This window comes from Bradyrhizobium sp. 76 (assembly GCF_023073025.1).
Classification (GTDB): Bacteria; Pseudomonadota; Alphaproteobacteria; order Rhizobiales; family Xanthobacteraceae; genus Bradyrhizobium.
The window spans coordinates 1-57,671 of the sequence record NZ_JADPIS010000039.1; the positions used below are offsets into that span (position 1 = coordinate 1).

Annotated in this window: 34 protein-coding genes and 10 pseudogenes; 26 read left to right on the top strand and 18 right to left on the bottom strand. The window is 59.6% G+C overall.

All coding sequences use genetic code 11. From position 1 onward, the window contains the following. The 3 genes and pseudogenes from istB to IVB48_RS11430 form a co-directional block, all read left to right on the top strand. A partial coding sequence (istB, locus tag IVB48_RS11420) for an IS21-like element helper ATPase IstB (RefSeq protein ID WP_247400014.1) occupies positions 1-563 on the top strand: 563 nt, incomplete at its 5' end. A 129-nt stretch (positions 564-692) separates the two neighbouring features. Further along, positions 693-923 (top strand): annotated as a pseudogene (locus tag IVB48_RS11425) (adenosylmethionine--8-amino-7-oxononanoate aminotransferase BioA); the annotation flags it as partial. Positions 924-1,411: 488 nt separating this feature from the next. Next, positions 1,412-2,018, top strand: a pseudogene (locus tag IVB48_RS11430) (3-methyl-2-oxobutanoate hydroxymethyltransferase); the annotation flags it as partial. Positions 2,019-2,466: 448 nt separating this feature from the next. On the opposite strand, the gene nolL reads toward IVB48_RS11430, so the two are convergent. From nolL to IVB48_RS11450, 4 genes are all read right to left on the bottom strand, one after another. After that, positions 2,467-3,588 carry a nodulation factor fucose acetyltransferase NolL gene (gene nolL, locus IVB48_RS11435; protein WP_247342295.1) on the bottom strand — a complete coding sequence of 374 codons (1,122 nt, stop codon included), beginning with the start codon at positions 3,586-3,588 and terminating at the stop codon, positions 2,467-2,469. Between the two features lie 1,074 nt (positions 3,589-4,662). Beyond that, positions 4,663-5,925, bottom strand: coding sequence for a diaminobutyrate--2-oxoglutarate transaminase (gene ectB / locus IVB48_RS11440; RefSeq protein WP_247342293.1), 1,263 nt, complete (start codon positions 5,923-5,925; stop codon positions 4,663-4,665). Positions 5,926-7,128: 1,203 nt separating this feature from the next. Continuing rightward, positions 7,129-7,515: a response regulator gene (locus tag IVB48_RS11445; protein ID WP_026232963.1), complete on the bottom strand. Its 387-nt coding sequence runs from the start codon at positions 7,513-7,515 to the stop codon at positions 7,129-7,131. A gap of 90 nt (positions 7,516-7,605) precedes the next feature. Beyond that, positions 7,606-8,235, bottom strand: coding sequence for a response regulator transcription factor (locus IVB48_RS11450; protein ID WP_051112989.1), 630 nt, complete (start codon positions 8,233-8,235; stop codon positions 7,606-7,608). Positions 8,236-10,395: 2,160 nt separating this feature from the next. Here IVB48_RS11450 and IVB48_RS11455 point away from each other — a divergent pair. Continuing rightward, a complete protein-coding gene (locus IVB48_RS11455; RefSeq protein ID WP_247400015.1) occupies positions 10,396-15,963 on the top strand; it encodes a trifunctional serine/threonine-protein kinase/ATP-binding protein/sensor histidine kinase in 5,568 nt (1,855 codons plus the stop codon). Between the two features lie 742 nt (positions 15,964-16,705). On the opposite strand, the gene IVB48_RS11460 is transcribed toward IVB48_RS11455, so the two are convergent. Beyond that, entirely contained in the window at positions 16,706-17,350 is a 645-nt protein-coding gene (locus tag IVB48_RS11460; RefSeq protein ID WP_247342287.1) for an FMN-binding negative transcriptional regulator, read from the bottom strand. Between the two features lie 753 nt (positions 17,351-18,103). On the opposite strand from IVB48_RS11460, the pseudogene IVB48_RS11465 reads away from it, so the two are divergent. The 3 genes and pseudogenes from IVB48_RS11465 to IVB48_RS11475 form a co-directional block, all read left to right on the top strand. After that, positions 18,104-18,522, top strand: a pseudogene (locus IVB48_RS11465) (IS5 family transposase); the annotation flags it as partial. A 90-nt stretch (positions 18,523-18,612) separates the two neighbouring features. Beyond that, a complete protein-coding gene (locus IVB48_RS11470) occupies positions 18,613-18,981 on the top strand; it encodes a hypothetical protein (RefSeq protein ID WP_026233973.1) in 369 nt (122 codons plus the stop codon). 1,156 nt (positions 18,982-20,137) lie between these two features. Further along, a complete protein-coding gene (locus IVB48_RS11475; RefSeq protein WP_247282781.1) occupies positions 20,138-22,765 on the top strand; it encodes a Ulp1 family isopeptidase in 2,628 nt (875 codons plus the stop codon). Positions 22,766-23,043: 278 nt separating this feature from the next. Here IVB48_RS11475 and IVB48_RS11480 read toward each other — a convergent pair. The 3 pseudogenes from IVB48_RS11480 to IVB48_RS11490 all read right to left on the bottom strand — a co-directional run. Further along, a pseudogene (locus IVB48_RS11480) lies at positions 23,044-23,229 on the bottom strand (transposase); the annotation flags it as partial. Positions 23,230-23,400: 171 nt separating this feature from the next. Beyond that, positions 23,401-24,531: pseudogene (locus IVB48_RS11485) on the bottom strand (IS3 family transposase). 123 nt (positions 24,532-24,654) lie between these two features. Next, positions 24,655-25,260, bottom strand: a pseudogene (locus tag IVB48_RS11490) (DDE-type integrase/transposase/recombinase); the annotation flags it as partial. Positions 25,261-25,620: 360 nt separating this feature from the next. Here IVB48_RS11490 and IVB48_RS11495 point away from each other — a divergent pair. Together IVB48_RS11495 and IVB48_RS11500 are read left to right on the top strand one after the other, a co-directional pair. Beyond that, positions 25,621-26,868 carry a right-handed parallel beta-helix repeat-containing protein gene (locus IVB48_RS11495; protein WP_247400016.1) on the top strand — a complete coding sequence of 416 codons (1,248 nt, stop codon included), beginning with the start codon at positions 25,621-25,623 and terminating at the stop codon, positions 26,866-26,868. A gap of 406 nt (positions 26,869-27,274) precedes the next feature. Beyond that, positions 27,275-28,204, top strand: a complete 930-nt coding sequence (locus tag IVB48_RS11500) for a TauD/TfdA family dioxygenase (RefSeq protein WP_247342271.1) — start codon at positions 27,275-27,277, stop codon at positions 28,202-28,204. A 782-nt stretch (positions 28,205-28,986) separates the two neighbouring features. Here the strand turns inward: IVB48_RS11500 and IVB48_RS11505 are convergent. From IVB48_RS11505 to hemN, 4 genes are all read right to left on the bottom strand, one after another. After that, positions 28,987-30,246, bottom strand: a complete 1,260-nt coding sequence (locus IVB48_RS11505; protein ID WP_247342268.1) for a carbohydrate porin — start codon at positions 30,244-30,246, stop codon at positions 28,987-28,989. A gap of 1,224 nt (positions 30,247-31,470) precedes the next feature. Beyond that, on the bottom strand, positions 31,471-31,683 hold the full coding sequence (locus IVB48_RS11510) for a hypothetical protein (protein WP_247363275.1): 213 nt from the start codon (positions 31,681-31,683) through the stop codon (positions 31,471-31,473). Positions 31,684-31,728: 45 nt separating this feature from the next. Next, positions 31,729-31,917, bottom strand: a complete 189-nt coding sequence (locus IVB48_RS11515) for a hypothetical protein (RefSeq protein WP_247342263.1) — start codon at positions 31,915-31,917, stop codon at positions 31,729-31,731. A 195-nt stretch (positions 31,918-32,112) separates the two neighbouring features. After that, entirely contained in the window at positions 32,113-33,444 is a 1,332-nt protein-coding gene (hemN, locus tag IVB48_RS11520; protein ID WP_247342258.1) for an oxygen-independent coproporphyrinogen III oxidase, read from the bottom strand. 2,010 nt (positions 33,445-35,454) lie between these two features. On the opposite strand from hemN, the pseudogene IVB48_RS11525 reads away from it, so the two are divergent. Together IVB48_RS11525 and IVB48_RS11530 are read left to right on the top strand one after the other, a co-directional pair. After that, positions 35,455-36,696 (top strand): annotated as a pseudogene (locus tag IVB48_RS11525) (cytochrome P450). Positions 36,697-36,976: 280 nt separating this feature from the next. Next, positions 36,977-37,573: an EAL domain-containing protein gene (locus IVB48_RS11530; protein WP_247342251.1), complete on the top strand. Its 597-nt coding sequence runs from the start codon at positions 36,977-36,979 to the stop codon at positions 37,571-37,573. A 330-nt stretch (positions 37,574-37,903) separates the two neighbouring features. Here IVB48_RS11530 and IVB48_RS11535 read toward each other — a convergent pair whose 3' ends face one another. From IVB48_RS11535 to fixL, 4 genes are all read right to left on the bottom strand, one after another. Beyond that, positions 37,904-38,602 (bottom strand): helix-turn-helix domain-containing protein, encoded by a 699-nt coding sequence (locus tag IVB48_RS11535; protein WP_247342248.1) that lies wholly within the window; start codon positions 38,600-38,602, stop codon positions 37,904-37,906. A gap of 103 nt (positions 38,603-38,705) precedes the next feature. Beyond that, positions 38,706-39,125, bottom strand: a complete 420-nt coding sequence (locus IVB48_RS11540) for a response regulator (RefSeq protein WP_247342246.1) — start codon at positions 39,123-39,125, stop codon at positions 38,706-38,708. A 44-nt stretch (positions 39,126-39,169) separates the two neighbouring features. After that, positions 39,170-39,787, bottom strand: a complete 618-nt coding sequence (gene fixJ / locus IVB48_RS11545; RefSeq protein ID WP_247400017.1) for a response regulator FixJ — start codon at positions 39,785-39,787, stop codon at positions 39,170-39,172. 3 nt (positions 39,788-39,790) lie between these two features. Then, the gene (fixL, locus tag IVB48_RS11550) at positions 39,791-41,308 is read right to left on the bottom strand and encodes a sensor protein FixL (protein WP_247342240.1); all 1,518 of its coding nucleotides are present in this window, start codon (positions 41,306-41,308) and stop codon (positions 39,791-39,793) included. A gap of 188 nt (positions 41,309-41,496) precedes the next feature. On the opposite strand from fixL, the pseudogene IVB48_RS11555 reads away from it, so the two are divergent. The 10 genes and pseudogenes from IVB48_RS11555 to ccoS all read left to right on the top strand — a co-directional run bounded on the left by IVB48_RS11555 (position 41,497) and on the right by ccoS (position 50,880). After that, positions 41,497-42,323 (top strand): annotated as a pseudogene (locus IVB48_RS11555) (universal stress protein). A gap of 36 nt (positions 42,324-42,359) precedes the next feature. Next, on the top strand, positions 42,360-42,785 hold the full coding sequence (locus tag IVB48_RS11560) for a CBS domain-containing protein (RefSeq protein WP_247342236.1): 426 nt from the start codon (positions 42,360-42,362) through the stop codon (positions 42,783-42,785). 196 nt (positions 42,786-42,981) lie between these two features. Beyond that, positions 42,982-44,631: a cytochrome-c oxidase, cbb3-type subunit I gene (gene ccoN, locus IVB48_RS11565; protein WP_247342233.1), complete on the top strand. Its 1,650-nt coding sequence runs from the start codon at positions 42,982-42,984 to the stop codon at positions 44,629-44,631. Positions 44,632-44,641: 10 nt separating this feature from the next. Further along, entirely contained in the window at positions 44,642-45,376 is a 735-nt protein-coding gene (gene ccoO, locus IVB48_RS11570) for a cytochrome-c oxidase, cbb3-type subunit II (RefSeq protein WP_247363280.1), read from the top strand. Positions 45,377-45,389: 13 nt separating this feature from the next. Next, positions 45,390-45,554: a cbb3-type cytochrome c oxidase subunit 3 gene (locus IVB48_RS11575; protein ID WP_247363281.1), complete on the top strand. Its 165-nt coding sequence runs from the start codon at positions 45,390-45,392 to the stop codon at positions 45,552-45,554. Positions 45,555-45,560: 6 nt separating this feature from the next. Then, on the top strand, positions 45,561-46,436 hold the full coding sequence (ccoP, locus tag IVB48_RS11580) for a cytochrome-c oxidase, cbb3-type subunit III (protein ID WP_247363282.1): 876 nt from the start codon (positions 45,561-45,563) through the stop codon (positions 46,434-46,436). A gap of 108 nt (positions 46,437-46,544) precedes the next feature. Next, positions 46,545-48,011 (top strand): cytochrome c oxidase accessory protein CcoG, encoded by a 1,467-nt coding sequence (gene ccoG, locus IVB48_RS11585; protein ID WP_247363283.1) that lies wholly within the window; start codon positions 46,545-46,547, stop codon positions 48,009-48,011. Positions 48,012-48,026: 15 nt separating this feature from the next. Then, positions 48,027-48,512, top strand: a complete 486-nt coding sequence (locus IVB48_RS11590) for a FixH family protein (protein ID WP_247363284.1) — start codon at positions 48,027-48,029, stop codon at positions 48,510-48,512. A gap of 11 nt (positions 48,513-48,523) precedes the next feature. Further along, positions 48,524-50,713 carry a cation-translocating P-type ATPase gene (locus tag IVB48_RS11595; RefSeq protein ID WP_247363285.1) on the top strand — a complete coding sequence of 730 codons (2,190 nt, stop codon included), beginning with the start codon at positions 48,524-48,526 and terminating at the stop codon, positions 50,711-50,713. Next, positions 50,713-50,880 (top strand): cbb3-type cytochrome oxidase assembly protein CcoS, encoded by a 168-nt coding sequence (gene ccoS / locus IVB48_RS11600; protein ID WP_247342297.1) that lies wholly within the window; start codon positions 50,713-50,715, stop codon positions 50,878-50,880. The genes IVB48_RS11595 and ccoS overlap by 1 nt, the downstream gene beginning before the upstream one ends. 180 nt (positions 50,881-51,060) lie before the next feature. On the opposite strand, the pseudogene IVB48_RS11605 reads toward ccoS, so the two are convergent. After that, positions 51,061-51,453: pseudogene (locus IVB48_RS11605) on the bottom strand (helix-turn-helix domain-containing protein); the annotation flags it as partial. A 2,056-nt stretch (positions 51,454-53,509) separates the two neighbouring features. Here IVB48_RS11605 and IVB48_RS11615 point away from each other — a divergent pair. Beyond that, positions 53,510-53,704 (top strand): annotated as a pseudogene (locus tag IVB48_RS11615) (hypothetical protein). Between the two features lie 31 nt (positions 53,705-53,735). Beyond that, positions 53,736-53,930: a hypothetical protein gene (locus IVB48_RS11620; protein ID WP_345946931.1), complete on the top strand. Its 195-nt coding sequence runs from the start codon at positions 53,736-53,738 to the stop codon at positions 53,928-53,930. A gap of 272 nt (positions 53,931-54,202) precedes the next feature. Here the strand turns inward: IVB48_RS11620 and IVB48_RS11625 are convergent, their stop codons facing one another. Then, entirely contained in the window at positions 54,203-55,783 is a 1,581-nt protein-coding gene (locus IVB48_RS11625) for a Fic family protein (RefSeq protein WP_247400018.1), read from the bottom strand. Positions 55,784-56,149: 366 nt separating this feature from the next. On the opposite strand from IVB48_RS11625, the gene IVB48_RS11630 reads away from it, so the two are divergent. The 3 genes from IVB48_RS11630 to IVB48_RS11640 all read left to right on the top strand — a co-directional run bounded on the left by IVB48_RS11630 (position 56,150) and on the right by IVB48_RS11640 (position 57,361). Continuing rightward, entirely contained in the window at positions 56,150-56,611 is a 462-nt protein-coding gene (locus tag IVB48_RS11630) for a Fic family protein (protein ID WP_247400019.1), read from the top strand. Between the two features lie 48 nt (positions 56,612-56,659). Continuing rightward, on the top strand, positions 56,660-57,043 hold the full coding sequence (locus IVB48_RS11635) for a hypothetical protein (RefSeq protein WP_247363290.1): 384 nt from the start codon (positions 56,660-56,662) through the stop codon (positions 57,041-57,043). Positions 57,044-57,169: 126 nt separating this feature from the next. Further along, positions 57,170-57,361 carry a hypothetical protein gene (locus tag IVB48_RS11640; protein WP_247342204.1) on the top strand — a complete coding sequence of 64 codons (192 nt, stop codon included), beginning with the start codon at positions 57,170-57,172 and terminating at the stop codon, positions 57,359-57,361. Positions 57,362-57,671: the final 310 nt, after the last annotated feature.

Here is a 57,671-nt window from a genome sequence, read left to right on the forward strand (position 1 = left end):
CTGTGCCGATGATCTCCAAGGCGCAGGTGACCGCGCTCGCCGCCGGCGATGGTTGGCTCGGCAAGGGCGCCAATCTGCTGCTGTTCGGCCCGCCCGGCGGCGGCAAGAGTCACTTGGCGGCAGCCATCGGCCTGGCCCTTATCGAGAACGGATGGCGCGTCCTCTTCACCCGCACCACCGATCTCGTCCAGAAGCTCCAGGTGGCGCGGCGCGAGCTCAATCTCGAGGCCGCCATTAACCGCCTCGATCGCTTCGACCTCCTGATCTGCGATGATCTTGCCTACGTCACCAAGGACCAGGCCGAGACCAGCGTGCTGTTCGAGCTCATCAGCGCTCGCTACGAGCGGCGTTCCATGCTGATCACCGCCAATCAGCCCTTTGGAGAGTGGAACAGGGTCTTCCCGGATCCTGCTATGACGCTCGCCGCCATCGATCGCCTCGTTCACCACGCCACCATCGTCGAGATGAACGTCGAAAGCTATCGCAGGCGCACCGCGCTCGAGCGGAAGCGTGGTCCAGGGCGACCATCCTCGCACGCGACACCAAAAACACTCGCTGATTGACGCTCCGCGACAATCAGAGCGAACAAAACTCTTGCGCGCGACAATCATCGCGGCAATCATCACCTCGCCGCGACACCGACTCGCCATCCTGATTGTCGCGCGCTTCCCATCCAGATTGTCGCGCTATACTTTGAAAACGTTCGCCATAACGGCACCATTACAGCACTGGATCTGAAGACGAGAGATACCGGCTATCTCGCAGGCGTCGGCCCGAGGCTTCACGCCTTCTTTAAAGACCGTAATCTCTTGCTGCGCCCACGCGGTAATACGATTTATGTGATGCCGCCATATTGTGTAACAGCAGGTGACCTGGACGAAATATATGCAGGGATCTGTGACGCTGCCGATGCGCTTGCCTGAAGATGCGCGCGGCAGCGCAAGATCAAGGATCCTGAGCTGAGCTTCCCGAACGACTTGAGAGAGCCTTGCCATAGACCTACGAAATGGACGATTGTGACCTCGCATCTGCAATGTGGGTGCTGCCGGCCGGGCGAGATCGCGGGCGTCGCCGGGCCGGTCCACAGTGTCATCGCGCGTTCGGCTTCAGTCCGATGGCGTCGTTGTGATTGGTTGCGTGTTCATCTGTGTGGAAGTTCCGCCGTTATTTCGATTACAAGAGATTGCCTGGACGGCAGGTCTTATCAAGCGTCTACGGACGCGAAGATGCTGGACACGTCATCCGCATTCCGGAGTTTGCGGCAGCCGTGCGAGCGCTGGTGCCCAATCATTGGAAACTTTGTGCTTCCGACTTCAGTGACGCTCCTTTTCGGCCTCCCTATTGACAGATACCTTCGCTCTTCCAAGGGGAAGGCCATTTCCAGAGACAGGCGAGGTCGGATCAGATCGACATGAGCCACATTTCGCAGCTGTCGGTTGAACGCGTCACGATTCCAGTTCTGCAACGATGCAAGTAGGAAAGGCGCGCCATCGTCATGACCACGGCTTATGATGCGGTAACGACTCGTATCGCCGATCCTGTCGTCGACGTCATTCTTGTCGGCCATAGCGTCGGCAACGTATGCCTTGGGTTTGATGACCACTTTACCGGTCAGCATGGCGATGTAAATCACCACCTGGACGTGGTCGCGCGAAAAGGCCCGGCGCCCAGCCTGTAGCTGACATGCCGTTTCTCAGCTTTCATCTCAGTCCCGACGACGCAATACGCAACTCTGGAGGCGTCCTGCAGCGTGGCGCAGACACCGTCAAGGTTGAGGGAGGGGGTAAGCGTGTCGAGATGCGAGCCTTGGGGAATTGCGAAATTCCCGTGATGGGTCGTCTTGGTCTCGCGCCACAAAGCGTCAAGGCGATGGGCGGCTTCAAGGTACAAGGTCGGAACGCGGACGATGCCCTACGTCTGCTCACGATGCGCACCAGCTACAGCAGCCCGGATGCTTTGCTCTTGTCCTCGAAGGCATCCTGGCCGCGCTCGCCGCGCGAGCGACCGAATCTCTGAGCACAACAGGCTCGCGGTGAGCAAGCGCATCGCCACCTCATCGAACAAGAACGGCTTGTGCGTTGCCGAGGGCCTTTTACTTCGGGCAGCTGTGGGACGAGACGGAGAGTCGAACGACTGGGACGTCTCGGGTTCAGTACGGCACTCGAAGAAACATCTGGCCGAGTGTGATTGGATTAGGTTCGATCGCCAGATCTGGGTCGAAACCCGGCGGCTAGACGACTAGGGCAGCGAAGCTAAGTCTCACGACAGTCGATCTTATTTGAAGGGACGCAATGGGCTGAGTTCCCCGGTGCCATGCAAACCCGAGCAATACACGCTCCGATGGGTTGCTATGCTCGACCGGCGGCACGCCGTCGCCGCCGGACCTGGGTCGAACGCTATTCCCGCGGCGTCACAAGTCGATGCTATCGCAATGCCCTGCCGTACTCAAATATCAAATGCATACAGCTAGTTCATTGCAGGTTTGGCTTGCGGAAGACCTGAGCGTGGCGGCATTCCAAGGACGAGCTGTGACAGATATGGAACGCCGCGAACAATCGAGCGCACCGTTAGCGCGATCACAATAATCGCGGCCCCGAGCATACCCGCGATGATCAACCGGGTCGTGAGATTCCAAAGTTCTCCGAACTGTACGAAATCCATGAGACGGAACACGGTACCCTGGACCAGATAGAGCAGCAGCGTGGTCTGGCCCAACTCCACCGCGATAAAGCGGGCCATTCGATTTGAACGGCGAACGCTCCAGCATTGCAGCAGGAGTTCGATAGCGATTGCTGAGGCGGCTGCAGAGCCAACAAACATCAGAAGCACGTTTTTAGCCGACCGAAAATCGTGAATTACCCCAAGATTATTGTAGACATAGGTGTCCTTGCCCCAAGCTAGAAAGCATACGCAAGTCACTATCGAGAGAAATAAAATCAGGAGCGGCTTGTGATGTCGCGATGTACTCGTCCATCGTTTTCTCGATTGAGCAAGCAAGAAGCCGAAGCAGAAGAACGGGTAAGTGAATCTGATCAGGGGTGATATGGACAATGTCAGAGGCGCGAGTGCGACCAGTATGGCTAAACCAGATATGACCCACGATTGGTGGCTGAGCTTGATAGAAATTTTGAGGAGAAGATAGGAAACAAACGTCGCCCAGATGAACCAGTATGTGCCAGCGAAATCGTCTACAAATGCCAAAAGTCCGCTCGTTAGGCTGGTCGCGTGCCACAATGCCGCCAGCTTAGCTGTCTCCATGAACGTCCACCAAAACAGCATCGGCAGCAAGAGCTGCTTCGCACGGTCGCTGGCGGCTCGAGTGAACGACTTTTGCAGCAGCGATCGAGAAGAAAGATATCCGCTTATCGCCATAAAGAGTGGCATGTGAAACATATAGATCGACTTGTAGTACGGCGAATACCAAAACCCGTCGTCTTGGTAGATGACATACTGAATCAGGTGCCCAACGATCACCAGAACAATGAGCGCACCCTTCGCAAAATCTAAGCTTAGATCTCGATCGTGTGCCTCTGCCGTGCGCGAGCTCGGGGCGATCGTTCCAGTCACGCGTAGCAATGTTTCAAACATCTAGATATCTGTTGTTGATGAGCCGGCGGCCCGTTGTCCGCTTCTTCTGCCTCATTTGCGATCCAAACGAAAGGTCATGGCGGGAGTTTTTGGAACGGGAATAAGCTCAGCTGTTAGGCCTTGAAGATGGAGCTGGCCGTCGCTGAATGCCTCGCGGAACTTTGTGGCAGAGCAGATATCTAATTTGAACTGTTGGTGTAGGACTACGGGCACGGCATACTACTTGCAGGCGCGGTTCTGGGGGGAGACTGTCGCGCTCAGTCTCCCACTCAGCCCGACGCATCTCAGACCCGGCAGGTGCGTCGGGCTTCTTCGGTTGGCCCAGCATAGTTCACCTTTGGTCCGTCACCTTCGCTTACCGCCGAGGCGCTCACGCCAAATAGGGGCTTCTGATAGCTGAACTCGGCACTCGCACTTCCGCAAATGGTTCGTCCAAAGGCCCGGTCGCCAGCCAATCAGCCGGTGTGATATCTCTCGTCATCGCGTTGCTGTCCTTTGCGGAATCAGCACCCCGAGCCTACCGGCTCAAGGTGGACAACGCCGACCTCTTCAGAAATTCAACAGAACCCGGGACATCGCCACCGCGCGTTCGTTGACGGATTTCGTCGCAAAGCCGGCGGCCCGAGTGATTGCTGCTGCACCTACGCTGTAAACGGCTCAGCCTGGATCGCTGCTGCACAATACACGGTCCTAACAAAGTACTCGTGCGGCTGGGCAGTGGCCACCAAGAAGCCACACTACACCATTGGACTCCATTCCGCACCACGAGCTCACCTTCGGCAAACCTCAGATTGGAAACTTAGATAAGGCAGCTCGACCAGAGTCGCTCGCGACTGCGAGGCTCTATGGTCAAAGGTGCTGCTCGCACTCACGTGTTGTGGACCGAGGAGAGCAGCAGGCGTTCTCCGCGCAACAGCCGACTTGGCGGATTACAGATAGCGTTGGCCTTCAGACTTTACGTTCATGATCATGGCCTCAAAACTCCTGAACCATTTCGGCGGCAAGCAAGGACTCACGCCAGTGACTTGCGGCGATGCGGTCGCTAGCAACAGTTTCTCTCGTGTGCCTACAAGTTTAGCTTGCTCGGGCTGAATTCAACGTTTCGGTCAATGACTCCTCGAATATGTCTAGGCCTTGTCCCAACGTTTCTTGCTCGATCGTAAGTGCAGGCAAGAACTTTAGAACCTGATCGGTCGGTCCGCATCGCTCGACAATCAATCCCTTCTCAAACGCTCTATGTGACGTCGCCTCTGCGATTTCGGTCGTTTTGCAATCGAATCCGCATACCATGCCCCGTCCACGAACAGCAAACCCGTTTCCGTGCTGGTGCGCGATAGCATCGAGTCGACGCCGCATAAATGCGCCCAAGCGTCGAACCTGTTGCGAGAACGTCTGGTTGCGCCAATACAGATTCAAAGCCGCTTTGCCAGAAACGAGTGCAAGGTTGTTTCCTCGAAACGTCCCCGTGTGCTCACCTGGTTCCCATGCGTCAATCGCTTCTTTGATCAGGAGCATCGATAGTGGCAAACCGTACCCACTCAGCGATTTCGACATTACAACAATATCTGGCGACAACGCGGCGAACTCGAAACTGAAGAACTCGCCTGTACGGCCACAGCCCATTTGGATATCGTCAACTATGAAAATAGCTCCGACCTCTTTTGCCAAAGCCTCAATTGACTGCAACCATTCCTTACCGGCGACGTTAATGCCTCCCTCACCTTGCACGGTTTCGACGAGAATGGCGGCTGGAAGATCAGTGCCACTGCTCTCGTCCATTAATACCTTTCGCACGTAATCCGCCGCACTGTGAGCGGAGCCAAGATACCCATCATAGGGCATGAACGTTGTGCCGGATAAGGGAATGCTGCTGCCTTTGCGGTAAAAGCGGTTACCGCTCGCGGCTATGGCTCCCAAGCTTTGACCGTGATATCCATTCGTGAAAGAAATGACGTTGTGTCGTCTTGTGATCTTACGCGAGAGCTTTAGAGCTGCTTCAACAGCGTTAGCTCCCGTAGGCCCTGTAAATTGAAAGCGGTAGGAAAGATTCCGTTCACGAAGGATGACAGAGCTAAAGGCCTCCATAAATTCGACCTTAGCTGGGGTGGCCATGTCCAAGCCGTGGACGACGCCGTCCGAGTCCAGATACTCGCTGATTGCCGCTTTGATCTCCTGATTGTTGTGGCCATAATTTAGCGCTCCAGCGCCGGACAGAAAGTCAATGACCTTTCGGCCATCCTCTGCGAACATAATCGAGCCGCGCGCCCTGCTGAACACAGCAGGAAAGGAACGTGAGTACGAGCGCACGTTAGACTCTAGCATTTCGACTGTCTTCATTCTGTGCGGCTCGTGTCCTCCAACCATGTCGTCGTCTCCTCGACAAGAAAATCTGCCCGACGAACAAGCGCGCGGCCAACATTGTACAGGATTGGCGGATCATGAGCGCACGGTTCCGGCGCCTCTCGGCGTCCTTTGGGCTCTGCGTAGGGCGTCTGAAAATCAGCTCCAACGGCTTACCCGAGGAACCAGGCGGAACAAAGCTACTATGTCTAGCAGTTTCGTCCCATCCAGCGAGGGCCCAGGCTAAGTCGTCTTTCGCGGGCAGGTTTGCTTAGTCGCGCGCGATCGAAGAATTTGCGCATACAGCGCGGTTAGCTTGGAAGCGGGGAAGTATGTGGGCCGAGAAAGTTCATCGCGACCAGAGGGCCGATGCGCTCCCGGCGACCGCGGAGCCCGCCAGCCGGAGGCGTGTGTTGGATGCTCACGCTCAGGGTCCCGGCGAGTAGAAGGGACAGGGCCGCCGCGGATCTGGCCCGGTGCGCGGGCTTATCGCTCGTCCAGAGCCGCCGCTTTGGGCCTTGCGTTTGGCCGGGATCGGCCCGGAGGGTGGTGGCGTGGATGCGTTCGGCAGCAAAGGCGTGGCTTGAAATTGCTTCGACCAGTGGCATTTGTGTTGCCCTGCAACCCGATTGCGTAGGTTCGGGTGCTTCGGCCCGCCAAAGGGTTGCTGGGAGCGAACGCAAATTGGCGAGTTTGGCGTACACCGCTCGATCCTTCGAAAGCTCAACATCGAAAATGCGGCCTTTGGGTTTCCTGTGAATTCCGAAGCGATCGCCTCGACAGACTGCGGGATTTTGGACGCGATCGTCCCGTCCTGCTCCCGCAAACTCGGTGCCAGATTTGTCTGGAGCGGTGGCACAAGTTTCAGGTGAATTCTTTGTTCTAACGACGTCCTGCCGGCAAGCCGCTGCCGTGGCACTTCGCGCTAAGCTCAGCAAGGATCTTAGGAGTGAAGGTAGGGCGCTCGTTAAACCGATGAGGCCCTCGCCTCCTCTGATTGCGCGATCATACCAAAGGCGCCTTGTCAGGAGCCCGACGTTGCAAGTGCTTCAACCAGATGCCGAATGTGCAACAACAATGACAGGAATGCGGCAAGAAAGGCGATGGTCCACTGGCACGCGGTAAGCACGGGCAGTCGCGCATTGATCGACATCGTAAGCGCCGCGCGAGTGCGCTTGGTCCAGACTGCTTCCCCATCTTTCACGCGTTCGTTCCACCCTGCTCGCGAAGCGCTGCATCGAGGCAGGCGCTCAACTCCAGGTCAGCAAACGGCTTGGCAAAAAAACCGGCTACGCCCGCGCTCAACGCGCGAGCTCGCGTGCGATCATCTGCGAAGGCAGTCATCAAGATGAACGGTGCAGCGTGGCCCTGGGCTCGCATCTTTTCCAAAAGTTCAAAGCCGCTCATCATGGGCATCTGCACGTCTGCAATGACACAGGACGTGTGGTTCAATTGAGACGACCGCAAGAATTCTTCAGCCGATGCAAACGTATGAACGATGTGGCCCTGCGATTTCAAAAGATTGTTCAGTGCGGCACGAATCGCAGGATCGTCGTCAATAACGGAAACAGTTGAATACCTAGACAAGACGACCTGTTCTTGGTTGGGCGAAGGCGCTGGCGACGCATGACGGCCAGCAGAAGGGTGCGCGTGTACGACGAAATTGTAAAATCATACTTAGGTTTGTACCGTGAAACGCTCAGTCCCAATTCCCAGCCTCTCAGCCATCCTGATCAAATCGGCTAGCGATCGAGCTCCCATCTTCTTCATCACGTGGCCGCGATAGATTTTGACTGTAATCTCGGCGAGCCCGAGTTCCGCGGCTACCTGTTTGTTCAATAGCCCGGCGGCGACCAGTTTCAACACATCCTGCTCTCGTGGACTTAGGGCCTCAAACAAGGACTGGAGCCTGCTGACCACCTTGTCTACACCTCGTCTCTTCCGATCCTGTTCGATAGCTGCGACTACGCCATCGAGTAGTTCCTGATCGCGAAACGGCTTGCTGAGAAAATCGATTGCTCCACTCTTCATGGCTTTGACGGTCATCGGAATATCGCCATGAGCGGTGATGAAAATGATGGGAATGTGAATCTTCTGTTTGGCTAACTCATTCTGGAGCTCAAGGCCGCTCAATCCAGGCAGCCTGATGTCAAGCACAAGGCAGCTAGGAACATCAGGGAGCTCGCTCTGGAGCATTTCCCGGGCGGATCCGTAAGCAACGACATCTAGACCGATCGAACGAAATAGGTTGACCAGCGATTCGCGCATTGAGAGGTCATCGTCGACGACGAAGACGCTCGGCCTCACCTCAGGCCCGACGACATTTGGGGCTTCCTTCCGGGGTTCAGAGCGCTTGGTCACGATAAGAGCCTCACTTGTACGATTTACAGTAGACTTATTGCCTCACTACGACCTTCGATCGAGCGGATAGGGCTTTTGAGGACTTCCGCGCAGTGCAAATCTTTGAAATTTTCAAGGTATGTGACCGGCCAGCCATTCGCGCCAGCGTGACGCAGGCAGGAAAGTGTAGCAAAAACCGCTCGACTGGTCGAGAACTGCCTTTGGAGTCTGTCCGCCGTCGCGTTGGATTGGCTCCCAAGCGGCCGTCAAACGATCAGCAGCCGATCGAGCAGCACCGAATCCAGAACTTGAGGCGCTCGCTTTAGCGGCGGCGCGTGTCGCCTGGCCTTCGCGAGTGAGACTGCAGCGGACGGCTCATTATGCGGCTGAAGGATCAGAATGCCCGTCGCCTTGGTAGTTGCACGCGGGGGCGCGAGCTGAGCGAATCGGCCCGATTGTGCCTGTGCATGCGCCGATCCCGCCGGCGTTGAGATCGGCAAGCGGAGTAGACTATCGCACCCATGCTAAGGAAAATAGACATCAGAGCGAGTAGCAGCGGCATCAGCAACATGAACTCTTCTTTTCCGTCGTCGGAGCGCCTGTGAGTTGCTCTGTGTGAGGAAAGCACCTTGCACCGATTTCGTACAACCTGACGCAAGGTGCGATTCAAGTCCTTTCCGTCATGTTTGTAGGAAAGATGCTCGAATTCGAGCTGCTGCAGGGGCGCTCACGTGCGTTCGTGGCGTTGCTTCCTTCACGAGCCTCGCACCCCAACATGAGGCGGCGTAATCTGAAGGAGAGGCGGGACACACTCCATTCGGTGTCCAGCTGCGGACCGGTTCGCCAAAAGGCAGTTGCATTTGCTCTCCTGCACCAGCCAAACAACCGCTGCTCCAGCGAAAGAATCATTCTTCCACCAGAATTTGCGGGCATCAGAGGTCCGTGCCCGGCACCTTGAAGGTTCGCTCTTGACCTACATAGGAAGGACAAAACGCGCCCCGAGCGGTCAACCTGAAGGTGTTGTTAGACCTGCCAGTAGCTCATCGATCCGCTAAGGGCCCAGGGCCAGGCAGAAGCATTAAAGGGGAGCCGACGCACTCCGTCGACAAGAAAGTGCGTCGGGTTCGCCCCACATCGCCAGTACATCCGTGGTGATGCTGCCTCCAATGAAGCAACCAGCGTGGCAAAGCTGAGGCTCGCTCAGCAAGGCAGAGTAGGTCGTGACTCCCCGCTACTTCGTGCCGGCCAGGAAGGGGGGCTTGGTCATTCGTAGCGTCAGGTTGTACGCTGCCGGCGCAGATCTATCGAATCGGCAAAGAAGGCGTTCCGCTGTACTTTATTCTAATTGCAATTCTCTTCACCGGTTTTGGGGTAGCCTACGCCTTGCTTGAACAGCGGTTCAAGCAGCGAGAACTCTCTCGGTCATCGGCTTCGCACGGCCGGCAATTGCCCTGCGGCGAACGGCAGCGAGCGGCATTCCGATCAGCGAGGGCCTATACGGGCGCTCGGTGAGCATCAGGGGTGCCTTTGTCGCGGGTCAGTTGCTCCATCATTGGAGGAATGAAGAGAATAGTTATGGGCGCGGTTTCGCTCACACTTGGCTTTCAGATCTGCCCTTCATGCTGTGGTTCAGAGTCGATGACTGCATTGCGCATTCCAACAATGGAGCCAGGAGTGAACGTCGATTTCGAAAACAGCACCGCTCGTGTCGCCGGGATTTCTAGCCTGAGCGCCCTTGCGGCGTTTATGTTCAGCGACTCGAGCGAGCATCTTGCTTCTCCTCGGGTCTTAGAACGGAAGCAGCGATCCGGGCCCTGCTGCACGTCGGGCAGTGCGCCATGGTCGGGTAACGGGCCACGAGCCCACTCCATCGAATACAATCCTTCGCCGACACACTGCGCTAGCGAGAGCGCCGCCGCCGATTCTGTGCAGGCTCAGCCGGCGCGCAGGATTGGGCTTGATCGACACGCTTGGGCCACGTATTCGGTGTGTAAGTCGCATCTCGGCGTGCCGCCGTCCACTCTTTGGCGGCCTTAATCGGTAATCCGGCCCCTTTGCGAAGTCTCTTCACAAGCTCGCCCGATATGTGTCAGCTTCCTGCTCAGTCCTTATTGATCGGGCGGGCAAATGCCGCGGGACCTCAGCCGAACTCTGTTCGGCTCAAGCATCGACAGTGACATCCAGCTCCTGTGGGAGGACGGTGATCGCGCGTTCTGCCGTGGGTGGCACCGGCAAATCCACGGCAGCAGGGCTGTCGTGCTTGTCGTGCGGCCCATCGCGGAACACCCAGCGACGCTCGACCGCCTCGCCCATGAGTACGAGCTGAGGGAGGAGCTAGACGAGGGATGGGCGGTGCGGCCGTTGGAACTCATCCGGGAAGCCGGTCGGACTATGCTGGTCCTGGAGGATCCATGCGGCGAGCCACTGCTAAATTTACTCGGGATCCGTATGGAGCCGAAGCGCTTCCTGCGCCTCGCTGTTGGTATCGCGAGGGCCGTGGGCAGGCTTCACCGGCACGGCTTGGTCCACAAGGAGCTGAAACCCGCTCACATTCTGGTCAATTGTCCTGACGAACAGGTGCGACTCACTGGGTTTGGTCTGGCTTCCCGTCTTTCCCGCGAGCGCGTGCCGCCTGAGCCTGCCGAGTTCATCGCCGGCTCGCTGCCCTACATGGCGCCCGAACAGACCGGACGAATGAATCGCTCGGTCGATTGTCGCAGTGATCTCTATTCACTTGGCGTGACATTCTACCAGCTGCTGACCGGCGCGCTGCCGTTCACGGGCTCAGATCCCTCGGAGTGGATCCATTGTCATATTGCAAGAAAAGCAACACCGCCCGTCGAGAAGTCGCAAAACCTCCCGGAGCCGATATCTCAGATTGTGATGAAACTCCTCGCGAAAACCGCCGAGGAACGCTACCAGACTGCCGCTGGCCTTGAGCACGATCTGCAACACTGTCTCGCAGCATGGGCCAACCACGGTCGCATCGACCCGTTTGAGCTCGGCACAGACGACACACCTGATCGGCTGCTCATCCCCGAGAAGCTCTATGGCAGAGCCCTTCAGATCGAGGTTTTGCTTGCCTCTTTCGATCGCGCGGTGAAGAGCGGCGCGCCGAAGTTGGTGCTCGTCGCCGGTTATTCCGGTGTCGGTAAGTCTTCGCTCGTCCAGGAGCTACACAAAGCACTGGTGCCCTCGCGCGGGCAGTTGGTATCAGGCAAATTCGACCAACTGAAGCGCGACGTTCCTTATGTGACGCTAGTGCAGACGTTTCAGAGTCTTGTCCGTCCTCTTCTCAGCAAAAGTGAGGGCGAACTCGCCACCTGGCGGCAAGCGCTCCTGGAGGCGCTCGGCACGAATGGACGACTGATGGTCGAATTGATCCCCGATCTGAGCCTGATCATTGGCGAGCAGCCCGCAGTTGCTGAGCTTCCAGCCCGGCAAGCGCAAATGCGTTTCCAGCTGGTGCTTCGCCGCTTCATTGGCGTGTTCGCGCGGCGAACCCATCCTTTGGTGCTCTTCCTCGACGATTTGCAGTGGCATGATGCCGCAACGCTCGACTTGATCGAGGATCTCCTGACGCAGTCGGATCTGCACCTGCTGCTGATTGGAGCTTACCGCAGCAACGAACTTGATGCAGGCCATCCACTCAAACGCAAGCTCGACTCCTTCAGGAGAGCCGACGTAAATTTCGAGGAGATCACGCTCTCGCCGCTCGCTGCAGACGATGTCGCGCGGTTAGTCGCGGATACCCTTCGCTGCGGACTAAAACGCGCTGCCCCGCTTGCAAAGTTGGTGCATCAGAAGACGATGGGTAATCCGTTCTTCGCCATTCAATTCCTTTCTGAACTGGCCGAAGAGCAGCTATTGACGTTCGATCACGAGTCGGCGCGCTGGCGGTGGGATCTCGAGCGTATTCACGCAAAAGCGTACACCAAGAATGTCGTGGATCTGATGCTCGGCAAGCTCATCCGCCTGCCTGAGGCAACGCAGGACGCGCTGCAACAGCTGGCCTGTTTCGGCAACATCGCCGGGACGGCGGAGCTTGCGATCGTGCTCGAAATTTCGCAGGAGAAGGTGCATGCGACCCTGTGGCCGGCGATCCGGCAGGAACTCATCGCGCGCCACGGAACAGCCTACCGCTTCCTCCATGATCGCGTTCAAGAGGCGGCCTACTTCCTGGTGCCGGAATCCTCGCGCGCTCCTGCCCATCTGCGGATCGGTCGGTTGCTGGCGGCACACGTTCCTGCGCACAAACGCGAAGAGGCTATCTTCGACATCGTCAGCCAACTCAATCGAGGCGTCGCGCTAATTGCCTCCGGTCATGAGCGTGAGCAGCTCGCAGAGCTGAATTTCGTCGCAGGGCAGCGTGCCAGGGCGTCGGCTGCCTACGCCTCGGCACTCACATATTTCACCGTCGGTGCTGCGCTGCTCGCGGAGCACTCTTGGGGAAGGCGCCACGAACTCGCGTTTGCACTGGAGACAAGCCGGGCTGAATGCGAATTCTTGGTAGGCCAGCTGGACATTGCAGAGAGCCTCCTGTCGGTACTGTCGAAGCGCGCCTTGAACGCGCCCCAGCGAGCAACGGTCGCATGCTTGCGGGTCGATCTTTACTTGGCGCTCGGCCAGCACGGGCGGGCAGTGCTCACAGGGCTCGAATATCTTCACGACGTCGGGATCGAGTGGTCGCAGCATCCGACGGACCAGGAAACATTAACTGAATATCAGCGGATGTGGTCACAGCTGCCCGAGGCAATCGAGGATCTTTCTAGGTTGCCTGCAATGACAGATCAGACCATGCTTGCCACGCTTGCCGTCTTGACGCGCATTCTTCCGCCCGCAGGTTTCACGGACGCCAATTTATCCGCTCTGGTCATCTGCAGAGCTGTCACCATCAGCCTCGGATACGGCAACACTGATGCTTCTTGCGCCCATTACGCATGGCTGGGCCGAATCTTGGCCGGGCGCTTCGGCGACTACCAAGCAGCTGACAAATTTGGTCGTCTTGCTTGCGACCTGGTTGATCGCGGTGAGTTCTCCCGCTTTCGGGCTCCCGTCTATTTGGCCTTCGGGTGCAACGTGATCCCGTGGACGAAGCCCCTAAGAGGTGGCCGAGTTTTGATTCGGCGAGCGCTCGCAGCTGCGGTCAGCAGCGGCGATGTCATCTATGAGGCGTACAGCTTGCTTCATCTAACCTCAAATATGATGATGGCCGGAGATCCCCTGAAAGAGGTGCAGAACGAGATAGAGAAAAGCTTTGCTACGATACGGGATAGAAAGGTTCAGTTTGCTGCTGATACCGTAGCCGCTCAGCTCGCAATCATTAGAAGCATGCGCGGCCTCACGCGCTCATTCGGTTGCTTGGATGACCAACAGTTTGACGAGCTAGAGGTCGAGCGATCGTTGGCTCGGAGTCTGGAGCTGTCACCTAGTGAAACCGTCTACTGGATCCGCAAACTTCAGGCGCGATTTCTAGCCGGCGATTATGCTGCGGCTGTTGATGCTCGCTCCAAGGCGGAGCCCAAATTATGGACTCTGCCGACAGAGCCCTTGATCGCGGAGTTTCACTTCTTTGGTGCGCTGTCTCACTCATGTTACTGCGACAAGCTAGGCGAAAGCGAACAACAGCAACATTGGCTTATCATTGATGCCCATTACAGACAGCTGCAGATATGGGCGACGAATTGCCCCGAAAATTTTGAGAATCGGGCTACCTTGGTCGGCGCTGAAATTGCAAGGCTCGAATACCGGGATGCACACGCAATGCGACTGTATGAACACGCAATCCAGACCGCAGCACGTAACGGTTTCGCCCACCACGAGGCAATCGCTTGCGAGCTTGCAGCGCGCTTTTATGCTGCGCGTGGTTTTGACAGAATATCCCGGGTTTACCTGCAGGACGCCCGGCGCGGCTACCTTCGTTGGGGGGCGGATGGCAAAGTGCGTCAGCTCGACGAGCTGAATCCCCATCTCAGCCATGAGGAGACCGCTCCTGCCGTGAATGGCCTGCGGATCGGAGCTCCGGTTGAGCATCTTGACCTCGCGACGGTGACAAAAGTGTCGCAGGCGATTTCCGGCGAGATTGTTCTTCAAAAGCTAATCGACACGCTTATGCAGACTGCCATTGAGCAGGCCGGCGCCGAACGAGGTTTGTTGATTCTGCTACATGGAGGCGAGCCACGGATCGAGGCGGAAGCCACAACGGTAGCGGATGCGCTGCTTGTAAAGGTGAATGAACAGCCCGTAACGCCGATGGCCCTTCCCGAGTCCGTGCTGCATTTCGTCCTGCGTGTCCGCGAAAACGTCATTCTCGAAGATGCTGTCGCCGAGCCTTCATTTGCGGAAGATCCGTATATCCGCGAGCGCAAAGCGCGTTCTATTCTTTGCCTGCCACTGATCACGCAGGGCAAGCTGATCGGCGTACTTTATCTGGAGAATAATCTCGCCGCGCGCATATTCTCGGCTGCCCGCAACTCGGTACTTAAAATGCTTGCCTCCCAAGCTGCAACAGCGCTGGAAAACAGCCGGTTGTACAGCGAAGTTCAGCAACGGGAGTCGAAAATCCGGCGCTTACTTGACGCTAACATCATTGGAATATTTATCATTCGCGAAGGAGGCGAGATCATCGAAGCAAATCAAAGCTTTCTCACGATGGTTGGATACGACCGAGAGGATCTCGTCGCGGGGCGAGTGAACGGTCTCGACCTGACACCGCCAGAATGGCACGAGCGTACACTGAATGCGGGAACAGAAGCAAAAAGGACCGGAGCGGTTCAGCAGTTCGAGAAAGAGTATGTCCGCAAGGATGGCAGCCGCGTGCCGGTGCTAGTTGGCCTCGCCGTATTCGATGCGCGAGACGACCAAGGTGTTGGCTTCGTCCTCGACCTGACAGAGCGAAAGAGAGCGGAAGCGGAAGCCCGTGAAAGCGAACGACGGTATCGCGAGACTCTGATGGGGCTGGCACACGCCAATCGGATCACGACAATGGGACAGCTGGCCGCCTCAATCGCCCATGAAGTCAACCAGCCGATTGCCGCGATCAGGAGTAATGCGGGGGCGGGGCTAAATTGGCTCGGTGCTCAACCGCCAAATCTGGAAGAAGTTCGGCAGACCTTCGGGTTGATTGTCCGTGACAGTATGCGAGCGGGGAACGTGATCCGCCGGATCCGCGCTCTTATGAATAAGGCTCCTATGCAAACGGAGCTTCTCGCAATTGACGAATTGATTTTAGAGGTGCTGGGCCTAGTTCGCGCGGAACTTGCGAAAAATGATGTATGGGTGCAAACGCGACGGACTGAGGCGTTGCCGCTCGTCCGGGCAGATCGCGTCCAGGTGCGGCAGGTGATTCTCAATTTGATCACGAACGCCATCGAGGCCATGAGCGAGATCAACGAAAGTGATCGCGAGTTACTGATCAGTGCGCGGACAGATGACTCGAATAACGTAGTGGTCACTTTTCGGGATACGGGTCCAGGACTCGATCCGAACTGCGCTGACCGCGTGTTCGATGCGTTTTACACCACCAAGTCCGAAGGCATGGGCATGGGGCTGGCCATTTGCCATTCTATTATTGAGGCGCACGGAGGCCGGATGTGGGCGGGCGCCAATGATCCTCGCGGGGCCGTCTTTCAGTTCAGCATGCCGGTTGCGCCGGAGGGCGTGGATCGGTCGGAACAGGTCTCTTCAACGTCTTAGGCTCGAATTCGACATCGAGCAGGGCGCTCCGGGAGCCCCGATCATCGTGACAGAAGCAACGGCGAGACCTCGAGGATTTGAGACATTCGCGTTTCTTACTGCCCATCGGGGAGTGTTGGAGCGTGCGCAGATTGTCGCGAATTGTCAGAAGATCTGCAATCTGACCCTAACGTCGGATTCAAGACGCTTTGAGGGCTTCCTGCAAGTCTCAGAGGCTTGCAGGGCGTCAAGCGGAATAAGACGAAAGCTGCACACGCAGTGTTCGAGAGAATGACGGCAATCGCCCTCCAAAGCATCTTTTGTTTGAGTCGGGAGGGCGACATGATTTAACTTAATGCATGCAACCGTCGCCTGTGGCAGTGCAGATCTTCAGTGTGGGTGATCAGTTCGGCCCATGGCAACATTCCGTACTAAACTGGTTTCGAAACCGCTTGCTTTGAGAACCGTGGAGCCGGGGCAGCCCACTTGAATCCGATCTCAATGCAGAGCATTCTGTCATGCGCCCCGAAGCGCACCTCGGATTGCAACCGAGGTACCGCTCTTCTTCTCCGGAGTTGGCCTCGGGGCCGCGCGCCGCTGTTGGCGGTTGCAATAGCTGACGCGCAAGCGATGGCGTCCTGTATGGTTTTCTCTGCTCTGTGAAAAGCACCTGCCGCGAGCAGGAACCGTCCGCTGCCGGCGCATCGCTGTGCAGAAGGAGAGCAGTCGAGGATATGGAGAAATGCAGGTGGTACCGCGTCGTTCACAATACGTCGTTCGGGTTCGTCATCGCAATGAGGTGAGCCACACGACGGTCTTCGTCACGGTCGCTCTTTGATAACCCCTCGATGACGCCGGCGCGATCCGCCGCGTTGCGGTTCTGGCTCATCTTCCGCGTCCCATCCAACCGTGTAATTTGCAATCGCAGGCCGACAATCCCCTTCAGCTCCGTTTTGATGAAATCGGCAGGGGCGTCAGACACCGCCCAGCGGTCTTTGCCCGAGCGCTCATGCACATCGGTCAGCCGCGTGACCACCTTTCGCAGCCGATCGGCATCATCGAAGAATTCGATCGGCCCGTAGGCATGCACAGCGACATAGTTCCACGTCGGTACGGCCTCGCCTCTCTCGTGCTTGGTCACGTACCAGGAGGGGCTGACATAGGCCTCCGGCCCAGCGAAAATGGCCATCGCCTCGCCAGCCGGTGTCAGCTTCCACTGCGGATTCGCACGCGCCACGTGGGCGTAAATCGTGCCCATGGAGCCTTCGCGCTCGTCGAGTACTACGGGCAGCATCGTTCCAACAAGCCCTTCGTGAGTAGCGGTGATCAGTGTCGCCGTGCGTGCCTCGCGCATCGTCCGATGAACGTCGGTGATATCGACAACTTGGAAGGAGCGCGGCGTGTACATCGACGAAGCTCCCCGGCAGCCCGACGGAAAGCCGGGCGACTCATGATTCGGACTAGGGTACGCCTCGTGTCGGATCACAGAAACGATCAGTTTTGGTGGGTATTTTCATTCCTCCGCGCTCTAGGCCCCTGGGCCAGTAAGCCTATGATGAGTCAAAGGTGCAGGTGCAGATCGGAGGGTGCGTTTGCACGCTGGCCAGCCGTTGCCTTCCACGGACCGCCTGCAGACGAATTCGGCTCTTCGTGCCGATGACTGCAGCACATGAGCAGCTTCACCTTAGAGCTATGAGTGGGACGCCAGAGTTGCGGCTGAGCCCTTGCCGCATCAGCTCGCCGCGCCGCGAGTCGCAGGTTGGCGGTGACTGGTTGTGCTAGATCCGCGCCGGCACTGGACGGACATATCAAAAGCAAGGAAATCTTGGCCATTCCGGCGGCGTGATGATCGCCGGTCAAGAAGTCGATAAGAGGCGTCCGTCTGTGAGATGTGTCTGGCACGCGACATACAGGCCCAATCTGGCCCACCTATATCGCAGACAGGGGCCTAACATCCGACGTGCAATCCAGGATGACGAGGATCCCAGCCGCGCCGCCTATCTGTTTCCCGCGGGATGCGAATGCACCACGCGTTCTGGTGCTGGTCGAAAATGGCGAAGAGCTCAAGCGCCTCCCGCCGGTCCAGCACGTCAAGAGCGACGGCCCATCCTCCTAGCCTAGGGTCTGTACCTAATTTGCGCCACGTGATTCTCTTCCGCATATTTTGATTCGGGGACGAGCGATGCGTGGCGGCCTGTTTTGGTTGAATGATAAGCAGTGGGCGCGGATAGAACCTCACCTGCCGACGGGACTGACCGGACCGGATCGGGACGACGATCGGCGCATTATCAGCGGCTTCATTCAGATGCTGCAATCGGGTGCGCGGTGGCGCGATTGTCCCCCTGAATACGGGCCTTACACGACGATCTACAATCGCTTCAATCGTTGGGCAAAGCGCGGACGATGGTGCGCGATCTTTGAAGCGCTGGCCAAGCCCGGCAAAGATGCCGTCGCGCTTTCGCTCGACTCGACCTCGATTAAAGCTCACCGGTGTGCCTCCGGCGGAAAAGGGGGGAGCACAATCAAGCAATCGGCCGCTCGCGAGGCGGCCGCACGACAAAACTCCATGCGCTGAGCGATGCCAGGCGGAACGACGATTACCCGCCCAAGGCGAAAGCGGTCGTCCCTGAGCGTCGACGGGCTGAGGCGGGATCGGGGCAGCAGCACGCCATGGATCGCGACGGCGGCGCCGATCTCGATGTGTGCACCCGGGGCCGCACCGACAGTCTTGATGAGCGGCGCGGCGCCGCCGGCGCACGATCCCTTCCGAAAGGGTCCGCGCTCGAGGCCGAAGATGGAAACCGGCCCAGGCGGCGGGCAGACGAACACGAGATCGCCGACGACGACTTGCCGACCGATTGGCACGCCTACCCGGTCTATTTGACGAACGAGAAGAAGCTGGCGCCACGCTCGGTGCAAGTGACCGTCGCGGCGCTTCGATTTCTCTACCGCGCCACGCTCGGCCTCGATTGGGATTTCGACCAGATCATTCAGTGCGCCAAAGGCGCCAAAGACACTGGCCTTCATTCTCAGCCCTGAGGAGGTGCTGCATCGCCAAGCCGACCGACCGTCAGCCCAAAACCGCCGCCGCATGACCGGCCCGTCCGTCACCAAAATTTGGCGATAGCTCATTTCCGGAGCCGGCTCTGCGATCGGGGTTGAAGTCTACGTAGCGTCAGGTTGTACAGTCCGAATCATACATGCGGTGAAGCTTCATGATCGGAAGGAGAGGCTTCAATGTCCTAAGAGCGCAGGTGCGTTTGAGTATTGATTGTGCAGGCACGGCCGGCTGGTTGTAGCTAATGTGAGGACATTGAACTGAAGAGAGTTTGCAAGGGAACTTCTCAAACCCCGGACGCCTTCCAACAGCAATGGGGCGGCCCAGTTTCGATCGCGGTGTGGCCGCATGCCCTTCTTGCCTGGAAGGGGGGAGGCGGCACCATGGCTTTTTGGACCGTGCGAGTATTTGGTTTCGTTGGTTTAAGGTTTGGCGATAGCTCAGCTGTTGCCCAGGAATCCGGGGCGCTCTTCTGCGGCAATGCACGAGCTCGGAGCGCGCGCGATAACGGTCCCTTGTTGTTCAATTGGCGATCTTGACGTCTAGCTTTTCGCGCCGGTGTCGCTGCCAGGCGGCTTGAAGAGTCGTCTCATCTAGTAGGAGAGTGGTGTGGAACCGATCTATAACGATCCGGACTATTGGATGCGCTGGCACGCCGAGCTGCAGGAGCTGCAGAGTGCGCGGCAAGAGGCGGATCAAGCTGGCTTCGAGCAGCAATTGGGCGAGCTGCAACTCCGCTCTCCTGAGGAGAGTTCGGGGGGTAGTTCCCCCGACACTCCAGCCGCACGGTCGCATGAAAACATCCAGCGTACGGACGTTGGTGGTTCGATGCGAATGCCGCCAAGGTCCAATCTGCGGAGCAATGCGTTCAGCAGCGCGCGTCACAGCGTCGATGTTCCGCACGCTCATCTTGGTTCGGCTGCAAATAATTACCGGTCTGACTTGCGGGAGGGGCCATTCAGCAGCATGCGCTACGCAGCGCCCTCGGAGGAACAACCTACGGCGCGGACGAAGGACAACAAGCCCCGTGGACTGTTCTCTCGGGTCAAATCAGGACTAAGCAAAGTCTTTGGAGGAAGCCACCGTGAGAAGTGGTCCGGCGGCCCAGCGTTTGATGTCGTCTCCTCGGAGCTTCGCATGGACTTTGCAAAGCGCAGTCGTCCGTCCGAGGCAGACCTGGAGCTGATTGAAGAGTTCAAGACGGCATTGGGCAGCGCGAACCGTACCGCGAAGACGATCGATAATTATGTGATGGCTCTTCGAAAGTTCAGCGAATTCCTCCAACCCAAAGGCGTCACTCTGAACGACCTGCTTGGCAATGCTGAGCTGCTGACAGCCTATAAAGATGAATTTAATAAGGTGGCGAGCGCCAATAGCAGGCACCATGTGGGGCCAGCCTTGAATGCACTCCAGAATTTCCAGGCTGGAAATCCCATATCCGCCCCAGCCTGGGTGGGTACGCGAGCGCAACCGATGCACCCCGAGGACGAGCGGATGATCGGCCAGTTCGTGGAAAACGTCAAAAGCTACAGAGTTGCTCCCGATGGCACCAGAGGCCGCGGGACTGGAACGGTTCCCCCTGATACGATCAGGAACAATATGATAGCGCTCAACGGGTTTGCTCGTTGGCTCCGAGCGCAGAACAAGGATCCCCTGGCTCCTCGGGCGTTCAACGAGCCAAGGTCGCTCGCCGTCGACATCGACGAGTACGTCGAAGCTGGCGGCGATCATGATGATCGCCTCAGCGTGGCATTGTCTCATCTTCGCAGGATCGGGGCTGACGGGCTCCAAGCTGTCGGCGCCGGGCCCCGCCTGATGGGGCGCCAAACATTGGCGGCTCATCCGGAGGACGTCTCCATTATCGATGACTTTTTGACGGACGCTCTATCCAAGCTTGGATCCGACGCGACTCGCAAGGAGAAACACGACGCTTCGACGAAGGCGTCCAGCCTACGCTCTTTTAGTGATTGGCTTCGAAGAGAGGGCAGGCCGAGCATCATGGACCGCATCGAGGGCAATGCTGAGCAGCAGCGGTCATTGAGCGCAGATCATTCGGCGTACCAGAAAGCCACAAAGCCGGGCGCCCCACTCAATCTCTTTCGACAATACCTGGGTCTCGAGACCAGGCGACACAGACAACGACCTCGTGCTTATGACGACGACGCCAGCCTGATCGCGAGCCTGGCTAACGAAGAGCTGAGAAACCTCGACCCAGCTTCCGAACAGAGAAGAAAAATAATTCAACAGACTGCTTCGATCCGACGCAAGTTCAGTGATTGGCTCCGCACAGAGGGTAGGGAGAGCATCGCGAGTCGAATCAACGGCAATAGTGAGCAGCAGCGCTCGCTGGGCGCAGACCTCCGGGCTTTCAGGGAAGCCACAGGGAGAGTTGATAGCGTGGGTCTCAAGAAGCTCAAGCAGTATCTGCTACTCGTTGAGGCAAACAGAGCGCTGGGTGTGAGCTTCCCTGAGCAGAGGGCTGGGTCGAACTCAACCTCAACCTGGGCGCGAGATTTGCCGACTCCGCCGTCCGAAAGTGAGTGGCCGCCGCTGCTAGGTCCGTTTGGGCAGGCCGGCTTGCAGGAACCGGCTAGGTCGAGCTCGACCTGGTCCCCGCGCGTGCCGTCCGACTTCGATCCAAGTGAGTGGCCGGCGCCGCAAGGCCCGGTTGGACCGACCGGTTGGCAGGACCCGGCCGGCTCGAGCTTCACCTGGTCTCCACGAGTGCCGTCCGGCTTCGAGTGGCCAACTCCGGAGGGCGCGCCAGCTCGGTCCTCAGACATCTACCGCGATTTGACTTCTTTCGCTGATCTGCCGTCCACACCGCAGGAAATGCGTGACGACGCCCAGTCAAGGCCGGTGCTCAGCCCGACCGGCAGACCGCCGTTCTTCATCGGTCCATCAGGCAAGCCGCAAGAGCTCGAGGAGATCGGATATCTCGTCGGCGAGGATTGGCAGCATGGCTCACAGGCGGTGCCGGACTTCCTGCTCGATGTACTGGACAATAGAATGCTGTTGCCGAGTTCGCGAATGGCTCCCCAGCCGGTCTCTATCAACGGTGAGACCTACTCCATCGCATTGGGGCCGCGAGGACGCCGCGACGCCCAACTGATCCATCACCCTGGCCCATCCTCGGTTCCTGATGCCCGGATCGGCGCTTCGACGGCGAGTGCCTCTGCCGGCGACCGCAGCGGACGGGTGCTCGGAGCCAGGGAATGGCTGGGTGACGCGCATATCCAGCGGGACTACGAGCTCCTGTCGCAGGAGTTGCGGCAAAGCAATCCAAACCTCGCCGCCCGGACCCGGTTCGTCGATCCTCTCATCGCCTTTCAGGTGGGCCATGGTACGGAGGGCGACGCCCTGAACGCATTCCATCGCATTGTCAACGATCTGAATGGCAACGATACGGCCGACTTCCTGTTCTTGCCGGTGAGTGATGCGAGCGCTACGGACCTCCTTGACCGCGGCTCCCATTGGTCGTTTCTGCTGGTAGATCGCCGCGATCGCGACAGGCCGGTTGCCTATCACTACGACTCCTTAGAGCCATACAATGCCGGACCTGCAGAAACGCTCGCAGCGCGGGTGGGAGCCGATTTGCGAGATGCCCTCATACGCGAGCAGAGGAACGGCTATGATTGCGGTGTCTTTGTGGTCGATGGTACCCGGGAGCTGGTCAGACGGCTCGCGGGAAGACGGCAGGCAGATCTGAACCTCCTCAACCTCGTCGTCGACCGGCAGGCATTGCAAAACCGACTAAGGGGCTGATGTCGGCTTCAACTGAATAGCGCGCGCAGCTGGTTGAAGGGGTTGAAGTGCAACTTCGCCCCGATTGAAGGTCTGCAATCGGCCCGTTCGCAGAGCATGATGGTGTCTCACAACGAGAGCGGAGCCGGAGCTAGCCCGTCTTATTCGCCGGCGTGCTGAGAGGTTGGCGAGCGTGGCGTAAAGCGCTGATGCGGCGTAGGATGTCGTCCGTGAAGTTTCCCGCAACGCGCTGGTTCAAGCGTAGTGCGGCTGGCGGATGATGCACCGGAGCCTCTGCATCAGGGCCGCAAAAGCCGTTCGAACCAGCGCAGCAAAAGGTGGAAGTTGAAGCCGGCGGCGGCAAGGACGGGGTTGATTCGGTCGCGGGCGCGGCCCTTGAGGTGGTTGCGGCTCATGCGGTGTTCGGCCTTGAGGTGACCGATCACCGGCTCGACCGCGGCGCGGCGCTTCATCTCGCGGCGGATGGATGGTCTTGGTGACGCGGCGGACAGAGCTGACCCCGGTTGTTTGGACAGCGCCCCGCGGGATTTAAGTGGATTCCTGCCGGGTTATGCTGAACGCGGGGCCTTACGATTTTGTCGTTGCGTCGGGAGGGCGTAGCCCGACCAGAGCGACGACAAAATCGTCGGCGACGGTCATGCGACCATCACCATAGCTTGCGTGCCGAAGTAAGCCTCGTCGGGCGTGCGCCCGTCAAGGCTCGAGTGAGGGCCTCCCTGATTGTAGAAGGCCAGATACTTGGCAATTGACGCTCGCGCCTCGGACACGCTGTCGTAGGCGCGGAGATAAACTTCTTCGTATTTGACCGTGCGCCAGAGCCGCTCGACAAACACGTTGTCGCGCCAGGCGCCCTTGCCGTCCATGCTGATGGCGATCTTCGCGTCCAGCAGCACATCGGTGAACTCGAGGCGGGTGAACCTGGCTGCCCTGGTCCGTGTTGAAAATCTCGGGCCTGCCGTGCTTCGCCAACGCCTCCTGGACCGCTTCGACGCAGAAGGCCGCCTCCATTGTGATCGAGGCGCGATGGGCCAGGACCCGTCGGCTGAACACATCGACGACCGCCGCGAGATAGACGAAGCCACGCCGCATCGGAATGTAGGTGATGTCCATTGCCCACGCCTGGTCGGGCCCCTCGATCTTCAATCCGCGCAACAGGTACGGGTAGATCTTGTGACCCGGTGCCGGCTTGCTCGTGTTCGGGCGACGATAGACCGCCTCGATCCCCATGCGCTTCATCAGCGTCGCGATGTGGCGGCGACCGGCGTATACGCCCTCCCGCCGCAGCAACGATCGCAGCATACGCGCTCCCGCGAAGGGATAATCGAGATGCAGCTCATCGAGCCGACGCATCAAGGCAAGGTCCTCGGCCGAAACTGGCCGAGGTTCATAGTAGACCGTGCTGCGAGCCAGCTTCAGGACCTTCGCCTGGCGCACGATAGAAAGATCATGACCGCGGTCGATCATCGCTTTGCGCTCAGCAGGCCCGCCTTGGTGAGCGCGCCGGACAAAAAATCGTTTTCCAACGCCAGCTCGCTGATCTTGGCATGTAACGCCTTCAAATCGACCGGCGTCTCGGCCGATGCCTTGTCATGCCCAAACACGCCGGCGGCGCCTTCCAGGAGCTGGTTTTTCCAGATCGTGATCTGGTTCGGATGAACATCAACCAGTTGCGCCAGCTCCGCCAGCGTCTTGTCGCCTTTGACCGCAGCCAAAGCAACCTTCGCCTTGAATGCCGGAGAATGCGTCCGGCGGCTCTTCTTCGTCATCTTCGCTCCTGATTCGCGGCAAGAATCCTCGCCGCTGTCAGGCAGAAAATCCACTCAAGCTACTGTCCGAATTTGCGGAGCCAGCTCTCTTGCCGTGGGGCCGTCCGCGTAGCGCGGGGGGAAAGTGAACTGGATCCCATTGTCGGTGAGAACCGTGTGGATCTTGTAGGGGACAGCCGCGATCAGAGCTTCGAGGAAGGTCGAGGCCGAGGTCCTTCCCGTCTTCCTGACCAGTTGCACGAAGGCGACTTTGCTGGTGCGATCGATAGCGACATAGAGGTAGAGCTTGCCTTCAGCGGTCTGGAGCTCAGCAATGTCGATGTGGAAATAGCCGATCGGATAAGCCTCTAATTTTTTCTTCGGAGGCTTGCTGCCTCCGACCTCCGGCAATCGGCTGATCCCGTGGCGCTGGAGACAGCGATGCAGGGATGATCGCGTCAGATGCGGGATGGTCGGCTGGAGCGCATAGAGGCAATCGTCGAGCGGCAATAGCGTATGCCGCCGGAAAGCGACGATGATCGCCTCCTCCTCGATGGAAAGCACGGTCGATTTGGCTTCTTTGGGGCCTGTCGGGAGATCGGCGACGGTCTCGCGCTCCCTCCACTTCGCGACAGTCTTCTGGTTGATCCCATAGCGCTTGGCGAGCACTCTCAGGCTCTCTTGACTATTTTGTATTGCTCGACGGACCGCCTCCGTCGTCGTGGCGCAGCCGTGTAAAACTTGTCCCATAGCGCATCCTTCGAATCGTGCGATAAGAATGCACCATCAAAACTTGGGACTAAACTCCTAGGCCAGACGTGTTGCACCCCACAGTATTCCTCTGACGGGGCTCTCGAAGGTCGACCGCTGCTCTCATCGGCCGTGATTGGCTCAATGGCTACCCAGATCCATCACAGCTGGTGCGGAGCGTGCGGCTGCACCTGTTGCGTAGCATGGTTCCGATATTCCGATCCTGCCTTATTGAGGACGATCTGATGGCGTTAACGCCGGATGCTGATGGCCTATTCCAGTTCAGCATTTGAGTTCGAGAGTTCAAGTCCTCGTGCGGGTTTTCCGGGTAAAAGAGAGCACATGCCTATGAGGGACACGATGAAGCACATCAAACGGTCGTTGCGCGTGCTCGGTGGACTTGCTGTCGTCGTCGGCGTCTCTTCCGTGCTCGGATCGAACTATGTGCGATCGGAAGCCCTCAATGGCTTTGGCTCTGCAGCGACGGGCGGCCTTGGAGGCGAGGTAGTTCAGGTCAGATCAACCAAAGCTCTGAAGTATGAGTTGTGTCGTTCGTACAGCCTCGGGCGCTGCAATGACAATAGTCCGCGCGAGATTCAGGTAGCCGGAACCATAGACTTTACCGGTACGGAAGGGCAAGGCGAGGGGCAGGGTTGCCAATACGGCCGTGCTTGTTCGGCACCGTATAAAAGTGAGTCCCTTCTCCTTATAGATGGCAACGATGCGCATTGCGACGGCAAGGAGAAGACATTGGTCGGCTTCGACAGGGCCGGCAAGCACCCGCTGGAGATTGGCTCAAACAAGACGGTGATCGGCGTTGGCCCGAGCGCGACAATCAAAGGGAAGGGGCTGCGCCTAAATGGGGTCAGCAACGTCGTTATTCGCAACCTGACCATCAGTGATATCAATCAAGGCATGATATTTGCCGGCGATGCTATTGCAATTGCACGAGCCGACCTGGTTTGGATCGATCACAACCGGTTTCATAATATCGGGCGGCAGATGATTGCCGGCGGCCTTGGCCCTACGACGAATATTACGATTTCCTGGAACGACTTCGATGGCAGCGATACCTATTCCTCCTATTGTAACGGGGAGCACTATTGGAATCTCCTTTTTCTTGGTGTCCCGCAGACGATCACCATCGCAAATAACTATTTCCATGAGATCTCAGGGCGGGCGCCGCACATTGACGGTGCCCAGGCTATTATTCATCTCCTCAACAATTACTTCCACAACACGAATGCGCAACAGAGCGGCGGATTCTTCCATGCAGTGGATGCTGGACCATCTGTGCAAGTGCTGATCGAGGGCAACTACTTTGACAACATTGAAACACCTGTAAAGACTGGTAGTGGACATATCTTTGGCTTGTTGGGCAAATCCAGCCGGACCGTGCAGAACATCTGCCTTACCGTGCTCGGACGTCGGTGCATCGAGAACATCGCGAGCCCAGTGCCGCGGATCAATGGCTTTCGCCTGGATGAAGCCGTAGTTCAATCGTTTGGAGCTCTTCCAGGGTCATCTATTCCTCTTCCATTTCCAGCCGATGCTGTTTCGGCAGTGATCACGGCCAAGGCAGGTCCCGGACACCTTGAGAGCCGGTGATGGTCCGTTCGCAGAGGCGGCTCGAGACTGGCCGATTGCCGCAAACTGTTAAGCGGAGTGCGCATACTGGACGAGAACAGCGCGCAAGGCTGGCTGCCCGACGTTGCACGAGGACCGTATGGCCTTTCTCTTCGAGTGCCGAGCGGTACATTTTCTATCGACTATGCGCCCTATACCTTTCGCGGCCGGCCCGGGTGGGTTGGAAAGAGGGTGGGGGGTGGCATCGAGTTCCTGGCAAACTGTTCGACTCAAACCCGGTCCCGTACCTGAGGGACGTTCACAGCTCCGTTTTCCAACTGGCATGGTGCTTGCTCGAGAGTACCCGTAGCGCGAGGCTCGCCTACGAAACCTAGTCACACGCGCCCTAGTCCGCTTGAAGAATCCGCAAAGCTTGGAAATATTCGCAATGAAACAAACGGCTTCGACCGAGAGGGTCATTCCACTGACCGACGTCGTCAAGCGCGCAGCGCGCATCGGTGTTGAAATCGGAAATATTAAGCTCTCGGGTGATTTACCGAGCCAAACCATCGCTGAGATCACCAGCTTGCTGCTCGAACACAAGGTGATCTTCTTCCGCGATCAGGGGCATCTTGATGACGCGGAGCAGGAGCGATTTGCTGCTTGTTTGGGAAGGCTGGTGCCGCATCCGACACTCGGTACGGTCAATGGAACGGCCTCGATCATCGAGCTTGATTCCGCGCGCGGAGGTAGCCGGGCCGATGTATGGCACGCCGATGGAACCTTTCTCGCGGCGTATCCTAGACTTGCGGTGCTGCGAGCCATTGTGGTCCCATCGTCCGGTGGCGATACGATTTGGTCGAACGCTGTGGCCGCCTATCTGGATCTGCCGCGGCCGCTCCAACGGCTTGCCGACGAACTCTGGACCGTTCACAGCAACGCCTTCGACTACGCTGGGACCTGCCGTGTTCGCGAAATCGACCAGAAGCATTTTGATGAGGTCTTTACCAAAACGATCTATGAGACGGAGCACCCGGTGGTCCGTGTACATCCCGAGACCAGCGAGCGCGCCCTGGTGCTCGGCGATCTGGTGCAAAGGTTTATTGGTATCCCAAAACGCGACGGTCAGAAGCTGTTTGATCTATTCCAGTCTCATATCACGGCACCCGAAAACACCGTACGTTGGAGCTGGAAAGAAGGCGATGTCGCGATCTGGGATAACCGCGCAACGCAGCATTATGCGGTCAACGATTACGGTGACCAGCATCGCGTCGTTCATCGTGCCACAATCGATGGTGACGCGCCCGTCAGCGTCGACGGTCGAAGCAGTGTAACGCGCCTCAAGACGACGAAGCACCCGTCCACGAAGGTTGCCTAGCAAGGCTCGGCAAAATTCACCGATCATGCACTGCTCTTATCGCATGTTCGCGCGAATAGATGTTTGAGAAGAGAAGTGAACCCAGCAGAACGCCACGCACAATTGGATGGGAGGGCTAACGCGCCGCAGACTCGGGAGGCGACCTCCTTGCTGGAGTAAGATGCTAAAGCTCGTCTCGACCGACGAAAATGAGTCAGCATTCGAGTGGCGCAAGTCATCCGGCCGCGTCCGGTCGATTTGCCGCCGAAGGGGGGCACGTGTCCGCCGAGCTCGCGCATTGCCTTTCGGCCAGCGCCACGACCGTCGGACAGATATAGCGATTGCCGTAGTTGGGTAGCTTTGGCATCTGTGTCGCGGTTCCGCTTACCACACCTCTTCGGCGTGAACTAAGCTCCGAGGGCACGATTTCGGCCTGTCATGGCAGAGTACGAGCTCGGGCGCGATTCTGACGAGCTGCACCAGCAATCATCCGAAAGCAATGTCGCTGCCGCAAGCTCTGCACTCGATTGAACAAATGAGCATGGGAGATCATTCCGCGGCCGGAGGGTATAGCTCTTGCGCAAGTACGACGTCGGCCTATCGCTCGTAGACCGAAGCAGCAAAGGCTCTAACCTACCATTCCCAACAGCATGCTACGTTGGATATCAAGGCTCAATTTACGCGGTACCCGGCTTCGCGTCAGGAGCAAAGCGGATACCAAAATCGCCGTGATGGGTGGCCCATACCGTTGAAAAGGGCGAGTGGGACATCGACTACATGCCGCTCCGCGCAGTCCTCAGAGCCTAGAAGAATACCGACGTAGATACCAAGATATTCAGGGCGTGTCCTGTTTGCGGCGTGTAGGTAATGCTTGTCGGGTGATTGATGTACGTCAGTCCTACGGTTGTATATATCCCGGGCGCCAGATGCGCCGTATACAGTCCCGAAATTGCTGTGCTGTCCCGGTGCGCCAGCTGCTCTTTCGCCAATGCAGCGTCCACCGCGAAATGGCTCCAGATGGTGTTGTTGACAACAAGACTCATCTGATCAGTGGGCCGGCTGTCAAACAGGCCCTTCGCATACAGGCGAAGCTCGTAGTACTGACTAGCCCTATTTAGGTCAGGCGGAGCGTACATCACAGAGAACCCGCCATAGATTCCGCGAGATGCCGAGCCATGGACGGCAGACTGCCAGAATTGCCTATCCGCAGCTACATAGTAGACGCTGTTCGCCTTGGCCGTCGGTTGCGTCGGATGCTGTAGGTCCGTGTAGCTGCTGTTGTTAAAGCCCACGCCAGCCCGCAGCCAAGTCTCGGGTACGCCGGGAGTAGGCTTGTTCTTATAGCAAACTTCATCAAGCAAAAGAATGCCCGCGTCGCGCGTGCTCCAGTTCAAGCCAGTGGGATTTTCGCTTACATGCGTATATTGACCGGCTGGACTAAGCGAGCGCTGGATTGAGAGCTTGTTATATAAGCGATCGTCAAAATTGTACTTCAGATTAAGAGCCGGCGTTGGCGCCCAATTGTTGCTCATGCCTGCTTGGAACAGCATCTTCGACGACGGTCCAAAAACTTTTTCTCCGGCACCCGCAAACTCATGTTGGTTCCTGAGGTAACCCACTTTGAGTTCGATCTTCCTTTCGAACAACGTTTGATAGTAGGAAACTGCACTGATTCCCAGTCGGTCTGGCCCGGCGCTCTTCCATGTCCAATATTGATGCTCGGATCCCACGACGATCTGACCGTCTGGAATTCCAAACCGAGCGAGGTCATAGGTCACGATCATAGAGTTGACCGTACTAAATGTCGGATTCTGGCCGACATATTGTTGATTGGCGATGGTGCTTCTGGTGGCATTACCGACTTGATTGTTGACAAACGTGTTTAGGGTCCAGCCAGCGAATCCAATCCCGAAATCCGAAAGCTCGGATCTGACAGAAGCTGTATCCTGACCTATCGTGTCCGCAGGACCAGGCCCAGTGAACGCCGCACCTTTTTCGCGGAGCTTCTCGAATTTTGCGAATCGGTCAATCTGCTTTTGACTTCTGCTCTTGGCGGTGTCCACCTCACTGTCGGGCGTTGTACTAGACATAGCTGCTTTTGGCAGCGAGTTCCCAGAAAGGCGCGCCGCTGCTTTGGGCCGGGCGCTTCGGAAGGTTACAGCCGGATTCGCGATTGTTTGGCTTCTTGCCTCAGCGAGCTCATCGGGGCTGTGACTTCTAGGGCCAGAGTTATCACCACCTTCTGCCGCCGCCGAACTGCCGGCAAGACTAGCTATCAGGGAAAGGAGAATACGCCCTCTTGGCTTCGCACTTGGTCGAGAGATGAAAGCAACTACGCCAGCCGAGTATGCCCGCATGGATACTGGCGCTATACCGCAACGATGCATAGTGATTTCCACGTCCGTCGATTTGAATAAAGTGCACTTCCACCTGACGGCCTAGAGCGGTTCGCGATCCTTGTGCTCGGCGGTCTAGGTGACGCTTGAGGCCAGGCGGCATCTCTATGCCAACGAGACCCGCTCAGCCTTCCGCGCTATCACCCTGCTGGCGCAGCTTGACCAACGTGGTGGTACCCAGCGCGACACAACCCAGCCGCTCGATCGCTAATCGAATGCAAGCATCTGCTGCACCATGTCGACACGGAGAGTGGCCTGCTCGATGTGAGCGTTCGCTAGGATTGGCGGCCGGCGCACGGAGCCGAGGGATTCTCACGACAAATCCGCTGCCACGACGAAAAGCAATGTTCTTCAACAGAGAGCCGCCCAGTAGTTGAGCTCGCATAACAACACGCCGGACCCGAGAAACGCCGCCCGCAGCTCGGTCCATGGGATGAAGCACAGGCGAGCAGAAGGGGCTAACATCTTTTGACGCCCGTAAGCTCGCTGAGGCCGGCACAAGGCCTTGATTGGCTCTCATGGGAAGATGGAGAGCGCGATTGGAGGCGTTTTGATAGCTGCGGGACCAGACAGAACATCCATCAGCTCCATTGGATTTGCCGGAACTATATCGCATCGCGACTTCTTCCTTGATGTGGCCCGAGCGAGTTTCACCGGCACTGACTGGCATGTGTCCGTCATCTCCATCAATTGCTAGGTCTGGTAGTTGACCGGGCGCGGGACGTCGGCCGTCGCTGTGCGAATCGTAGGTATCGTGCCGCTCGGCGCGGACCGTCCCGGCGTCAGGGACGAACTCCGGTATGGCAGCATCGAGGGGGCAAGTCGGGAAGGTCGCTTCGATCCCGGTTGCGCGCGTGTCGCGCCGGCGCTGGTCCTTTTGTGCTCTTTGGTCTAGCTCATCGCGTCGACCAGTTGCTGCTCTGGATTGCACGCGGCGGTCCGTAGCGATCCCGGTCGAGCGGCGAGCATGCACATCAATACGATCCGTCGTGCATCCACGAAGCGCTCCTCTTTGCTGGGAGTTCGTATCCAGCGTAGACCGCAGGCTGATTGCGGTATCCCGGGCTGCCAGCGCTTGAGCCAGGTCGAGATATCTTCGTACATCCGGACGAACTCGATCAGGTTTTCGATACCGAAGTCGCTGAACGCCTAGATCTCATCTTCTCCGACGCGGTAGACCCAGATGAAGCCGTCCTCGATCGCCATTTTGTTGGCGACGTCCCGCAGCCAGTCGTCGTCCCGGTCGAGGTCCGCGGCCACACGGGCAATGGTGGTGATGTGATGAACTTTGTCGGTCGCGCCGTTTGAGCGGACAGCGTTGCAGTCGGGAACGTCCAATTCCCGGCAGCCAACTCGCCTAGCTGCTCTTCGCGGCTAGGGCCGGGTCGGCTCTCGTCGCGCAGCTGCACACGGAGTCCTTTATGAATTTGGCGCTGTACGTGAGTGCACCAGGTGAGCGAAATTCGTTACCCGGGCTTCTGGGCGCGTGACGGAACGTAATGCGTTCATACGATTAGCGCTCGTTGGCTGGTCTTAACAGAGCGGCGCGCCAAGATAAGCATCGAATGCGGCCGCCACAGCGCGAGCTAGAAAACGATGCTCCTGCCTCACGCGGATGAATCCCTTTTCCACCTCCACGATCCCATCCTCGACGAGCATTGCCAAGCGGGGTGAACCGAGGAACGGGACCGGGTCAAATCCATGAGTAATGCAAATTGCCGGCACGTCGACCTCGAAATCGCACATCAGCCGCTCGATGATTGCGGCCCGGACGTGGTCTTCGAGGCTGAGAGAGTAACCCTTTGCCGTCGCCAGACGGCCGGCTTTGATTTGGCCGCTGTAAGAACCCGCTGCAACTTCGTTCTGGACGTAACCGTCGCCAAGGCGGCCGATCGCCGACGGGCCGAAGCCGATGACTTTATGGCAGGTGTCGGCCGAGTAACCCAGTGAGTTCCGCCGCAGGCGACCGGCTTTCTGAGTCAGCGCGAGCTCATCGTCCGGCAAGGCGAAATGGTCGAGTCCGATTTGGCGGTAGCCCGCAGCAAGCAGTGTATTGGCCATCGCCGCGGCCTGTTCTGCACGGGCAGGGCTGTCTGGCAGCGTTGCCTCGTCGATCAGGCGCTGATTCTTCTTAAAGGAAGGAACGTGCGCGTAGCCGAATACCGCAAGCCGGTCTGGTCGCATGGCCACCGCCGTAGTCGCGGTCTGAACGCAGGACTGCACCGTCTGATTTGGCAGACCGTAGATGAGGTCGAAGTTGATGCGGATTACTCCATGCTGCCGCAGCATTTCGACAGCGCGCTCCGTTTGTGCCTCACTCTGAACGCGGTTAATGGCCTTTTGAACAATTGGATCGAAGCTCTGGACGCCCAGGCTCGCGCGGTTCACGCCGGCAGCCGCTAACGCTTCGGATGTGGCGAGCGTGAACGTGCGCGGGTCGATCTCAACAGCGATGGCGGCCGTTTTCGAAACCGCAAAGCGGCGGCGCAGAAGTTCCATCAGTACCCCGAACTGCGCGGGCTCGATGAGGGTCGGCGTTCCACCGCCGAAGTGCACGTCGCTCACAGGCAGCCGTTGCGGCACCTGCGCCGCGACCAACTCGATCTCCTTACGAAGAACCGCCAAATATTCTAGGATGGGTGAATCCCGGCGAGTGATGCTTCGAGCGAAGCCGCAATACCAGCAAATCGATCGACAGAACGGAACGTGGAAATAGAGCGACACGGACTCATTAACCGGCAGGCGCTGCAGCCATTTCTCAGAGGCTTCGGCGCCGACCACCGTGGAGAACTGGGCTACAGTTGGATAGATGGTGTACCAAGGAAGGCGAGCATCGCAATACTTTTCCAGGACCGAGGTCTGCAACGATTGTTATCCTATGTTTACGAAGTTTGTGGTCGCAAGCGAAGTCTTTTGCATTCCGTTTTGCCGATAGTAATCCGGAATGTCGCTAGACAATTGGAAGCTTGCGTGACGGCCGATCTGCTGACGAAACGCGGTGTGGGATAGCAAGCCGTTCCTCTCGAAGACAGAGAACAACTGCTGCAGGCGAGATACTCGAATCAACACGGCCACGGCGGAGCCCCAGATTCAACTCCGCTTCGCTAATCTCCGACGTTCGCCAACGAGACATCCACCGGGGCCGTTGACGCTGCTAGAGCTCGAACTGCTCCACGACCTGACTCTTGCGAGGTTCATCGAACAAAATTGATACATCGCCTCGCAATCTTCATCAACTGACCAGGTTTGGTAGTTGACTTCTGCCTGGCGTATTCCCCATCCACCCAGGGATCCTGCGCCGGCTCGGGGACATCCCGGTACGTAGTCGAACTTCACCAATGCGCGGATCGTCGGTGTCGCGCGGCGCCACGGCTGTTGGCGTGAGTGTGTTCTCGAGTTGGTATGGAAAAAGTAATGACCGGGTAGGCGAGCGAGACGTGATCGATGCAATTGAACAGCCGTTTCAGACTTGCCACCGGTTTTGCACAGATCGTCAAGGCATCTATGGTGGGTGGTGGTCGCCTTCGTGTGTCTGGGCACTGCAGGGGTTTATTTTTTTTGACCGACGTCAGACAATATATCGAGAGCTCGGCGGTCCGTGAAGTTGCTCCAAGGCTGAGCTTGTCACCGACGCCGGGGCGGTACCTGTCGGAGGTTCCATCCGGACAGGCTCACGGTCAAGCGGCTTCACCCGAGCTCGTGTACATCGTCGGGCACGGCGTGTGCAGAAACTTCCAAACACCGGCGCAAACCAGGACGTCGGCGCTTCCCCGAAGACGCATAGCCGAAACTGAGGCTCAAGAACCAGAACGCATTCTTCAAATTCAGTGCATCCAGCCTCTTGAGATTGGATGAATCGACCTACGATCGAGCCTCCGCCGCGAACATTCTACTCGACGCCACTGTTCGTCCCATAGCCACAAAGCGCGTAAACCAACAAGCAAATCGTCCGAATGGACCAAGTACGGCGCATAGCCCGGGAGATCGCGGTGCGCCTGATAGTTCTACGCGGGATTCCTGACTGCCTCAGCTAGCATCGCGTAAAGCTGCCGCTTGCTCATTTCCTGAGGCTGGCTATCTAGCGCCTTTTGCGACAGCTTCTTTCCGACGCAATCGCGACCAGCCGCCATCGCCGTCGGCCCTCGCTTCGGGGCGGGTCTAATCTTGGGTTTTGCTGTTGGTGGCTTGTGACCTCGAGTGAGGCCAACCGAGCTAGCCTGCCGCAAACTGCGTTGCGACTGCACTCGAGATGACGCGCGATCTGCGCGGCACTCTGTCCCGCGGCCCAGAGCTTTTCCAGCTGTGCCAATTCTCTTCTATTCCAGCGCATGGACGATACTTTAGTGCCAGTTGTGACGTCAGGTTAGTTTACTCTTCGTCCGGCTCGCGCACGATCGCCGGTTTGGTCTCCTGTTCATTCATTCTACGAAAGCCCGCATCGCGAGTAAGGAAAAACGAGTGTCCTTGGCACACCGCGCTCTCTTGTTAGTCCCTACCGTGATTAGGGTCCCACCTGCTCGCGCAATATAAGTAGTCGAGTGGCAACCGGGCGTGCCGCTGGGTGCCATCGCGGCGAGTGCTTGCGTCCTGATGTTGACTACCACAAAAGCGAGTTCGCGCGCCTCCCCAATCTTGATAGGGGAGCTTCGCTCGCCTTTCCACTATTCTTTATCGACGGGGGCCGAACCAAGTTCCCAAGTAACTTCGGCCGTAAGATAATTTCAGAGAGCTCTCGCGAAGCCGAGCCATGGACATGCGTCACACATTGTTACTGTACGGCCCAGCTCGTTGTGTTTCGACCGAGCTTCCATGCGAGTGCAAAATAGCGCATGAGCCGATCTTTCAAAATTTCACGCCAATGTCCGCGAGACAATCATGACAGCCTTATCGGCAGAGAACGCTTGCGAGGAGGCTGACATCTCGCTGAGCCACCTTGATGTAAGCGAGCCCAAGCGTTTTTAAGGTGATACCGTTTGGACTTGTTTCGAGCGGCTGCGAAGGGAAGATCCCGTCCATTATTGCGAAGGCAGCCCGTACGGTCCATATTGGTCGATAACAAAATACCGCGACATCGTAGGCGTGGATTCAAATCACACAATTTCCTCGTCAGAGCGAAGCGTCACAATTGTGGACCCGCCGCAGAAGTATTGGACTCCCAGTTTTATTAAGATGAGTCCTCCTGTCCATGCTCAGCAGCGTAAGACTGTCAGTCCGATCGCGGCATCGGAGAACCTGGCGAAGCTTGAAGGCTTGATCCGCTTGCGGGTTCAGAAGATATTGGACGGTTTGCCGCGCAATGATACCTTCAACTGGGTCGATAGAGTCTCCATCGAGTTGACGACCAAATGCTGGCCACGCTGTTCGACTTTCCATTTCAAGATCGACGGCTGCTGACCTACTGGTCGGACGTAGCCGCCTTGAGTCCACAAATGGGCCACCAGATCGACAGCTGGGAAAAGCGAAAGGCGGTGCTGTCCGAGTGCTTGGACTATTTCACACGGCTTTGGAGCGAACGGGAAAAATCCGAGCCGCGCGCTGACCTAATCTCTATGATAGCGCATTCACCGGCGACCCGAAACATGGAGCCATGTGAATTCCTGGGCAACCTCATTCTGCTGATTGCTGGAGGTAACGATACTACGCGCAACTCAATTACCGGGGCGTCTTGTTCATGAGTCAAAATCCGTCCCAACTGCGAAAACTCCGCGATGATGCTTCGCTAGTGCCCGGGGCGGTATCCGAGATTATACGATACCAAACGCCTAGCGCGCATATGCGCCGGACCGCTGTGGACGATTTCACGATAGGGCACAAGAAAATCAGGCGAGGCGATAAAGTTGTGATGTGGTACATCTCTGGCAACCGAGACGACGAGGTTATTGCTAGCCCCAACAGCTTCATCATCGATCGGGAAAATGTACGGCAGCATCTCTCTTTTGGCTTTGGGATTCATCGTTGCGTGGGTAGGCATCTTGCAGAGCTGCAGCTGAAAATCCCTGTGGCAGGAGATGCTGAAGCGATCTCTGGAGGTAACGGTGGTCGGCGAGCGAACCGGAGCGAGTTCAATCCAATTTTGGGCACGGTTATTCCGCACTGCCGGTGCAGATTCCAGGTTAGTCTCGGTTGCGAGCGACATTCAACACTGGTCATATCGTGCAGAACCGGTTAGGACCTCGTGGAGACCTGTTGTCTCGGTAAGTTCACCGGGGTTGCCTTGCGGGCTTCTGGGTGTTTTGACGATTGCCGGCAGGGCCACAGTGCCCGATCCGAGGGCCCCGGCAAGGCCTTTTTGGCGGTAGGCTGATCGCGCTTAAGCGGCGTGAGCGGCGCTCTGAGGCTGGTCGGTTGCCCAGATTGACGACCGGGTGCTGATGGAGGCTTGCCGTGAGGCCGCGTCGTGGAACCGACTCTTGAGGATCGCCGTCAACGTTTCGGCCGCGCAATCCGCAGGGAGAACCTCGATGCGCAAGTCCGCAAGGCGCTGGGCAAAAGCGGGCTGTCGCTGGCCGGCCTCGAGCCCGAGATCACCGAAGGCGTGCTGATCGAGGATGTCTTGCGCGCGAAGAAGACGATGCAATTGCTCAAGAGCCTCGGCATCCTGATCGCGCTGGACGACTTCGGGACCGGGTATTCCTCGTTGTCCTACCATCGAGGCCTTCCCTCTCGACTGGATCAAGATCTATCGGGCATTCGTTGGCTCGCTTGGACAGAACGAGCGATCGTTGGCCATCGTTCGCGCTGTTATCGGCTCGCTCAGGGTCTTGGCGTGCCGGTGCTTGCTGAAGGGATCGAAACGAAGGTCCAAATGTTGCTCCTTGTCCAGGAGGGCTGCGATGAGATGCAAGGCTACTTGATCGGACGCCCGCAGCGTCTTGCGGCGGAAAGTCGGTCCAAGCCGAGGGTCCCATCTCTCGTCCAGTCGGCCTCATGGGGGAGATTGCGGCGGGCTCGACAAAGCTGTCTTCAGGATTCGGCATTGAAGGACCCGGACTGAGATCCAGACCAGCGTCACTGGTGCGAGAGCTGCCAGCAGGCCGGTACCGCGAAAATCAGGATGATCTAGAGGACGTCAACATCCAGCGCCGCATTCGCCTGCGCGCACCGTAACGTCAGGCCGGCTGCTAGGCCACAACCTCATGGGAGAGGTCGAACCGGTTTGGTCGTTTGGGGCTTCAACTCCGCCGCAGCAGTTGGCACACGTTTTGGCAACTCTGATCCTCTTGGCCGGACACGCAGCCCGCGGCTTGATTGCGGCAAGAAAGGCCCGCCGAAATGCGTTCGGCGGGCCAAGTCGGAGAGGAGAAACGCGGCCGGGTGAAAGCGATCAGGCATCGAGATTGTGCAGGCGCTGGCGGTTGTGCAGTACGATCTGGCGGGCGCCGGAGAAGCCGAGTATGCGCTTTGCGTGAAGCTGCGAGAGCGCGCGCGACACGGTCTCGAGCGTGAGGCCGAGATAGTCGCCGATATCGCGCCGACACATCGGCAGTGCCATCATGCCGGCGACGGCGAGGCGGCGATCCATTTCGAGCAGGAAGGTTGCAACACGCTCCATCGCCGTCTTGCGCCCCAGCAGCAACATGTGATCTTCGGCGTGACGCAGCTCGCCCGCCGTCATGACCCAGAGCTTGCGCGCGACCTGTACGTCGGTGCTGGCGGACCTTTCGAGGCTGGCTCGCTCCACGAGGCGTATGCTGGTGGCGATAATCGCTTCGGCCGCAAGGCGATGCGTCTGGCCGGGTTCGAGGCCGAACACGTCACCGGGAAGATGGAACGCGCCGATCTGACGGCGGCCGTCGGAGAGCAGCTTGTAGCTGCGCACCGCGCCGGAGACGACCTGATAGACATATTCGGCGGGCTCGTCCTCGCCATAGATCTCCTCGTCCTTGCGATAGGAGAACTCGGTGGCAACGAGGCCGGCATGTCCGGCGATCGCGCCGAACTGTTCGGACACGGAACGCGCGGGAGCGATCTTACCGCCGATTTGGGTCTTAATCGCCTGGGTCTTGAGCGTCTGGGTCAGCATCTGCGCCATCTCCGTTGTGATGGTGCATTGGTACGCGGGATCGCGCGATCCGGAAATTTCGAGCGATATCTTAAGGAGGTTTACCTACGGAGAATCCCGTAGGTCAGTGGCCGCGCCTGTCCTGGATGGCGTGGCGGATGCATTTCGCCAGGTTTTCATCGAGGAGCGGCTTCAAAATCACGTCCTTGATCCCTGCCGCCGCTGCCTTTACCGAGATATTTCCGTCGGGATAGCCGGTGATCAGGATCACGGGCCTGTCGGCGTCGGATTGGCGCAGCCGCCAGGCCAACTCGATGCCATTGATGTCAGGCATCTTGTAGTCGATCACGTAGCAGTCCGCGCCGGGCGGGGTCGTCGCATTGAGCAGCGCCGGAGCGCTCCTGAAGGTCTGCACGGCAAAGCCCTCGGTTTCCAGCAGGAAGCGCAGGGATCCCAGCACCGCGGCATCGTCGTCGACCACGTAGACGGTGGGCTTTGCCGATGCGCCTGGGGGCCGCTGATGGGGCGAGCCGATCTCGATCATGCCTGCGTGGCTATCACAGGCCCGCACAAGTGCCTTGACCTGCCTCAATCCTTCAGCATGCCGGCGCGCATCGCCAGCCGGACCAGTTCCGAGAGGCTGTTGGCCTGCATCTTGGTCATCACATTGGCCCGGTAGACCTCGATCGTGCGCGGGCTGATGTCGTATTCGCGGGCGATCAGCTTATTGGAGAGACCTGCGATCAGCCCCTCCATGATCTGGTGCTCGCGCGGGCTCAACGAGGCCACACGGGCGGCCATATCCTGCGCGATAGCCTCGCTCTTGGCGACCGGTTCGGCCCGGCGGATCGCGGCCTCGATCATGGTGACGAGGCGGTCGTCCTCGAACGGCTTTTCCAGGAAGTCGACCGCACCAAGCTTCATCGCTTCGACTGCGAGCGGCACGTCGCCGTGACCGGTCATGATCACGATCGGGAACGGACTGTGCTGCGCCTTCATGCACTTGAGAAGCTCGATTCCGTCAACGCCCGGCATGCGGATGTCCGAGACTACGCAGCCGAAGGCGAGGCCGGGCAGGGCGCCGAGGAAGCCTTGCGCATTGTCGAATAGGGTGACGCCGAAGCCGCAGGAATCCAGCAGGAAGTTCAGCGAGTCCCGCATCGCCTCGTCGTCGTCGATGACGTAGACATGTCCCTTGGTTGTCATGAATCAGTTCTCGTCGGCTGCCGGGAGCGTGAAGCGGAATGTTGCGCCACCCGATGCGTTGCTCTCGGCCCACATGCGGCCGCCGTGAGCCTCGATGATGGAGCGGCTGATGGACAGTCCCACGCCCATGCCGGTCTCCTTGGTGGTGAAGAAGGTCTGAAACAGGTTTGAAATGACGTCGCCCTGGAAGCCGGACCCGCTGTCGGACACCTCCACTTCGATCACATCATCGGCGATGCGGCTGTTGGCAATAACGAGCTCGCGCCGCGGCGACTGCGCCATTGCTTCCAGCGCATTGCGAAACAGATTGACCAGGACTTGCTGGATCTGCACCCGGTCGGCGAGGACGAGATCGGCGTCCGGATCGAGCTTGAAGCGGAGCTGCACGTTCTGCTCGCGGGCGCCGGCAAGCCCAAGCGCGCCGGCTTCCTCGATCAGCTTGGACAGGCTCTCGACCCGCTTCTCGGACTCGCCGCGAGACACGAAGTCGCGTAAGCGCCGGATGATCTGGCCGGCGCGCAACGCCTGTTCGGCGGCGCGGTCCAGCGCGCTTTCGATCTTCCGTGTGTTCGGGTCGCTGCTGCCGGCGAGCAGCCGTCGCGAGCCCTTCATATAATTGCTGATCGCCGCCAGCGGCTGGTTGAGCTCGTGGGCGAGCGCAGAGGCCATCTCGCCCATCGCGGTCAGCCGCGAGACATGGACGAGCTCGGACTGCAATTCCTGGAGCCGCGCCTGGGTCTGTTGATGCTCGGTGAGGTCGCGGATGAATCCGGTGAAATAAGGCTCGGCGCCCGACTGCATCTCGCCGATCGCCAAATGCATCGGAAAGGTGGTTCCGTCGCGGCGCTTGCCTGTCACGATACGCCCGATGCCGATGATATGCGGATCTCCGGTGGTGCGGTAGCGCGCGATGTAGCCGTCGTGGCGGGTGCAGTCGGGCTCAGGCATCAGGATGCTGACGTTCTGGCCGATGGCCTCCTGCTCGGGCCAGCCGAACAGGCGCTCGGCCGCCGTGCTGAAGAGCTGGATGATGCCGTGGCCGTCGATGACGATCATTGCATCGGGAATGGTCTGGAGGATCGACTGGAGGTGAGTCTCGCGGGTGCGCAGTGCCTCCTCAACCTGTTTCTCCTCGTTGACGTCGAGAAAGATGCCGCTGAGATGGCGGGCGGCACCGGCGTCGTCCCGGATGAGACCTGCCCGGGCGCGAATCCAGCGCCCCAGGCCTGAGGCATTGGCAACTCTGAAGGATACGTCGAAGCCGCCGCCGTGGTCGACGACATGCTCGATCGCGCTCTCCAGGCGCGCGCGGTCCGCGGGACCGAGGCGCGAGAGAAGGAGTTCATAGCTCGCCGGTTGATTCCGTTCGATGCCGAGCAGCATTCTCGCGGTTTCCGACCACTCCAGCTCGCGCGTCCTGAGATCGAGATCCCAGGTGCCGACGCCAAAGCCTTCGATCCGGACGCCGAAATGCTCGCCGCGAGCGTCCTCTGGCGGATGCGTTACGCGGCTCAGCGACAAGCTACTGCTCCCATTCTCCCGCGGCGGGGTTCCGTGGCGGCAATTTCGCCCAAGGCCGGACCGGAGGCAAGTTCGGATGTCTGATCGGCGGATTTCTCCCAACTGGGCGCCGAAAATTGATCTACCTCATCCTGCCTTGCGTCGGCGCGGCTAGATATCCACAGCAACGTACTGCCCGGAGGCTCCCGATGACATATGCGACCGTGGTGGTCAGCCTGGCGCTCGATCAGCCCAACGAGGCACGTCTTCAGGTCGCGGGCGAACTCGCCGAGCGGTTCGAGGCGACCATTGTCGGCGTTGCCGCGGCGCAGTTCGCTCCGCCGCTCTATTTCGCAGATGGCGCCGAGGCCCTAGGGCTGATCGATCGGGAGCAGGCTTCCGTCAGGAACGCCTTGCCGAGCTGGAGGCGCAATTCCGCGCCGCGACGAAGGCGCGCGGCGGACACTCGGAATGGCGCAGCGCCCTGGATTTTCCCAGGCGGTTTGTCCTGGCGCAGGTGCGGTGCGCCGACATCGTCGTCAGCGGCGGATACAGCCCGCTTTCTCCGATGCCTTTTCGCTTGCAAGCCCGAAGGATCTGGTAATGCAGGCTGGCCGGCCGCTCCTGATGGTAACCGACGGAGTCAACTGGCTCGATCTGCGTAGCGTGCTCATAGTCTGGAAGGACACGCCCGAGGCACGGCGGGCGGTTGTCGATGCATTGCCGAGGCTGCGCAACGCGAAGGACATAACCATCGTCGAGCTTCCGGAAGACGCTGGCGACGGCTCGGCCGCGATGGGGCGCGTCACGGACGTTGCCGCATGGCTCGCTCGCCACGGCCTCGCTGCGATCGCGCGCATCCCGGAAGCCGCGAGAAACCAAACCGCCGCCGCGCAATTAGAGAAGATCGCCTATAACATCGGCGCCGGCTTGATCGTCGCAGGCGCATCATTCGCGCTTCCGCGAGCTGATCCTCGGCGGCGCCACGCATCATCTGATGACGCAATCGGCCCGCTGCGTGTTGCTGTCGCACTGACGGCTGGCGAACCCAGACCAATCGAGGAGGACGCGCGTGTACAAGTCTCTTGAACAGACCGTCGGCGGCTACATGATACGCAACGTACGGACGGCTCAGTGCGATCTCGACCTGCTCGAACTCAGCGAGATGTTCGAGCGCGACGATTTCAACTCCTATCCAGTCGAGGATGACGGGCAGGTGGTCGGCATCGTCACCAAATTCGACATCCTGAAGTGTTTCGCCTTCACGCCGAGCCAGATGCTGCCGCGCTATCCCGACCTGATGAGCCGCAAGATCGGCGACGTCATGACGCCCGAGTTCATCTATGTCAGCCCCGACACGAGGCTGACGCGCGTGCTCCAGATCATGGTCGAGCATCGCATCAGGAGCATCATCGTGCTCGACGGCGCACAGAAGCTGGTCGGCATCATCGCCCGCGAGGACGTCATCGCGGCGCTCAAGGCCACCGCGCGGGACTGATCCCGCGATTTCAAGCTCCGTGATTTTCCGGAGGCAATGCTTCGCGGTGTGCGCCGTGCCGTGCGCAAGCAATTGATACTACTCCCTGATCCGCATCGGTCTCACATCAACGGAAATCCAGCTAGCTTGATTTCAATCAATTCCCCGCGAGGGCGGATGTGGTTTCTGGCGGCGTGTTCTTTCAGAGAGAATCCGCATGAGCCAGCCCGCCCTCTCCAAATCCATGACGTCAGGTGAAAGCGGCCTGGCTGTCGTGTTCGCAGTCACCGCCTTCTTCTGCTTAATCGCCTCGGCCAAGGCGCTCGACGCGCCCTTCGCCTTCCACGCTGCGCTCAGCGCGGCCGCGAGCCTGGCCGCGGTGTTCTGCATCATCAACCGGTACTTCGATCGCGCGGCGGCGCTGCCGCCGGCGGAGATCAACGGCCGCCCCAACTACAACATGGGCCCGATCAAGTTTTCCTCCTTCATGGCGATGTTCTGGGGCATCGCGGGCTTCCTCGTCGGCCTGATCATCGCCTCGCAACTGGCCTGGCCGGCGCTGAACTTCGATCTGCCCTGGACCAGCTTCGGCCGTCTGCGTCCTCTGCACACCTCGGCGGTGATCTTCGCCTTTGGCGGCAACGTGCTGATCGCCACGTCCTTCTACGTCGTCCAGAAGAGCTGCCGCGTACGCCTTGCCGGCGATCTCGCGCCCTGGTTCGTGGTCGTCGGATACAACTTCTTCATCCTGATCGCAGGCACCGGCTATCTGCTCGGCGTCACCCAGTCCAAGGAATATGCGGAGCCGGAATGGTACGCCGATCTCTGGCTGACCATCGTCTGGGTCACCTATCTGCTGGTCTTCCTTGCCACCATCATCAAGCGCAAGGAACCGCACATCTTCGTCGCGAACTGGTTCTATCTCGCCTTCATCGTGACGATCGCGGTCCTGCATCTCGGCAACAATCCGGCCCTCCCGGTCTCGGTGTTCGGCTCAAAATCCTATGTCGCCTGGGGCGGCATCCAGGACGCCATGTTCCAGTGGTGGTACGGCCATAACGCGGTCGGCTTCTTCCTGACCGCCGGTTTCCTCGCCATCATGTACTACTTCATCCCGAAGCGCGCCGAGCGGCCGATCTATTCCTACCGTCTCTCGATCATCCACTTCTGGGCCCTGATCTTCCTCTATATCTGGGCCGGTCCGCATCACCTGCACTACACGGCGCTGCCGGATTGGACGCAGACGCTCGGCATGACCTTCTCGATCATGCTGTGGATGCCCTCCTGGGGCGGCATGATCAACGGCCTGATGACGCTGTCGGGCGCCTGGGACAAGCTGCGCACCGACCCCGTGCTGCGCATACTCGTCGTCTCCGTCGCCTTCTACGGCATGTCGACGTTCGAAGGCCCGATGATGTCGATCAAGGTCGTCAACTCGCTCAGCCATTACACCGACTGGACCATCGGTCACGTGCATTCCGGCGCGCTCGGCTGGGTCGGCTTCGTCTCCTTCGGCGCGCTCTACTGCCTGGTGCCGTGGGTCTGGAATCGCAAGGGACTCTACAGCCTGAAGCTCGTCAACTGGCACTTCTGGATCGCAACCCTCGGCATCGTTCTCTACATCTCGGCGATGTGGGTGTCCGGCATCCTCCAGGGCCTGATGTGGCGCGCCTACACCTCGCTCGGCTTCCTTGAATATTCCTTCATCGAGACCGTCGAGGCGATGCATCCCTTCTACATCATCCGCGCCGCCGGCGGCGCCCTGTTCCTGATCGGCGCGCTGATCATGGCCTATAATCTCTGGATGACGGTTCGCGTCGGCGAAGCGGAAGTCCAGAGGCCCGTCGCTCTTCAGCCGGCGGAATGAGGAGTTTTCCATGTCGTTCTGGACACGCCATCAAGTCTTCGAGAAGAACTCGATCATCCTGATCGTCGGCATCCTGCTGGTGATCGCGATCGGCGGTCTCGTCGAGATCACGCCGCTGTTCTACCTCAAGAGCACGATCGAGGCGGTCGACGGGGTGCGGCCCTATACGCCACTGGAGCTCGCAGGCCGCAACGTCTACGTCCGCGAAGGCTGTTATCTCTGCCACTCGCAGATGATCCGCCCCCTGCGCGACGAGGTCGAGCGCTACGGCCACTTCTCGCTCGCCGCCGAGAGCATGTTCGACCACCCGTTCCAGTGGGGCTCGAAGCGCACCGGTCCCGATCTTGCCCGCGTCGGCGCCAAATATTCCGACGACTGGCACGTCAACCATCTGACCAACCCGCGCGCCATCGTGCCGCAGTCGGTGATGCCGGGCTATCCGTTCCTCAGTCAGACCGAGGTCGATCCCGACACGATCGCCGACCACATGCGCACGCTGAGAACCGTCGGGGTGCCCTACAGCGACGATCAGATCGCGAGCGCCAGCGCCGATGTGAAGGCCCAGGCCGATCCGGATAATTCCGGCAGCGATGCCTTCAGCAAGCGCTACGTCAAGGCCGTCGTGCGCAATTTCGACGGCAAGACCGGCACGCCGACCGAAATGGACGCGCTGATCGCATATTTGCAGATGCTCGGCACGCTGGTCGACTTCAAGATCTACAACGATAAAGCCAATCTTCGCTGAGAAGGCATCAACGATGAAAGCCATCCTGACACTCGACAATCTTGCGTCCGGTCTCGTGACCACGATCTGGACGCCGGTCTTCATCGCGATCTTTCTCGCGATCATCGCCTACGCATTTTGGCCTCGCAACAAGGCCGCTTTCGACGAAGCGGCACACCTGCCGTTGCGGGAGGAGTGAGAGATCATGACCGATCATCATAGCGACATCGATTCCGTCACCGGCACGTCCACGACCGGGCACGAGTGGGACGGCATCAAGGAACTCAACACGCCGCTGCCGCGCTGGTGGGTAATCACCTTCTACCTCACCATCGTCTGGGCGATCGGCTACTGGCTCGTCTATCCGGCCTGGCCGCTGATCTCCAGCAACACCACGGGCATGTTCGGATACTCGTCCCGCGCCGACGTCGCAGTCGAGCTCGCAAACCTCGAGAAGATCCGCGGCGACAAGATGATGGCGCTGGGCGCGGCCTCGCTCGCCGACATCGAAAAGGATCCGGCCTTGCTGGCGCTCGCCCGCGCCAAGGGCAAGACGGTGTTCGGCGACAATTGCGCGCCGTGTCACGGCAGCGGCGGCGCCGGCGCGAAAGGCTATCCGAACCTGAACGACGATGACTGGCTGTGGGGCGGCACGCTCGACCAGATCATGCAGACCATCCAGTTCGGCGCGCGTTCCGGTCACGTCAAGGCGCATGAGGGCCAGATGCTCGCCTTCGGCAAGGACGGCGTGCTGAAGCCGGACGAGATCGTCACGGTCGCCAATTACGTGCGGTCGCTATCGGGCTTGCCAACCCGCAAGGGCTACGACGCGGCGAAGGGCGAAAAGATCTTCGCCGAGAATTGCGTCGCCTGCCATGGCGATGGCGGTAAGGGCAACCCCGAGATGGGCGCGCCGAACCTCACCGACAAGATCTGGCTCTATGGCTCGGACGAGGCGAGCCTGATCGAGACCATCAGCCTAGGCCGCGCCGGCGTTATGCCGGCCTGGGAGGGGCGGCTCGATCCGGCCACCATCAAGGCCATGGCGGTCTACGTCCACTCGCTGGGCGGTGGAAAATAGCCCATTGACGGAAGACGGGCGAACAAAACGCCCCCGTTTGCGCTGGATCAACTGACGCCGCGGCGTCGGGTCTAGGTTTAATCGCACCTTTGCGAGAAGCTTTTGACGATGAACAAGACCGTGAACCCGAACGACCTCACATCGGACGACGATTACGGGCCGCTCTACGCAGCCCGGAAGAAGGTCTATCCCCAGAGCGTCTCCGGCACCTTCCGCCGGATCAAATGGGGCCTGATGGCGTTCTGCCTCGGCATCTACTACTTCCTGCCCTTCGTGCGCTGGAACCGCGGTCTCGGCGCTCCGAGCCAGGCGGTGCTGATCGATCTGCCCAACAGCCGCTTCTACTTCTTTTTCATCGAGCTGTGGCCGCAGGAGGTCTACTACTTCACGGGCCTGTTGATCGTCGCCGCGGTGGCGCTGTTCCTGATGAACTCGGTCGGCGGCCGCATCTGGTGCGGCTATCTCTGTCCCCAGACGGTCTGGACCGACCTGTTCTACGCCGTCGAGCGCCTGATCGAAGGCGACCGGCGCGAGCGGATGAAGAAGGACAAATCGTCCGATCCGACGAGGCTCGAGCGCATCTCGGAGATCGTGCTCAAGCATTCGATCTGGCTCCTGATCGCCTGGTGGACGGGCGGCGCCTGGGTGCTCTATTTCAACGACGCGCCGACGCTGGTGAAGCAGCTCGTCACCTTCGAGGCGCCGATGATCGCCTATGCCTGGATCGGCATTCTCACCGCGATGACCTATGTGCTCGCCGGATTCATGCGCGAGCAGGTCTGCGTCTATATGTGCCCCTGGCCGCGGATCCAGGCGGCGCTCACCGACGAATGGGCGCTCAACGTCACCTACCGCTACGACCGCGGCGAGAAGCGCACCTCGGTCAAGAAGGCGATCGAGCTGCGCGCCATCGGTGAGCACGCTGGCGACTGCGTCGACTGCTATCAATGCGTCGCGGTCTGCCCGACCGGCATCGATATCCGCAACGGGCCGCAGCTCGAATGCATCCAGTGCGGCCTCTGCATCGATGCCTGCGACAACGTGATGACCAAGATCGGCCGTCCGAAGCGGCTGATCGGCTACGACAACGACATCAATATCCATCGCCGCCAGGAAGGCAAGGCGCCGGTCTACCGCATCGTCCGTCCCCGCACCGTCGCCTACAGCGCGATCATCGCGGCCGTCGGCGGCATCATGATCTACACCCTCGCGACCCGCAGCCTGCTCGACGTCAACGTGCTGCACGACCGCAATCCGGTCGCCGTCAGGCTCAGCGACGGCTCGATCCGCAACGCCTATACGGTGCGGCTGCTGAACAAGAGCGGTTATGACCGCGTCATCGCGATCGACGCGAACGGTCCGGCCAACGCGACCATTCACGTCACCGGCGTTGATTCCGTGACGCCGGACCGGCCGATGATCGTGATCCCCCGCGACTCCACCAGCGAGTTGCGGCTGCTCGTCACCGCGCCGGCGGACAGCAATCCAGAGAAGTCTATTCCCGTCCGCTTCCACGTCACCGATATCGGGCTCGGCGAGGCCGCGTCCGCCACCGACAATTTCGTCTCACCGTAAGTCCAGGAGACACCCATGGCATCCAAGCCGCTGACCGGGACCAAGGTGTTCCCGATGCTGGTCGCCTTCTTCGGCGTCGTGATCGGCGTCAACGTGACCATGATGAAGCTTGCGATCGCGACGCTGCCCGGCACCGACGTCGACAGCCCCTATGCCGCAGGCCTCATTTATGACCGCGAGATCTCGGCGGCGCAGGACCAAGCCGCGCGCAAATGGCAGGTTAACGCTCATATCGAGCGGCGCGCCGATGGCAATGCCGTGCTCCAGGTCGAAGCGCGCGACGCTGCCGGGCATCCGGTGAGCGGGTTGAAGTTCGGCGGCCGCCTGGAGCGGCCGACCGACAAGCGAGCTGATCTCGCGGTCGAGCTCTCGGAGGCCGGCATCGGCATCTATCGCGGCAATGCCGCCTCCGTCGCGCCCGGGCAATGGGACATGGTGATCGAGGGCGAATTGCGTGGCGCGCGCGTCTTCCTGTCACGCAACCGCGTCATTCTGAACTGAAGGATTTCGCCATGCAGATCACGCGGGACTTCTCGCACTACGTCCGGACCGCGGGCGAAGGCGTCCAGCACATCGATCTCGCGGTCGAGGGCGTTCACTGCGCCGGATGCATGGCCAAGATCGAGCGCGGACTGTCGGCGATTCCCGACGTCACGCTGGCGCGGGTGAACCTCACCGACCGGCGCGTCGCGCTGGAATGGAAGCAGGGCACGCTCGACCCAAGCCGTTTCATCGATCGGCTGGCAGAGCTTGGCTACAAGGCCTATCCTTACGAGACCGAGAGCGCGGAGGCGACGGAAGTTGCCGGTTCGCGCTTCCTGCTGCGCTGCCTTGGCGTCGCCGCGTTCGCCACCTTGAACGTGATGATGCTGTCGATCCCGGTGTGGTCCGGCAATGTCTCCGACATGTTGCCCGAGCAGCGCGACTTTTTCCACTGGCTGTCGGCGCTGATCGCGCTGCCGGCGGCAGCCTATGCGGGGCAGCCGTTCTTCCGCTCGGCCTGGCGCGCGCTATCGAACAAGACCACCAACATGGACGTGCCGATCTCGATCGGGGTGTGCCTTGCGCTCGGCATGTCCGTGGTCGAGACCATCCACCACGCCGAGCACGCCTATTTCGACGCGGCGATCATGCTGCTCACGTTTCTTTTGGTCGGCCGCTTCCTCGACCAGAACACGCGGCGGCGGACGCGCGCGGTCGCGGGCAATCTCGCCGCACTCAAGGCCGAGACCGCGGCCAAGTTCGTCGGGCCTGACGAGATTTCGCAGGTGCCGGTTGCGGCGATCCATCCCGGCGACATCGTGCTGCTGCGGCCCGGCGAGCGTTGCGCGGTCGACGGCACCGTGATCGAGGGACGCTCCGAGATCGACCAGAGCCTGATCACCGGCGAGACGCTCTATGTCACGGCCGGGCGGGGCACGCCGGTCTATGCGGGCTCGATGAACATCTCCGGCACGCTGCGGGTGCGGGTCTCGGCCGCCTCAGAAGCCACGCTGCTTGCCGAGATCACGCGGCTGCTCGACAACGCGCTCCAGGCGCGCTCGCGCTACATGCGGCTCGCGGATCGCGCCTCGCGGCTCTATGCGCCGGTGGTCCACGCGACCGCGCTTCTCACCGTCCTTGGATGGGTCATCGCCGGCGCGAGCTGGCATGATGCAATCGTGACCGGCGTTGCCGTGCTGATCATCACCTGTCCCTGCGCGCTCGGGCTTGCGATCCCGACGGTGCAGACGGTGGCCTCGGGCGCGATGTTCAAGTCGGGTGTGCTGCTCAATTCGGGCGACGCCATCGAGCGGCTGGCCGAAGCCGACCACATCATCTTCGACAAGACCGGCACGCTGACTCTGCCGGATCTCGCAGTCACGAATGCGGCCGAGATCTCCACTGATATCTTCGAGCTCGCCGGTCGCCTCGCGCTGTCGAGCAATCATGCGGTGGCCGCTGCGGTCGCGCAGGCCGCCGGCGCCAGATCGCCGATCGTCGGCGCGGTCGAGGAGGCCGGGCAGGGCGTGCGCGCTGTGGTCGAGGGCGTCGAGATTCGTCTTGGTCGTCCGTCCTTCTGCGGCGCCGAGGCGTTGGCCGGCGGCGTCAATCTCGACGCTGAAGCCTCCATCGTCGCTTTCAGCAAGGGAACGGAAAAATTCATCCTCTCGGTGCGCCAGGGGCTGCGTCCGGATGCGCAGGCCGTGATCGCGGCGCTGAAGGCGCGCAACATCGGCATCGAGATCCTCTCCGGCGACCGCGAGCCGGCGGTGAGGGCGGCCGCCCACGCGCTCGGCATCGCCGAGTGGCGCGCCGGCGTGACGCCGGCCGACAAGATCGCGCGGATCGAGGAGCTGAAACGGCGAGGCGCAAAAGTGCTGATGGTTGGCGACGGCATGAACGATGCACCCTCGCTCGCGGCGGCCCACGTCTCGATGTCGCCGATCTCGGCCGCGCATCTCAGCCAGGCGACCGCCGATCTCGTCTTCCTCGGCCGGCCGCTGGCGCCAGTCGTTGCCGCCATCGATTCCGCGCGCAAGGCGCTGCATTTGATGCGGCAAAACCTCTGGCTTGCGATCGGCTACAACGTCCTGGCGGTGCCGATCGCGATCAGCGGTGTCGTCACGCCCCTGATCGCGGCTGCCGCTATGAGCGGCTCGTCAATCCTGGTCATGCTGAATTCGCTGCGGGCACGCAGCGCCTCGCGGAAGATCGTGTGATGGAGATCCTGATCATTCTGGTCCCGCTGGCGCTGATGCTCGGTCTTGCCGGCCTCGCCGGCTTCCTCTGGTCGCTCCGGAGCGGCCAGTACGACGATCTCGACGGCGCAGCGTGGCGGGCGATTGCCGACGACGAGCCGCCGCAAGAGGCGCCGGCTAAGCGGTAAAGCGGTAGCTTTCCACACGAGGTGCGGCGGACTTCCAGTGAATGGGAGAGCATCCCTGTCGTCGTTGATGGAGGGTTGACCAGGTTTGTTATGACGGCAGGTTGTGTCACTGCATGGGGGCGTTGTTGCCAATCGAAGGCGGCGCAACTGAACGGACCGGCGGCGTGGCGGGAGTCCGACCTCCATGTCCGGCAAATGCTGGCGATGGCGCAGCACGATCTGGCGCGCTCCGGAGAAGCCGAGAAGGCCTTAGGCGTGAAGCTCTGACAGGGCTCGCGAGACCGTCTCCAGGATGAGGCCGAGATAGTCGCCGATGTCACGGCGGCACTCGGACGGCCATCAGGCCGGCGGCCGCGGTGCGGGATGTCCGTCTCGAGCAGGAAGGTCGCGATCCTCCATGGCGTTCTTGCGGCCGAGCAGCAGCATGTGGTCCTCCGCGTGCTTCAGCTCGCCGGCCGTCAGGGTCCAGAGCTTGCGCGCGACCTGACAGTCTGTATTGGCCGCCTTGTCCGGGCTCGCCCGGTTTACCAGGCGCACCGTGGTCTCGAGGATCGCTTCGGCCGCGATGCGGTGGGCCCTCGCCGAGATCTCCTCGTCCTTGCCGCTTGCGAATTCGCTGGCCACGAGCGCCGTCTGGCCGACCAGCCGCCGACCAGCCGCCGAACGCAGCGGACGGCGAGGGCGCGGAGCGAGTCGTGGAAGGCTGGGTGGTGTAGAGTGCGGGCGGAAGCATCGGCGATCTCCTTGCTGATGGGCGGAGGATGCGAGGCACCGCCACACGGTCAAATTCGGTGTCATCTCTGGTGGCCCTCCAGGCTGCTGCTGAGCGCTTGCATCGTTGGAGCGTTGAGGCAGTAGTCTTCGTAATCTCTGGTATCCACCCTGATCTCGACATCGTTGTTGCACTCAACCTTCCGGTCGCATTGGGTGCAGACCCGCTCGTCGCGCAGCACTGCCGGCTTCGATCGCGAAGACATCCTCGTGGTCGATGCCGAGAACCTTCAGTAACCCGGGCAATTTCGTCAGCCGCAAGCGTCCTTGACCACGCATCGAGGTCTGCAGGCGTAACGCGCAGATCGGCGCGATTCGTGCCGCAGTAGAGTTGATGCAACTCACGGAGTTCACGACGATGCCTCAGCCAGTTACCGAAAACATCCAGGAGGCCTTCAAGAATGGGATAAGTCTTCTCTGTTTTCTTCATGCCCAATACGCTCCCAATTCTGGTGTGATGCTTTCTTATTGAAGCCGGCCGGGGCCGCCGTTGCGCCAGCGCAATGTCCTTTGCGCGGACGTAGCTGGTCCGCCGCAATTGCAGTATTTCTCCCCCGGGCGTCCGGCCGTAGAGCGCATTCAACCCAAAATCTCGGCCAGCGCCGTTGCCAGACCTTACCTCGATCCCCTACCGGGAGGCCCATCCTTCCTCTTGATCGGCGACGTAGGCAAGCTCCTGCCGCAACGGCCCGCTCGCCCGGCCGCCTCTCGAGGAAGCGAAAGCCGGCAGCCCGAGCACGAAAGACCTGGAGGGCCTCGTCGAACGCTTCGTCGTAGGAATCGATCCCACGACCGTGTGCATGAGTTCGTTCAGCACGTAGGCGCGAACGAGACTCCTCAACATAGTGAGGGCGTTCTCGGCGGCTTCGCCGAAGAGCCCGTAATTCGGCTAGGACGCCGATTATCAGCGTATGCAGGTTTTCACGAGCGTCGCGCCACTCGGAACAATCACGGCCGCGCTCCGGAAAAGCGCGGCGGATGGAGCCGGCCTTTCGAGCGCGTAGGAGCGTATCGCGTGAGCGACCAAGTTCAGCGCGTCTTCGACGATTTTTTACGCGAGCCTTCTGCGGCCGGCAGAAATTCCCGGTAGCCCTTGACGGCAAGGAAGCCGCGCATCTCGGCGAACGTTTCGCGCGGTCGCCTGTGCAGATCTCGACTTCCTGGGCAAGATCTTTCGCCAGCTCCCGGTCCCAGGCGCTCGAGAGCATTTCTTTCACGGAAGGGTCGCGAGAGTTTTGTGGCAGTCATCGTCCTCAACCTCCGAATGGTCATGCGTCGTGAACAGCACCACCGCGATGCCGACCACAGCACGGTCGCGGATATCGTCGCGACGGTGGACAGAACGCTCATTGCCCTGAGAGCGCCCGTTAGGCCCTCCTAGACCAATGGATAAACGCCACTGCAAAAAGGATCCTCCAATTCAAAGTAGACCAGCATTCCGGAGGTTCGTACTCCAACTGGTGGATCCAGTCCGGCCCTGAACCGCCAGGCAGAGCTCTAACATTCGGCTAGGCGTCGGGCCGCGGTTATGCGAGTCTTGCAGCATTTCGAGGCGTGTCGGAAACGGAGGGACCCGATGTGCGATCGTTAACTGCGTGTCTCTTTCGGCGTGGTTGGAATTGGGACGGGTAAAGTCCTCGGACACTCAAAGTGACATGTGCCAGTGAAAGTACGCTCCACGACTGGACCGTAGGTGAGCGTGTAGTCGTTTGCGAAGCGGCTGGACCGCGTCTGAGCGGCAAGCAAGGAGTCGTTCTCGGGTTCGGTGCTACGCGCAGCAGGCTTCGCGTGTTGCTCGACGGTTCCAGAGGGCCGATCACGTTGCACATCACCTTCGTGGACCCGGTCGTGCAGCACGATCGCGCTTGAGAATGGTGCTGCCTACAAGGGGAAAGTCCGCGCGGCGTAGCACAATCGCAGCGCGGAAGCGGAAATGCGCGCCATTCTGGAGGCCGCCGTGCGTCCCGAGAAGATCGGCCTCACCAATGCCGATGTCGAGGCACTTGAACATGGCCGCGACGCGCGTCTCGCTGAGCCGATGCGCTTCGAATGATCCTGCTCGATACGAATCTGGTCTCCGAGCGATGAAGTCCGAACCGCATCCATCGGTTCGTGACTGGCTCGACGCCCAGGGGCCCGAGACGCTGTTTTTCTCCAGCGTCACCATCGCCGAACTGTTGTTCGGCATCCGCGCGCTGCCGCGCGGGTCGGGAGAAAGAAGGCCCTTGGTCAGCACCTCGACCTTGCAGCCGAGAACGGCCTCCCAACGTCCGTTCTGAGGCTGACAGCGGAATGGCGTACTGCTTCTGCTGCTGGACATCGGCATGCTGATGCCGCCGAGGATGATGATCGAGATCACGCCGATCGCGATCGGTGCTGGTCAGCTTGATCGCTGATCATCATGCTGGTCATCCCGATCATGATCGCGCGCGCTTCGAGGTTAGCCCACGGGCGCCGGTCACGTCGGCATCTCGCCGTGCGATGGCTCGCAACGTGCGCGCGCGATTTGGTGGCACTGGGCTTTTTGCCGAGCCCTAGTCCGGCGCGATCCTCAACCGAGGTCCGCCAGTGCTTGGACTTCTCCCGGAAGGCTCTGCCGGGGCGGAGGCGGTTCACGACGACAACAGTCTGCCAGGAATGCGGCGAAGGGACCGACATCACCTTGTACGCTCGCGCTCTCGAGTGCCCGCATGTATTCGTCGCGTCTGCCGACGGGAATGATTGTCCAAGGCAGTCCTCCCGATGCCATCATGACATTCATGAGGAAGCGGCCCGTTCGGCCATTGCCGTCTGGAAGAGGGTGTATGAAGGTGAATATGAAGTGTCCGAGCACAGCTCTCACGCGCGGATCCTTCTCCTCCTTCAGGCAATCAAGAAAAGCCTCCATGGCGTCAGGTACCGATTCCCAAGCGACCGGTGTGTGTCCCGAGTTCCTGATGAAAACGAAGTGAGTTCGATAACCGGCGAGGTTTTTGGGCTTGATGATGCCGGCTTGAACTGAGGGCTGAAAGAGGGCCCGGTACCAGTCGAGGTGCTCTCGATCGGCGATCTCGGCGGCGTCCTCGCCGTTGAGCACGCGGGCCACCGCGCCACGGACCAGTTGGAACGCATCCCAGTAGCCCTTCGCGGCCATTGCATCCGTTTGTTTGCGATCTCCATCGCTGCCGTTGGGATCCCATTTCCCGGTCTTCACCTTCTCGATCAGTTCCTCCGTGACCGAGTAGCCTTCGATAGAAAGCGAGTGGTACGCGTCCGAGGTGTACCGTTCGTCGATCGCGGCCAGATATCCGTCATGATCGTTGATACGCCGCGGCTCAAGCTTGAAATTTGCTAACACCTTCTCGCGTATCTCCGCCCACATGAGACGGATTCGCGTCATGATTGGTGGCGTGGCCCGGCTTGGAAGCTGCATCGGTACCGGCGCTTTGAATGGATCGGCATCTTCCCTGACATCGTGCCCGCCCGCCGTCATCGCGGTGACGATATCGTCGGCGGCCCGCGTGTTGCCCAGCAGTCGGTACGCCCCGGCGATGCGCCCCGCCGCGGCCGCATGTCCGCCTTCCAGCAGGACTTTTAGGATTGCGCTGGCATTCCTCTGCGAACCGAGCAGGGCGATGACGTCGTTCTTCTGCGTCTGCCAGAAAGCTGGCGCGGCAGCGCAGATCGCCTCCGGCGCCGGAAAGGTCTGGACCCCGGCGGTCTTGACCGGGGTCACCAGCAGTTTGGTCGCCTTGTACAGATAAAGGGAGGTGCCATGGAGGAGGGGCTGGGTTTGGTTATTGGCGGTCGGTGCCGCGATCACGATCTGCTTCGGAACGTTGAGATTTTCTGCAAGTAGCGGGATTGAGCTTTCTGCCGAGAGGACCCAGTCACTCTTGAAGCGCTCGTTGCAGTAGGCGCGGCAAAACTCCCAGAACGACGAGTACCACGACGTGCTATCGCCCGACCGCTCCTCGGGCCGCGTCATCAGCACCCATCCTTTGATGATCTCCTTCAGGAACCCGGCCTTCACCAGCCGTTCGCGGTGGGTGCGCGAAAGTTCGTCGCTCCGGAAGATTCGTCGATTTCCGCCGTTGCTGAGGGTCTTCAGCTCAGTGAGGGACTGGGCGAGTTTTTCGTGGAGAGTGGGCATGTTCCAGCTCGCGAGGTTCCGATAGTTTGATGTCCTGCGAATACAATAATATAACGCTGTTTAATATCAATAGTATTATGCTGGCGCTCTCAATAAAATTCAGTTGCGTAATTACAATAAATTATTGCAAGGCGCTTAGGCCGAGAAGCCGAGCTAGACCTGGCTAGAGCGCCTTCCGGTGGAAGGCCGACGTTAAGGTGCTTGTCTGGCTGAGAATGTGGCCGCCGATCGGCAAGGAACCCGGTTATGCCTACGCTTAGCGAGTCCTCCTGAACAACATCGACGCCCATCGGGCCGGATCCTGACGGGCGCGCCGGCGTTCCGAGCCAGGCGCCATGGCCAGAGCGTTGCGGCGGGCCCGCGCAATTGACCCTTCTCCTCAAGGATTCAAAATCGAGCTGCGTCATCGAAGGCGAGAAGCCGCCGCAGGATCTTATCCAGCGGTGGGATAGGGTCATCGGCGAAGCAGGATGGACACCGCTCGATGAGACGGTGTTCTTGCGCCTGCACCGCATTGTCATCGGTGATGAGCGTTTCGTGAAGCTCGGCTTTCGGAAGGAAGGCGGTTTCGTCGGTGAGCATGACCACGAGACGCAGAGACCCATTCCCGACCATATCAGCGCGCATCACGAAGATATCGCCTCCCTCGTCCACGGATTGATCGCGTTCGACCAGGCCTCGTCAATTGAGCTTGCCCCCGTTGTGGCTGCCGCCGTGCTGGCCTTCGGGTTCGTCTACATCCATCCATTCGAGGACGGCAATGGCCGCACCTGGCACGACGGATTCAATCCGGCGGCATCCACTTTCCGGTTTCAGCCGCCATCCTAAGACAAAATCGCCGAATACAAGGACGGATTAGAAAGCTATTCGAGTAGATTGCTGCCATGCGTCCAATGGCAGCCTACTCCACAGGGCAACGTCAAGGTCCTGAACGATACGGCTGACGTTTACCGCTTTTTCGATGCAACGCCGCACGCGGAGTTTCTGTACGAATGCGTGCAGAGGACCATCGAACAGGATCTTCCGAAGGAAATCCGGTTCTTGCGGAGCTTCGATACATTCCGGGCGGGCGTCGAAAACATGATCGACATGCCGGAGCGCACCCTCAACAATCTCTTTGGATTCTTGCAACAGAATGAAGGGCGACTCTCAAAGCGCGCCCGTGACAACGAATTCTCCCAATTAACGCCAGACGAAGTCACGAAGATTGAGGAGCTTTATCAAACGGCCTTCTCGAACGACTCCGGAACAGCGAGCTGAGCCTCTGTCATCTTCATTGGATCATAGCCTGGATGTCGAATCAGAATCCTCTTCAGCGGCCGCCACAAAATATGATCCAAAGGCTCGCCGCGTGCGTGAGTTTTGATCCTAGACGAGACCGACGAGATGGTCGATGCCCTCATCGTATTTTCCGACTACTCGTTGATCGTGCTCCAGAGCGAAAGCGATGAGTTCGAGAAGCTCTGCGCATTGCCGCCCCCTCACGTTCTATCCGATGAGGTGCAGGCTCAGACAGCCGAAGAAATCGACCGCATCAGGCGCATGGCGGCGGATGGTCCGCGCGTCCCGAACAGATGAAGACTCAGATAGCCGAAACGGAAGCAAGCATTGTGGCCTTTGCTGAACAAGCGAGGGCTGGGGAGACATTCGCGGAGCGCGATGAAGGACGGATTGGTCTCTCACAGGCCAAAGAGCGTTGAGTCAATGAGCGTGCCGCTCTGAACCGCGAGCTTCCAAGCCGACAGGTCGGGTATCGTCGATCGATCTGTGGAGCAGGGCTGCTCCCATGAGACCAGCCAAGCTGGCGACCGGCATTGAACAGGCCGATGCCGGATGCGCGGTTGCGGTCATTGAGGTTGCTGAAGCGATCAGGGTGATCGACAGGAAA

Excerpts from the sequence above, each read along its gene's own strand:
- IVB48_RS11470 (WP_026233973.1), top strand. The coding sequence starts at position 18,613 with ATGGATCGCGACGGCGGCGCCGATCTCGATGTGTGCACCCGGGGCCGC.
- ccoN (WP_247342233.1), top strand. The coding sequence starts at position 42,982 with ATGAGCCAGCCCGCCCTCTCCAAATCCATGACGTCAGGTGAAAGCGGC.
- ectB (WP_247342293.1), bottom strand. The coding sequence starts at position 5,925 with ATGAAGACAGTCGAAATGCTAGAGTCTAACGTGCGCTCGTACTCACGT.
- IVB48_RS11510 (WP_247363275.1), bottom strand. The coding sequence starts at position 31,683 with ATGTACGAAGATATCTCGACCTGGCTCAAGCGCTGGCAGCCCGGGATA.
- IVB48_RS11595 (WP_247363285.1), top strand. The coding sequence starts at position 48,524 with ATGCAGATCACGCGGGACTTCTCGCACTACGTCCGGACCGCGGGCGAA.
- IVB48_RS11620 (WP_345946931.1), top strand. The coding sequence starts at position 53,736 with ATGAAGTCCGAACCGCATCCATCGGTTCGTGACTGGCTCGACGCCCAG.
- IVB48_RS11575 (WP_247363281.1), top strand. The coding sequence starts at position 45,390 with ATGAAAGCCATCCTGACACTCGACAATCTTGCGTCCGGTCTCGTGACC.
- IVB48_RS11590 (WP_247363284.1), top strand. The coding sequence starts at position 48,027 with ATGGCATCCAAGCCGCTGACCGGGACCAAGGTGTTCCCGATGCTGGTC.
- fixJ (WP_247400017.1), bottom strand. The coding sequence starts at position 39,787 with ATGACAACCAAGGGACATGTCTACGTCATCGACGACGACGAGGCGATG.
- nolL (WP_247342295.1), bottom strand. The coding sequence starts at position 3,588 with ATGTTTGAAACATTGCTACGCGTGACTGGAACGATCGCCCCGAGCTCG.
- IVB48_RS11495 (WP_247400016.1), top strand. The coding sequence starts at position 25,621 with ATGAAGCACATCAAACGGTCGTTGCGCGTGCTCGGTGGACTTGCTGTC.
- IVB48_RS11625 (WP_247400018.1), bottom strand. The coding sequence starts at position 55,783 with ATGCCCACTCTCCACGAAAAACTCGCCCAGTCCCTCACTGAGCTGAAG.
- IVB48_RS11540 (WP_247342246.1), bottom strand. The coding sequence starts at position 39,125 with ATGATCGAGATCGGCTCGCCCCATCAGCGGCCCCCAGGCGCATCGGCA.
- IVB48_RS11475 (WP_247282781.1), top strand. The coding sequence starts at position 20,138 with ATGGACTTTGCAAAGCGCAGTCGTCCGTCCGAGGCAGACCTGGAGCTG.
- IVB48_RS11535 (WP_247342248.1), bottom strand. The coding sequence starts at position 38,602 with ATGCTGACCCAGACGCTCAAGACCCAGGCGATTAAGACCCAAATCGGC.
- IVB48_RS11640 (WP_247342204.1), top strand. The coding sequence starts at position 57,170 with ATGGTCGATGCCCTCATCGTATTTTCCGACTACTCGTTGATCGTGCTC.
- ccoS (WP_247342297.1), top strand. The coding sequence starts at position 50,713 with ATGGAGATCCTGATCATTCTGGTCCCGCTGGCGCTGATGCTCGGTCTT.
- IVB48_RS11500 (WP_247342271.1), top strand. The coding sequence starts at position 27,275 with ATGAAACAAACGGCTTCGACCGAGAGGGTCATTCCACTGACCGACGTC.
- IVB48_RS11455 (WP_247400015.1), top strand. The coding sequence starts at position 10,396 with ATGCCGCGGGACCTCAGCCGAACTCTGTTCGGCTCAAGCATCGACAGT.
- IVB48_RS11460 (WP_247342287.1), bottom strand. The coding sequence starts at position 17,350 with ATGTACACGCCGCGCTCCTTCCAAGTTGTCGATATCACCGACGTTCAT.
- ccoG (WP_247363283.1), top strand. The coding sequence starts at position 46,545 with ATGAACAAGACCGTGAACCCGAACGACCTCACATCGGACGACGATTAC.
- ccoO (WP_247363280.1), top strand. The coding sequence starts at position 44,642 with ATGTCGTTCTGGACACGCCATCAAGTCTTCGAGAAGAACTCGATCATC.
- ccoP (WP_247363282.1), top strand. The coding sequence starts at position 45,561 with ATGACCGATCATCATAGCGACATCGATTCCGTCACCGGCACGTCCACG.